The 57533-nt window shown below is 38.9% G+C and carries 64 protein-coding genes (1 of these 64 running past the window's edge); 36 read left to right on the top strand and 28 right to left on the bottom strand.

The window, feature by feature from the left end:
• From rpsQ to rplQ, 20 genes are all read left to right on the top strand, one after another.
• Positions 1-79: the final stretch of a 30S ribosomal protein S17 gene (gene rpsQ, locus BUC12_RS11590; protein WP_026626978.1), read on the top strand. Its footprint begins 179 nt before the window's first position; the window shows 79 of its 258 coding nt (coding positions 180-258); its start codon lies off the left edge, out of view; it ends in the stop codon at positions 77-79.
• Positions 80-81: 2 nt separating this feature from the next.
• Positions 82-447 (top strand): 50S ribosomal protein L14, encoded by a 366-nt coding sequence (gene rplN / locus BUC12_RS11585; protein WP_062178212.1) that lies wholly within the window; start codon positions 82-84, stop codon positions 445-447.
• 22 nt (positions 448-469) lie between these two features.
• Positions 470-787: a 50S ribosomal protein L24 gene (gene rplX, locus BUC12_RS11580; RefSeq protein ID WP_062178215.1), complete on the top strand. Its 318-nt coding sequence runs from the start codon at positions 470-472 to the stop codon at positions 785-787.
• Positions 787-1350 carry a 50S ribosomal protein L5 gene (rplE, locus tag BUC12_RS11575; RefSeq protein ID WP_062178218.1) on the top strand — a complete coding sequence of 188 codons (564 nt, stop codon included), beginning with the start codon at positions 787-789 and terminating at the stop codon, positions 1348-1350. Before rplX ends, rplE begins: the two co-directional genes overlap by 1 nt.
• Before the next feature lies 1 nt (position 1351).
• Positions 1352-1621 carry a 30S ribosomal protein S14 gene (gene rpsN, locus BUC12_RS11570; RefSeq protein ID WP_062178221.1) on the top strand — a complete coding sequence of 90 codons (270 nt, stop codon included), beginning with the start codon at positions 1352-1354 and terminating at the stop codon, positions 1619-1621.
• Between the two features lie 69 nt (positions 1622-1690).
• A complete protein-coding gene (rpsH, locus tag BUC12_RS11565; RefSeq protein WP_062178226.1) occupies positions 1691-2086 on the top strand; it encodes a 30S ribosomal protein S8 in 396 nt (131 codons plus the stop codon).
• Between the two features lie 18 nt (positions 2087-2104).
• Entirely contained in the window at positions 2105-2659 is a 555-nt protein-coding gene (gene rplF, locus BUC12_RS11560) for a 50S ribosomal protein L6 (protein WP_062178229.1), read from the top strand.
• Between the two features lie 22 nt (positions 2660-2681).
• Positions 2682-3026: a 50S ribosomal protein L18 gene (rplR, locus tag BUC12_RS11555; protein WP_062178232.1), complete on the top strand. Its 345-nt coding sequence runs from the start codon at positions 2682-2684 to the stop codon at positions 3024-3026.
• Between the two features lie 5 nt (positions 3027-3031).
• Positions 3032-3550: a 30S ribosomal protein S5 gene (gene rpsE / locus BUC12_RS11550; RefSeq protein ID WP_062178235.1), complete on the top strand. Its 519-nt coding sequence runs from the start codon at positions 3032-3034 to the stop codon at positions 3548-3550.
• Between the two features lie 20 nt (positions 3551-3570).
• A complete protein-coding gene (rpmD, locus tag BUC12_RS11545; RefSeq protein ID WP_062178238.1) occupies positions 3571-3747 on the top strand; it encodes a 50S ribosomal protein L30 in 177 nt (58 codons plus the stop codon).
• 30 nt (positions 3748-3777) lie between these two features.
• Positions 3778-4227, top strand: a complete 450-nt coding sequence (gene rplO / locus BUC12_RS11540; protein WP_062178241.1) for a 50S ribosomal protein L15 — start codon at positions 3778-3780, stop codon at positions 4225-4227.
• A gap of 1 nt (position 4228) precedes the next feature.
• Positions 4229-5554, top strand: coding sequence for a preprotein translocase subunit SecY (gene secY, locus BUC12_RS11535; RefSeq protein WP_062178244.1), 1326 nt, complete (start codon positions 4229-4231; stop codon positions 5552-5554).
• 14 nt (positions 5555-5568) lie between these two features.
• Positions 5569-6351: a type I methionyl aminopeptidase gene (gene map, locus BUC12_RS11530; RefSeq protein ID WP_062178247.1), complete on the top strand. Its 783-nt coding sequence runs from the start codon at positions 5569-5571 to the stop codon at positions 6349-6351.
• Between the two features lie 10 nt (positions 6352-6361).
• Positions 6362-6580 carry a translation initiation factor IF-1 gene (gene infA / locus BUC12_RS11525; protein ID WP_026626991.1) on the top strand — a complete coding sequence of 73 codons (219 nt, stop codon included), beginning with the start codon at positions 6362-6364 and terminating at the stop codon, positions 6578-6580.
• 13 nt (positions 6581-6593) lie between these two features.
• A complete protein-coding gene (gene ykgO / locus BUC12_RS11520) occupies positions 6594-6710 on the top strand; it encodes a type B 50S ribosomal protein L36 (RefSeq protein ID WP_026626992.1) in 117 nt (38 codons plus the stop codon).
• A gap of 31 nt (positions 6711-6741) precedes the next feature.
• Positions 6742-7122, top strand: coding sequence for a 30S ribosomal protein S13 (rpsM, locus tag BUC12_RS11515; RefSeq protein ID WP_062178250.1), 381 nt, complete (start codon positions 6742-6744; stop codon positions 7120-7122).
• 9 nt (positions 7123-7131) lie between these two features.
• A complete protein-coding gene (gene rpsK, locus BUC12_RS11510; protein WP_062178252.1) occupies positions 7132-7521 on the top strand; it encodes a 30S ribosomal protein S11 in 390 nt (129 codons plus the stop codon).
• Between the two features lie 108 nt (positions 7522-7629).
• The gene (gene rpsD / locus BUC12_RS11505; RefSeq protein ID WP_062178255.1) at positions 7630-8235 is read left to right on the top strand and encodes a 30S ribosomal protein S4; all 606 of its coding nucleotides are present in this window, start codon (positions 7630-7632) and stop codon (positions 8233-8235) included.
• Positions 8236-8242: 7 nt separating this feature from the next.
• Complete coding sequence (locus BUC12_RS11500; RefSeq protein ID WP_026626996.1) at positions 8243-9235, top strand: DNA-directed RNA polymerase subunit alpha; 993 nt, start codon at positions 8243-8245, stop codon at positions 9233-9235.
• Between the two features lie 9 nt (positions 9236-9244).
• Positions 9245-9772 (top strand): 50S ribosomal protein L17, encoded by a 528-nt coding sequence (rplQ, locus tag BUC12_RS11495; protein ID WP_062178257.1) that lies wholly within the window; start codon positions 9245-9247, stop codon positions 9770-9772.
• Positions 9773-9819: 47 nt separating this feature from the next.
• Here rplQ and BUC12_RS11490 read toward each other — a convergent pair whose 3' ends face one another.
• The 4 genes from BUC12_RS11490 to purB all read right to left on the bottom strand — a co-directional run bounded on the left by BUC12_RS11490 (position 9820) and on the right by purB (position 14434).
• Positions 9820-10305, bottom strand: coding sequence for a DNA-deoxyinosine glycosylase (locus tag BUC12_RS11490; protein ID WP_062178259.1), 486 nt, complete (start codon positions 10303-10305; stop codon positions 9820-9822).
• Between the two features lie 72 nt (positions 10306-10377).
• Positions 10378-11772: an asparagine--tRNA ligase gene (asnS, locus tag BUC12_RS11485; RefSeq protein ID WP_062178263.1), complete on the bottom strand. Its 1395-nt coding sequence runs from the start codon at positions 11770-11772 to the stop codon at positions 10378-10380.
• Between the two features lie 36 nt (positions 11773-11808).
• The gene (locus BUC12_RS11480) at positions 11809-13026 is read right to left on the bottom strand and encodes a pseudouridine synthase (RefSeq protein ID WP_062178266.1); all 1218 of its coding nucleotides are present in this window, start codon (positions 13024-13026) and stop codon (positions 11809-11811) included.
• Between the two features lie 64 nt (positions 13027-13090).
• The gene (gene purB / locus BUC12_RS11475; RefSeq protein ID WP_062178269.1) at positions 13091-14434 is read right to left on the bottom strand and encodes an adenylosuccinate lyase; all 1344 of its coding nucleotides are present in this window, start codon (positions 14432-14434) and stop codon (positions 13091-13093) included.
• 288 nt (positions 14435-14722) lie between these two features.
• On the opposite strand from purB, the gene BUC12_RS11470 reads away from it, so the two are divergent.
• A complete protein-coding gene (locus BUC12_RS11470) occupies positions 14723-15325 on the top strand; it encodes a ribonuclease HII (RefSeq protein ID WP_062178271.1) in 603 nt (200 codons plus the stop codon).
• An 8-nt stretch (positions 15326-15333) separates the two neighbouring features.
• Here BUC12_RS11470 and BUC12_RS11465 read toward each other — a convergent pair whose 3' ends face one another.
• The 8 genes from BUC12_RS11465 to BUC12_RS11430 form a co-directional block, all read right to left on the bottom strand.
• Entirely contained in the window at positions 15334-15906 is a 573-nt protein-coding gene (locus BUC12_RS11465; protein ID WP_062178273.1) for a DUF4468 domain-containing protein, read from the bottom strand.
• Between the two features lie 130 nt (positions 15907-16036).
• Positions 16037-17188 (bottom strand): 1-acyl-sn-glycerol-3-phosphate acyltransferase, encoded by a 1152-nt coding sequence (locus BUC12_RS11460; protein ID WP_062178276.1) that lies wholly within the window; start codon positions 17186-17188, stop codon positions 16037-16039.
• 3 nt (positions 17189-17191) lie between these two features.
• On the bottom strand, positions 17192-18175 hold the full coding sequence (locus BUC12_RS11455) for a D-alanine--D-alanine ligase (RefSeq protein ID WP_062178279.1): 984 nt from the start codon (positions 18173-18175) through the stop codon (positions 17192-17194).
• An 84-nt stretch (positions 18176-18259) separates the two neighbouring features.
• A complete protein-coding gene (locus BUC12_RS11450; protein WP_062178282.1) occupies positions 18260-19321 on the bottom strand; it encodes an RluA family pseudouridine synthase in 1062 nt (353 codons plus the stop codon).
• A 3-nt stretch (positions 19322-19324) separates the two neighbouring features.
• Positions 19325-19927 carry a PASTA domain-containing protein gene (locus BUC12_RS11445; protein WP_236689377.1) on the bottom strand — a complete coding sequence of 201 codons (603 nt, stop codon included), beginning with the start codon at positions 19925-19927 and terminating at the stop codon, positions 19325-19327.
• A 239-nt stretch (positions 19928-20166) separates the two neighbouring features.
• Positions 20167-20631, bottom strand: a complete 465-nt coding sequence (locus BUC12_RS11440; protein ID WP_062178288.1) for an Lrp/AsnC family transcriptional regulator — start codon at positions 20629-20631, stop codon at positions 20167-20169.
• Between the two features lie 287 nt (positions 20632-20918).
• Positions 20919-21923, bottom strand: coding sequence for an FKBP-type peptidyl-prolyl cis-trans isomerase (locus tag BUC12_RS11435; RefSeq protein ID WP_062178291.1), 1005 nt, complete (start codon positions 21921-21923; stop codon positions 20919-20921).
• 25 nt (positions 21924-21948) lie between these two features.
• Positions 21949-22533: an FKBP-type peptidyl-prolyl cis-trans isomerase gene (locus BUC12_RS11430; protein WP_062178294.1), complete on the bottom strand. Its 585-nt coding sequence runs from the start codon at positions 22531-22533 to the stop codon at positions 21949-21951.
• A gap of 161 nt (positions 22534-22694) precedes the next feature.
• Between BUC12_RS11430 and BUC12_RS11425 the strand changes: the two genes are divergently transcribed.
• Positions 22695-23384 (top strand): SIR2 family NAD-dependent protein deacylase, encoded by a 690-nt coding sequence (locus BUC12_RS11425; protein ID WP_062178403.1) that lies wholly within the window; start codon positions 22695-22697, stop codon positions 23382-23384.
• Positions 23385-23406: 22 nt separating this feature from the next.
• On the opposite strand, the gene BUC12_RS11420 is transcribed toward BUC12_RS11425, so the two are convergent.
• From BUC12_RS11420 to BUC12_RS11385, 8 genes are all read right to left on the bottom strand, one after another.
• Positions 23407-23646 (bottom strand): DUF4834 family protein, encoded by a 240-nt coding sequence (locus BUC12_RS11420; protein WP_062178297.1) that lies wholly within the window; start codon positions 23644-23646, stop codon positions 23407-23409.
• A 93-nt stretch (positions 23647-23739) separates the two neighbouring features.
• A complete protein-coding gene (locus BUC12_RS11415; RefSeq protein WP_062178300.1) occupies positions 23740-24477 on the bottom strand; it encodes a CDP-alcohol phosphatidyltransferase family protein in 738 nt (245 codons plus the stop codon).
• Between the two features lie 4 nt (positions 24478-24481).
• Positions 24482-25150: a phosphatidylserine decarboxylase family protein gene (locus BUC12_RS11410; RefSeq protein WP_062178303.1), complete on the bottom strand. Its 669-nt coding sequence runs from the start codon at positions 25148-25150 to the stop codon at positions 24482-24484.
• A gap of 239 nt (positions 25151-25389) precedes the next feature.
• Positions 25390-26325, bottom strand: coding sequence for a ribose-phosphate pyrophosphokinase (locus BUC12_RS11405; RefSeq protein WP_062178306.1), 936 nt, complete (start codon positions 26323-26325; stop codon positions 25390-25392).
• Positions 26326-26420: 95 nt separating this feature from the next.
• Entirely contained in the window at positions 26421-27257 is an 837-nt protein-coding gene (locus BUC12_RS11400; RefSeq protein ID WP_062178312.1) for a patatin-like phospholipase family protein, read from the bottom strand.
• A 54-nt stretch (positions 27258-27311) separates the two neighbouring features.
• The gene (locus BUC12_RS11395) at positions 27312-27806 is read right to left on the bottom strand and encodes a CvpA family protein (protein ID WP_062178315.1); all 495 of its coding nucleotides are present in this window, start codon (positions 27804-27806) and stop codon (positions 27312-27314) included.
• Between the two features lie 100 nt (positions 27807-27906).
• Positions 27907-28059, bottom strand: coding sequence for a 50S ribosomal protein L34 (rpmH, locus tag BUC12_RS11390; protein WP_062178318.1), 153 nt, complete (start codon positions 28057-28059; stop codon positions 27907-27909).
• A 117-nt stretch (positions 28060-28176) separates the two neighbouring features.
• A complete protein-coding gene (locus BUC12_RS11385; protein ID WP_062178321.1) occupies positions 28177-29898 on the bottom strand; it encodes a SulP family inorganic anion transporter in 1722 nt (573 codons plus the stop codon).
• Positions 29899-30622: 724 nt separating this feature from the next.
• Between BUC12_RS11385 and BUC12_RS11380 the strand changes: the two genes are divergently transcribed.
• Together BUC12_RS11380 and BUC12_RS11375 are read left to right on the top strand one after the other, a co-directional pair.
• Positions 30623-31426 carry an alpha/beta hydrolase gene (locus BUC12_RS11380; RefSeq protein ID WP_394333934.1) on the top strand — a complete coding sequence of 268 codons (804 nt, stop codon included), beginning with the start codon at positions 30623-30625 and terminating at the stop codon, positions 31424-31426.
• Positions 31427-31467: 41 nt separating this feature from the next.
• Entirely contained in the window at positions 31468-32136 is a 669-nt protein-coding gene (locus BUC12_RS11375; protein WP_062178326.1) for a hypothetical protein, read from the top strand.
• 69 nt (positions 32137-32205) lie between these two features.
• On the opposite strand, the gene BUC12_RS11370 is transcribed toward BUC12_RS11375, so the two are convergent.
• Entirely contained in the window at positions 32206-32946 is a 741-nt protein-coding gene (locus BUC12_RS11370; protein ID WP_062178330.1) for a porin family protein, read from the bottom strand.
• Positions 32947-33476: 530 nt separating this feature from the next.
• On the opposite strand from BUC12_RS11370, the gene BUC12_RS11365 reads away from it, so the two are divergent.
• The 4 genes from BUC12_RS11365 to BUC12_RS11350 all read left to right on the top strand — a co-directional run bounded on the left by BUC12_RS11365 (position 33477) and on the right by BUC12_RS11350 (position 36524).
• Positions 33477-34136 (top strand): DUF5715 family protein, encoded by a 660-nt coding sequence (locus BUC12_RS11365; RefSeq protein WP_062178333.1) that lies wholly within the window; start codon positions 33477-33479, stop codon positions 34134-34136.
• A 13-nt stretch (positions 34137-34149) separates the two neighbouring features.
• Complete coding sequence (gene truA, locus BUC12_RS11360) at positions 34150-34902, top strand: tRNA pseudouridine(38-40) synthase TruA (RefSeq protein ID WP_062178336.1); 753 nt, start codon at positions 34150-34152, stop codon at positions 34900-34902.
• A gap of 8 nt (positions 34903-34910) precedes the next feature.
• Positions 34911-35810 carry an EamA family transporter gene (locus BUC12_RS11355; RefSeq protein WP_062178339.1) on the top strand — a complete coding sequence of 300 codons (900 nt, stop codon included), beginning with the start codon at positions 34911-34913 and terminating at the stop codon, positions 35808-35810.
• A 66-nt stretch (positions 35811-35876) separates the two neighbouring features.
• Complete coding sequence (locus BUC12_RS11350) at positions 35877-36524, top strand: DUF3256 family protein (protein WP_062178342.1); 648 nt, start codon at positions 35877-35879, stop codon at positions 36522-36524.
• Positions 36525-36549: 25 nt separating this feature from the next.
• Here BUC12_RS11350 and BUC12_RS11345 read toward each other — a convergent pair whose 3' ends face one another.
• Positions 36550-36828, bottom strand: coding sequence for a GNAT family N-acetyltransferase (locus BUC12_RS11345; RefSeq protein ID WP_062178345.1), 279 nt, complete (start codon positions 36826-36828; stop codon positions 36550-36552).
• Between the two features lie 109 nt (positions 36829-36937).
• Between BUC12_RS11345 and trmB the strand changes: the two genes are divergently transcribed.
• Together trmB and BUC12_RS11335 are read left to right on the top strand one after the other, a co-directional pair.
• Positions 36938-37720 (top strand): tRNA (guanosine(46)-N7)-methyltransferase TrmB, encoded by a 783-nt coding sequence (trmB, locus tag BUC12_RS11340; protein WP_062178348.1) that lies wholly within the window; start codon positions 36938-36940, stop codon positions 37718-37720.
• An 8-nt stretch (positions 37721-37728) separates the two neighbouring features.
• A complete protein-coding gene (locus BUC12_RS11335) occupies positions 37729-38844 on the top strand; it encodes an Mrp/NBP35 family ATP-binding protein (RefSeq protein WP_062178351.1) in 1116 nt (371 codons plus the stop codon).
• Positions 38845-38894: 50 nt separating this feature from the next.
• Here the strand turns inward: BUC12_RS11335 and BUC12_RS19870 are convergent, their stop codons facing one another.
• Positions 38895-39014 carry a ComC/BlpC family leader-containing pheromone/bacteriocin gene (locus BUC12_RS19870; protein WP_139262051.1) on the bottom strand — a complete coding sequence of 40 codons (120 nt, stop codon included), beginning with the start codon at positions 39012-39014 and terminating at the stop codon, positions 38895-38897.
• A 169-nt stretch (positions 39015-39183) separates the two neighbouring features.
• On the opposite strand from BUC12_RS19870, the gene BUC12_RS11330 reads away from it, so the two are divergent.
• The gene (locus tag BUC12_RS11330; RefSeq protein ID WP_073357311.1) at positions 39184-40578 is read left to right on the top strand and encodes a sensor histidine kinase; all 1395 of its coding nucleotides are present in this window, start codon (positions 39184-39186) and stop codon (positions 40576-40578) included.
• Between the two features lie 105 nt (positions 40579-40683).
• On the top strand, positions 40684-41361 hold the full coding sequence (locus BUC12_RS11325; RefSeq protein ID WP_062178357.1) for a response regulator transcription factor: 678 nt from the start codon (positions 40684-40686) through the stop codon (positions 41359-41361).
• An 84-nt stretch (positions 41362-41445) separates the two neighbouring features.
• Here the strand turns inward: BUC12_RS11325 and ppc are convergent, their stop codons facing one another.
• The 5 genes from ppc to BUC12_RS11300 form a co-directional block, all read right to left on the bottom strand.
• Complete coding sequence (ppc, locus tag BUC12_RS11320; RefSeq protein WP_062178360.1) at positions 41446-44082, bottom strand: phosphoenolpyruvate carboxylase; 2637 nt, start codon at positions 44080-44082, stop codon at positions 41446-41448.
• Positions 44083-44171: 89 nt separating this feature from the next.
• Positions 44172-45902: a hypothetical protein gene (locus BUC12_RS11315; RefSeq protein ID WP_062178363.1), complete on the bottom strand. Its 1731-nt coding sequence runs from the start codon at positions 45900-45902 to the stop codon at positions 44172-44174.
• A gap of 809 nt (positions 45903-46711) precedes the next feature.
• Positions 46712-48481, bottom strand: coding sequence for a TonB-dependent receptor (locus BUC12_RS11310; RefSeq protein WP_062178366.1), 1770 nt, complete (start codon positions 48479-48481; stop codon positions 46712-46714).
• A gap of 46 nt (positions 48482-48527) precedes the next feature.
• Positions 48528-51527, bottom strand: a complete 3000-nt coding sequence (locus BUC12_RS11305) for a tetratricopeptide repeat protein (RefSeq protein WP_062178368.1) — start codon at positions 51525-51527, stop codon at positions 48528-48530.
• Positions 51524-52057: an NUDIX hydrolase gene (locus BUC12_RS11300; RefSeq protein WP_062178371.1), complete on the bottom strand. Its 534-nt coding sequence runs from the start codon at positions 52055-52057 to the stop codon at positions 51524-51526. The genes BUC12_RS11305 and BUC12_RS11300 overlap by 4 nt, the downstream gene beginning before the upstream one ends.
• Positions 52058-52375: 318 nt before the next feature.
• Here BUC12_RS11300 and BUC12_RS11295 point away from each other — a divergent pair, with 318 nt between their 5' ends.
• The 4 genes from BUC12_RS11295 (at position 52376) to BUC12_RS11280 (ending at position 57381) form a co-directional block, all read left to right on the top strand.
• Positions 52376-52801, top strand: a complete 426-nt coding sequence (locus BUC12_RS11295) for a cysteine peptidase family C39 domain-containing protein (protein ID WP_062178374.1) — start codon at positions 52376-52378, stop codon at positions 52799-52801.
• A gap of 172 nt (positions 52802-52973) precedes the next feature.
• The gene (locus BUC12_RS11290) at positions 52974-55169 is read left to right on the top strand and encodes a peptidase domain-containing ABC transporter (protein WP_062178377.1); all 2196 of its coding nucleotides are present in this window, start codon (positions 52974-52976) and stop codon (positions 55167-55169) included.
• Positions 55169-56488 carry an HlyD family secretion protein gene (locus BUC12_RS11285; RefSeq protein ID WP_062178380.1) on the top strand — a complete coding sequence of 440 codons (1320 nt, stop codon included), beginning with the start codon at positions 55169-55171 and terminating at the stop codon, positions 56486-56488. The genes BUC12_RS11290 and BUC12_RS11285 overlap by 1 nt, the downstream gene beginning before the upstream one ends.
• 143 nt (positions 56489-56631) lie before the next feature.
• Complete coding sequence (locus BUC12_RS11280; RefSeq protein WP_062178383.1) at positions 56632-57381, top strand: ATP-binding cassette domain-containing protein; 750 nt, start codon at positions 56632-56634, stop codon at positions 57379-57381.
• Positions 57382-57533: the final 152 nt, after the last annotated feature.

The following is a 57533-nucleotide window of genomic DNA, read 5'->3' as shown; positions in this document are numbered from 1 at the left end:
TGTAAGAATCATGGAAACTCGTCCTTTGAGCAAACTGAAAAGATGGAGATTAATAGAAATAATTGAAAGGGCTAAATAATTATGATACAACAAGAATCAAGACTAGTCGTAACCGATAACAGCGGAGCCAGAGAAGCTCTTTGTATCCGTGTATTAGGTGGCACAAGAAGACGCTATGCATCTGTTGGAGATATTATAGTAGTTGCTATCAAGAATGTGATCCCTTCAAGTGATGTTAAGAAAGGTGCTGTAACTAAAGCTATAATAGTACGTACTAAAAAAGAAGTACGTAGAGCTGACGGATCATATATCCGTTTCGACGATAATGCATGTGTGTTATTGAATGCTGGTGGAGAAATCAGAGGAAGCCGCATCTTCGGACCGGTTGCTCGTGAACTTCGTGCAACAAACATGAAAATCGTTTCATTAGCACCAGAGGTACTTTAATCAAATTAATCCAGAAACGGTAATGAGTAAGTTACATATAAAGAAAGGCGATATTGTTTTTGTTAATGCCGGAACAGACAAAGGAAAGACTGGCCGTGTTGTGAAAGTCATAGTAGACAAGCAACGTGCTATTGTTGAAGGTCTGAATATGGTGACAAAACATGCAAAGCCTAATGCTAAAAATCCTCAAGGAGGTAGAGAACAAGTAGAAGCTCCTATTCATATTTCTAACTTGAATGTCGTAGATCCAAAAACTGGCAAACCAACACGTGTAGGCCGTAAAAAAGTGGATGGAAAATTAGTACGTATTTCTAAAAAATCAGGGGAGGTGATTAAATAATGAGCAATACAACAACTCTTAAGTCAGAATATAAAGACCGTATTGTAGCTTCTTTGATGAAGGAATTCGGCTATAAGTCGCCAATGCAGGTGCCTGTTCTTAAAAAGATTGTGATCAATCAAGGTTTGGGTATCGCTGTGGCTGACAAAAAAATTATTGAAACAGCTCTTAACGAAATGGCGATTATTACCGGTCAAAAAGCGGTAGCAACTGTTTCGAAGAAAGATATTTCGAACTTCAAATTGCGTAAGAAAATGCCTATCGGTGTAATGGTGACATTACGTGGAGACCGTATGTACGAATTCTTGGAAAGACTTGTAAAAGTGGCTCTTCCTCGTATCCGTGACTTTAAAGGTATCGAAAGCAAGTTGGATGGCCGTGGTAATTATACACTAGGTATCCAGGAGCAAATCATTTTCCCTGAAATTAATATTGATTCGATCAATAAAATTCTGGGAATGAATATTACCTTTGTAACTTCTGCGAAAACAGATGAAGAAGGTTATGCTCTATTGAAAGAGTTTGGACTACCATTTAAGAACGCAAAAAAAGAATTAGTATAAGATGGCAAAAGAATCAATGAAAGCCCGTGAGGTGAAACGTGCAAAACTTGTTGCTAAATATGCAGCTAAGCGTGCACAGTTGAAAGCTGATGGAGATTATGAAGGTCTTCAGGCTCTGCCAAAGAATTCGACACCTATCCGTCTGCACAACCGTTGCAGTATGACAGGACGTCCAAAAGGTTATATCCGCCAATTTGGAATATCTCGTATTCAGTTCAGAGAAATGGCTTCTAAAGGCTTGATACCAGGTGTGAAAAAAGCAAGCTGGTAATTTTAGATTAAAATTTTTTAGAGTTAAATATTGTCCCGGAATGCGGGATTAATTTAAATCAATTTAATAATGACAGATCCAATAGCAGATTATTTGACGCGTGTTCGTAATGCGATCATGGCTAAACACAGAGTGGTAGAGATACCTGCGTCAAATTTGAAAAAAGAAATCACTAAGATTCTTTTTGAAAAAGGCTACATTCTTAATTATAAGTTTGTAGAAGAAGGTCCTCAAGGTTCAATTAAAATTGCCTTGAAGTATGACCCGGTTAATAAAGTAAATGCAATTAAGAAATTAATTCGTATTTCAACTCCAGGTCTTCGTAAGTATACAGGGTACAAAGATATGCCAAGAGTATTGAATGGTCTTGGTGTTGCTGTATTGTCTACCTCTAAAGGCGTTATGACTGACAAAGAAGCTCGCGACCTGAAAGTCGGTGGAGAAATTTTATGTTACGTTTATTAATAAAGAGGGAGGTATACTATGTCAAGAATTGGAAAACTACCTATAACTATCCCTGCGGGAGTAACCGTAACTGTGGATAAAAACAATTTAGTAACTGTAAAAGGTGCTAAAGGAGAATTGACTCAGAGTGTAAATGCTGACATCAAGGTAACAGTTGATGCCGGAGTTGTAACAATTACACGTCCGAGTGATGACAAAGAACATCGTGCGTTGCATGGTCTTTACAGATCTTTGATCAATAATATGGTAATCGGTGTTTCGGAAGGATACCGCAAAGAGTTAGAACTTGTAGGTGTTGGTTACCGTGCTTCTAATGCAGGTCAGCAGTTGGATCTTTCAGTAGGCTTTACACACAACATTCACATGTTGCTGCCAACAGAAATAAAGATCGAAACTAAGTCTGAAAGAAACAAGAACCCATTGATCATTTTAGAATCTTGCGATAAAGAACTTATCGGACTAGTATGTGCTAAAATTCGTTCGTTCCGTAAACCAGAGCCTTATAAAGGTAAAGGTATTCGTTTCGTAGGTGAAGTGATACGTCGTAAGTCAGGTAAATCAGCAGGTAAATAATTTGAATAAACTGTAATAAATCATGACAACGAAGACAGATAGAAGAAATAAGATAAAATTAGGCGTACGCAGCAAAGTACATGGTACTGCTGACCGTCCTCGTTTGACCGTATTCAGAAGTAACAAGCAAATTTACGCTCAGGTAATCGACGATTTGAGTGGTAAAACTTTGGCTTCTGCTTCTTCTCTTAAATTAAGTGAAAAAGCTCCAAAGAAAGAAATTGCTGCAAAAGTAGGTGAATTAGTAGCTAAAGCTGCTCAGGAAGCCGGTGTTACATCTGTAGTATTTGACCGTAACGGTTATTTATATCACGGTAGAATTAAAGAATTAGCAGACGCTGCCCGTAATGGTGGTCTTAAATTTTAATAGAAATGGCAGGAGTTAATAATAAAGTAAAATCGACCAACGATATTGAATTGAAGGACAGATTGGTGGCTATCAATCGCGTTACAAAAGTAACAAAGGGTGGTCGTACATTCAGTTTCGCTGCTATCGTAGTTGTAGGAAACGAAGATGGCATTGTTGGTTGGGGCTTAGGTAAAGCCGGTGAAGTAACAACAGCCATTGCTAAAGGAGTTGAAGCTGCAAAGAAAAACTTAATCAAGGTTCCGGTATTGAAAGGTACTATCCCTCACGAACAAGTTGCAAGATTTGGAGGTTCGGAAGTTCTTATCAAACCAGCTGCTCCCGGTACAGGGGTTAAAGCGGGTGGTGCGATGCGTGCCGTGCTTGAAAGTGTTGGTGTAACTGACGTACTTGCTAAGTCTAAAGGTTCGTCTAACCCTCACAACTTAGTGAAGGCTACTATCGAAGCTTTAGGTGAGTTAAGAGATGCTTATACTGTTGCTCAAAACAGAGGTGTTTCAATGGAAAAAGTTTTTAAAGGCTAATTCGCAAGGAGATTACAATTATGGCAACAATAAAAATTAAACAAGTTAGAAGCAGAATCAACTGCCCTAAAGATCAAAAGAAAACTTTAGATGCTTTAGGTCTTAGAAAGTTGAACAGAGTAGTTGAACATCCTGACAATCCTGCTATCAGAGGAATGGTTGCGAAAGTTCACCACCTAGTTTCTATAGTAGAGTAATAATCTGATAAAAGATAAAAATCTAAGAATATGAATTTATCTAATTTGAGACCCGCTGAAGGGGCTACTAAAACAAGAAAAAGAATAGGTCGTGGTACAGGTTCAGGTTTAGGTGGTACTTCAACTAGAGGTCATAAAGGAGCTAAGTCTAGATCAGGCTATTCTAAGAAGATCGGTTTTGAAGGAGGTCAAATGCCTATCCAACGCCGTCTTCCTAAATTCGGTTTCAAAAATATCAACCGTGTAGAATATAAGCCAATCAATCTAGGTACTCTTCAGGCTTTGGCTGAAGCTAAAGGTCTGACAAAAATCGATGTTCAAACTTTGATCGATGCTGGTTTTGTTTCGTCTAAGCACTTAGTGAAGATCTTAGGTAATGGAGCTCTTACTTCTAAATTGGAAGTTGTAGCGCATGCATTTTCTAAGTCAGCAGAAGCAGCTATCCAAGCTGTAGGTGGAACCGCAACAAAACTAGATTAAAATGGGATTTGTAAAGACAATCGAAAATATATGGAAGATTGAGGATCTGCGTAAACGGATTCTCACTACTTTCTTTTTCGTAGTTATCTATCGCTTCGGGGCGCATGTTGTGCTTCCCGGAGTTAATCCTGCTGATCTGGATGCTTTGAAGCATACTGCGTCAGGAGGTTTGATAGGACTATTGGATATGTTCTCAGGTGGTGCTTTTGCAAATGCTTCTATTTTTGCACTGGGAATTATGCCATACATTTCGGCTTCGATCGTTATCCAGCTGTTAGGTATAGCATTGCCTTATTTCCAGAAATTGCAGAAAGAAGGAGAAAGTGGACGTAATAAACTAAACCAATATACCCGTTATCTGACTGTGGCAATATTGTTATTCCAAGGCCCTGCTTATTTGATGGGTGCCTTAGGAAGTGCAGCTCCCGGCGGGCTTTGGTCATTCTATATACCTTCAACCATAATCTTGGCCGGAGGTAGTATGTTTGTCCTTTGGCTGGGTGAGCGTATCACTGATAAAGGTATTGGTAATGGTGTTTCGTTTATCATTCTTGTAGGTATAATTGCCCGTCTGCCTCATGCACTCGCAAATGAGTTTATGTCTCGTTTGAGTGATCAGGCCGGTGGTTTGATTGTATTCCTGCTCGAAATTGTATTCCTGCTGTTTGTTATTGCGATGGCTATCTTATTGGTACAAGGTACCCGTAAAATTCCGGTGCAATACGCAAAACGTATCGTTGGTAATAAACAATATGGCGGAGCGCGTCAGTATATACCTCTAAAGGTAAATGCTGCAAACGTAATGCCTATCATCTTTGCCCAGGCAATCATGTTTATACCGATCGCTATTGCGGGATTCACTACAGCAGATCAGACAGGATGGTTTATGCGTTCGCTAACCGATAATACAAGCTGGTTATATTGTACAATATTTGCTTTGTTGATTATTTTATTTACATGGTTCTACACAGCAATTACAATAAATCCGGTGCAAATGGCTGATGAGTTGAAGAGAAATAATGGTTTCATACCAGGTATCAAACCCGGTAAAAAGACAGCTGATTATATTGACGATATTATGTCGCGTATAACTTTGCCCGGATCATTATTCCTTGCATTAGTTGCAATACTTCCTGCTTTTGCTAGTTTGGTTGGTATCAGTACCGAATTTTCCCACTTTTTTGGAGGAACTTCGTTGCTAATTCTGGTCGGAGTAGTATTGGATACATTGCAGCAAATTGAGAGTCACTTGTTGATGCGTCATTACGATGGATTATTGAAATCCGGAAGGATCAAAGGACGTACAGGATCAATTGCAGCATATTAAGTTTAAAGTAGATAATGATTTTTCTAAAAACAGACGAAGAAATAGAATTGATGCGTGAGAGTAACCGCTTGGTTGGTATGACTCTTGGCGAATTGGCCAAACATATCAAACCAGGTATTACTACGCTTCAGTTAGATGAAATTGCTGAAGACTTTATAAGAAGCCATGGCGCTGTTCCTTCTTTTTTAGGATATAACGGATTTCCTTATTCATTGTGTATTTCAGTTAATGAAAACGTGGTGCATGGATTTCCTTCCGAATATATATTGAAGGATGGAGATATTATTTCCGTTGATTGCGGAACTGAGAAAAACGGTTTCTGTGGTGACTCGGCCTACACGTTTTGTGTTGGGGAGGTTGCGGAAGACGTAAAAGCTTTACTCCGCACAACAAAGGAGTCTCTTTATCAAGGTATAGCCAAGGCGGTTGAAGGTAACCGTATTGGAGATATCGGTGAGGCGGTTCAAATGTATTGTGAGAAAAGAGGCTTTTCGGTTGTACGTGAGTTAGTCGGACATGGTATTGGACGAAAAATGCATGAGTCACCTGAAGTACCTAATTACGGTAGAAGAGGTACAGGCCCTTTATTGAAAAAAGGTATGTGTATTGCTATTGAACCGATGATTAATCAGGGAAGTAAAAATGTGGTTTTCGAGAGCGATGGTTGGACTGTAAGAACTAAGGACCGTAAGATGTCGGCTCACTTTGAACATACAGTTGCTATCCGCGAAGGCAAAGCAGATATTTTATCTACATTCGAATTTGTAGAAGCTGTATTAGGAAATAACGGAATCTAAAAAATAATTTATGGCTAAACAAGCTGCAATAGAACAAGATGGCGTAATTGTCGAAGCATTGTCAAATGCAATGTTTCGTGTAGAATTAGAAAACGGACATGAAATCACTGCCCATATCTCTGGTAAGATGCGTATGCACTATATCAAGATACTACCGGGAGATAAAGTGCGTGTGGAAATGTCTCCTTACGATTTGACTAAAGGTCGGATCTCTTTCAGATATAAATAAAGAAAAATAAGATATGAAAGTAAGAGCATCATTGAAAAAGCGTACTGATGACTGTAAGATCGTCAGAAGAAAAGGACGCTTATATGTAATAAACAAAAAAAATCCTAAGTACAAACAACGTCAGGGATAATTTATTAATTTTGCAAAATATAATCTAGTATATGGCTATAAGAATAGTTGGTGTCGATTTACCGCAAAATAAAAGAGGCGAAATTGCCTTGACATATATATTTGGTATCGGACGAAGTGCTTCAAATGCTATTTTGGCTGAAGCAGGTGTTGACAAAGATGTTAAAGTAAAAGACTGGACTGATGATCAGGCTGGTACTATCCGTGAAATTATTTCTACAAAATACAAAGTAGAAGGAGATTTGAGATCGGAAGTGCAGTTGAACATTAAGCGATTAATGGATATCGGTTGTTACCGTGGAATTCGTCACCGTATTGGTTTGCCCCTGAGAGGTCAAAGTACTAAGAATAATGCCCGTACACGTAAGGGTAGAAAGAAAACTGTTGCAAATAAGAAAAAAGCTACAAAATAATAGTTTGATATGGCAAAGAAAACAGTCGCAGCGAAAAAGAGAGTCGTTAAAGTGGATGCAGTCGGACAAGTTCATGTGCATTCTTCATTTAACAATATTATTATCTCTATTACAAATAGCGAAGGACAAGTAATCAGCTGGTCATCGGCAGGTAAAATGGGTTTCAGAAGTTCTAAAAAGAACACCCCTTATGCAGCTCAGATGGCAGCATCAGATTGTGCAAAAGTTGCATACGATCTTGGTCTAAGAAAAGTAAAAGTGTATGTAAAAGGTCCGGGTAATGGACGTGAGTCAGCTATCCGTACTATACATGGTGCAGGAATCGAAGTAACAGAAATTGTTGATGTTACACCACTTCCTCACAATGGATGTCGTCCTCCAAAACACAGAAGAGTTTAATCCCAATTTAAAAGTTTGAAACTTGAGTTGTGATTGATTGCATAAGACCCTCTCTGTAATCGCGGCTGCACAATTCTCGCTTCTTTTTAATGTATTAATTTAAAAAAAATGGCAAGATATACTGGACCAAAATCAAAAATAGCCCGTAAATTCGGTGAGCCTATCTTCGGACCGGATAAAGTTCTTTCTAAGAAGAACTATCCTCCCGGACAACATGGTAACGGTAGAAAGAAAAAGACTTCTGAATACGGTATTCAGTTGCGTGAAAAACAAAAAGCAAAATATACTTACGGCGTGTTGGAAAAACAGTTCCGTAATTTATTCGAAAAAGCTGCAAGCTCACGTGGTATTACCGGTGAGGTTCTTCTTCAATTTTTGGAAGCAAGATTAGATAATGTAGTTTTTCGCTTAGGTATTGCTCCTACAAGAGCTGCTGCTCGTCAACTTGTTTCTCACCGTCACATCGTGGTTGATGGTAAGGTGGTAAATATTCCTTCTTACACTTTAAAACCTGGACAGGTAGTAGGTGTTCGTGAGAAATCTAAATCATTGGAAGTAATTGATAACGCTCTGGCTGGGTTTAATCACAGCAAATACCCTTGGGTAGAGTGGGATCAGGCTTCTAAAGCAGGCAAATTCTTACATTTACCTGAAAGAGCGGATATTCCCGAAAATATCAAAGAACAGTTGATCGTAGAGTTGTATTCTAAATAATAATTTCATGGCGATATTAGCATTTCAAAAACCCGATAAAGTATTAATGTTGGAGGCGGACAATTTCTTCGGAAAGTTTGAGTTTCGTCCGTTGGAACCCGGCTACGGTATTACTGTAGGTAATGCTCTTCGCCGTATTCTCCTTTCTTCGCTTGAAGGTTTTGCTATTACTTCTATCAAAATCGATGGTGTTGAGCACGAGTTTGCGACAGTACCGGGAGTTATAGAAGATGTAACAAACATCATTCTGAATCTGAAAAAAGTAAGATTCAAACAAATAGTTGAAGAGATCGAGAATGAAAAAGTGAGTATAACTATTTCGGGTTCCGAAGTGTTCAAAGCTGGTGATATTGGTAAACATTTGTCCGGATTTGAAGTATTGAATCCTGATCTAGTGATATGCCACTTAGATTCTAGTGCAAACCTTCAGATTGAATTGACAATTAACAAAGGACGTGGGTATGTTCCGGCTGACGAGAATCGTAACCCTAATGACGATGTTAATGTTATCGCAATTGATTCTATCTATACTCCTATCCGTAACGTGAAATATGCGATTGAAAACTATCGTGTAGAACAAAAGACCGACTACGAGAAACTGGTTATAGAAATATCAACAGATGGGTCTATACATCCGAAAGATGCATTGAAGGAAGCTGCGAAAATCCTTATTCATCACTTTATGTTGTTCTCAGACGAGAAAATCTTGTTAGAACAAACAGAGACTGATGGTAATGAGGAATTTGACGAAGAAATACTTCACATGCGTCAATTGTTGAAGAGCAAGTTAGTAGATATGAACCTTTCGGTGAGAGCTCTAAATTGTTTGAAATCAGCAGAGGTAGAGACTCTTGGCGAACTAGTTCAGTTCAACAAGAACGATCTTCTTAAATTTAGAAACTTTGGTAAGAAATCTCTTACTGAACTTGATGAATTATTGGATAGCTTGAACCTGTCTTTTGGTTTGGATATATCCAAGTATAAATTAGATAAAGATTAATTAAGCGAGATGAGACATAATAAAAAATTTAATCACTTAGGTCGTACTAATACGCACAGAAATGCCATGTTGTCTAACATGTGTAGTTCTTTGATCCTTCATAAGCGTATTTTTACTACGGTGGCAAAAGCTAAGGCTTTGAAGAAAGTTGTTGAACCTATCATCACAAAATCGAAAGAAGATACAACTCATTCAAGACGTTTGGTTTTTCAAGAACTTCAAAGTAAAACTGCCGTAACTGAGTTGTTCCAAAACATTTCTCAAAAAGTTGCAGATCGTCCGGGAGGATATACTCGTATTATCAAAACAGGTAACCGTTTAGGTGATAATGCAGCGATGTGCTTCATTGAGTTGGTTGATTACAACGATAATATGGCAAAAGAAACTTCGAAAGCTGCTGCTAAGCCTAAAACACGCCGTTCTAGGAAGAAAGCAGATGCTACTGAAGAGGTTGCTGCTCCTGCAAAAGAAGTTAAGGAAAAAGCACCAAAGGCTAAAGCTCCGAAAGCTGAAGCAGAAGATAAAACAGAAGAATAAATATCTGTCTTATGATATTAAAAAAGCATCCTATTTAGGATGCTTTTTTATTTTGTGATATCAGTTAATAGTTGCCATTTCTTTAGTTTATCTTCGAAACTGAGTCTGGCATTCGCAGTACTGGGCGAGGGTAGCGTATAATAAGTAATGTCAGGATGTTTTCCTACATATTTGCAGTAGAATTCTTCGGATTTTTTACTTGAAAAGATAATTGTACTGATTTTAGGATAATTCTGAAACAGAAGAGAAAAATCATTTGCCTGTTCATTTTTTATAGCAGTATCGGCACTTCCTTTACCTTCACAGCATTTTATTACATCCCATAGTGCTATTTTATGACTTTGTAAGAGCTTTACCTTGTCGGCGTATATGTTTGTGTGTTCTTTTGAAAATACGGCGAAAATAAGCCTCCAGAATTGATTTGTTTTATGTCCATAATATTCCTGCTTCCGAAGAGACTCTTCGCTAGGCATTGTACCTAGGATTAAAACAACGGAATTTTGATCTATAATCGGGGGGAACGCGATTTTCATAGTACATGTTATTTAAATAAAGAAGCAGATATCCTGATAAGAATATCTGCTTACAAATATAAAGATTAACTTTTAAAAATCTGCATTGTTAGGAGTTCGAGGGAATGGTATAACATCACGTATGTTAGCCATACCTGTTACGAACAGAATTAACCTTTCGAAACCTAAACCAAAACCGGCATGCGGAGCAGTTCCGAATTTGCGGGTCTCGAGATACCACCAGATCGGGTCTGTATGCATTCCGATTTCATTAATCCGGTTCATAAGCTTATCGTAGTCGGCTTCACGTTCTGATCCTCCGATAATTTCCCCGATTTTAGGGAATAATACATCCATACCGCGAACGGTTTTTCCGTCTTCGTTCTGTTTCATATAGAAAGACTTGATCTCTTTCGGATAGTCAGTCATGATAACAGGACGTTTGAAATGCTTTTCAACCAGATAGCGCTCGTGCTCAGATTGCAGGTCAGCCCCCCAATAAACGGGAAACTCGAATTTCTGTCCGCTTTCCTCCAATATTTTTACACCTTCGGTATACGACAATCTTACGAAATCGTGTGCTAATACAAGCTCAAGTCTTTCCACCAGTTCCTTGTCATACATTTCGTTCAGAAAATCTAAATCATCTTTGCAATTATCCAAAGCATAACGGATCAGATATTTCAGGAAGTCTTCGGCTAAATCCATGTTATCATGGATATCGTAGAAGGCAACTTCAGGCTCTATCATCCAAAACTCAGCCAAGTGGCGTGGAGTATTGGAGTTTTCGGCTCGGAAAGTGGGACCAAAGGTATAAATTGCACCTAAAGCCATAGCTCCTAGTTCTCCTTCGAGTTGGCCGGATACAGTAAGATTGGTCTGGCGTCCGAAAAAGTCCTGGCTGTAATCTACACTTCCATCTTCTGTCCTTGCTACTTTATTCAGATCAAGGGTTGTTGCCTGAAACATAGACCCGGCTCCCTCTGCATCTGAAGCTGTGATAATAGGGGTATGAAGATAGTAAAAGCCGTTGTCATTGAAATATTTATGTATAGCATAAGCCATATGGTGGCGAATGCGGAATATGGCACCGAATGTATTAGTACGTGGACGCAGGTGCGCTATTTCACGTAAAAACTCAAGAGAGTGTCCCTTTTTTTGCAAAGGATACTCCAGAGGATCGGCTGTTCCGTATATTTCAATCTTTTCGGCTTGGATCTCTCCATTCTGCCCTTTTCCTTGAGACTCAACATATGTACCGATTACATGAATACATGCACCGGTAGAGACTGGTTTCAGATACTCGTCGCCGAACTGTTCGATATCAGCGACGATCTGTATATTATTTATAGTAGAACCGTCATTAAGAGCGATGAAGCTTACTTGTTTATTGCCCCGGCGAGTCCGTACCCACCCTTTAACACTCACTTGAGTCCCAAATGGAAGTTGGGATAAGTCTGAAATTTTAGTTCTACGAATTGTTTCCATTTCTAATTATAAGTTTGTCTAAAGTATTAAGTTGTTTTATTCGAATGCACCCATGCGCAACATGTTTACTTCTGATTCTGTCAGGTATCTCCAACGGCCTCTGGGGATGTTTTTCTTTGTAAGCCCGGCGAAGTATACACGGTCAAGCTTTTGTACCTGATAACCTAGTTTTTCGAAAATACGGCGGACAATACGGTTACGTCCTGAGTGTATTTCGATACCTACTTCGTTCAGAACATCTTCCGCTACATAAGCTATAGAGTCTGCATGAATTTCTCCGTCTTCGAGTTCAATACCGTCAGCTATTGCCTGCATATCTTCGATAGCTACATCACGATCTAGTCTTACCTGATATATTTTTTTCTTTACATATTTAGGATGCATTAGCTTTGAAGCTAAATCTCCGTCATTTGTAAGAAGCAATACACCTGTTGTATTTCTGTCGAGACGACCTACAGGATATATACGTTCGGGACAGGCACCTTTTACTAAGTCCATAACTGTCTTACGGTTCTGAGGATCGTCGGAAGTAGTTACAGTATTTTTGGGTTTATTCAAAAGTACATATACTTTACTTTCCAGACGTACCGGTTGATCGTGGAACAGGATGCTGTCGCCACGAGTTACTTTTGCTCCCAGTTCCGAAACAACTTCCCCGTTTACTTTCACCACGCCGGCAGCGATATAAGTATCTGCTTCGCGACGAGAACATACTCCTGCATTAGCCAGATATTTATTCAGGCGGATTGGTGTGCTTGGGTCCAGATTTTCTTTATACTTAACCGGCTTAACTAATTGTTTAGGTCCTTTGTTTTCAGTCCTGAAAGCACCTCCGCCTCCGCGTTGGTCTCTGTCGTTATTGTTATATCTGCGATTGTTGTCTCTGCCTCCTTGCGAGTAGCCTCCTCCTTGTCTGTTATTGTTCGGACGACCGGACGACCGGCCTCCGGACTGATAAGAGTTGTTGTTGCCATAGGAACCACCTCCGCTTGAGCGTCTGTTTCCTGAATTATAGCCACCTCCGCTGTTACTGCTTCGGCTGTCTCCTCTGTTATTGTAATCGCGTGAATCACGATTATCACGATTATCCCTGTTGTTACTGTAATCACGATTATCACGATTCAGTGTAGGGCGCGCATCTCCGACACGGGGGCGTTTTTTCTTCATTTCGCCACCTTGATTGTTCTTGTTGATAGATGGTCTGTTTGACGATGAATAACCATCCCGGCGTTCATTATCTCTGTCTGTTATCATCTTGGGTTAAAATTAAATTTTTAATAATTTGATTATTTAAATAACCTCACGGCTATATTGTTGTTTATACTCCCGTATAGGTCTGAGGCGTAATTTGTTTCAATTCCTTTTTAATATTTTCACTGACTGACAGTCCATCGATAAAAGCTTCGATAGACTTGGCTGTTATAGCTTCATTAGTACGGGTCAGTTCTTTCAATGCTTCGTATGGCTTCGGATAACCTTCACGGCGAAGAATTGTTTGTATTGCTTCGGCAACAACTGCCCAGTTATGTTCCAGATCACGATTAAAAGCTTCCTGGTTCAGAAGTAATTTCCCTAGTCCTTTAAGCGTACTTTGTAAAGAGATCAGGATATGTCCCATCGGTACTCCTATGTTTCTCAAAACAGTAGAATCAGTGAGGTCTCTTTGTAGACGCGATATTGGCAATTTGGCTGATAAATGCTCCAGAATCGCATTTGCAATCCCCAGATTTCCTTCGGCGTTTTCGAAGTCGATAGGGTTTACTTTATGGGGCATTGCCGATGATCCTATCTCGCCGGCTTTGATCCTTTGTTTAAAGTACTCCATCGAAATGTATTGCCAGAAATCCCTGTCAAGATCGATAATAATCGTATTAATTCGTTTCAAAGCATCGAATACAGCTGCCAGATTATCATAATTTGATATTTGGGTAGTATATTCCTCCCTGACTAACCCGAGTTTTTCGGATGTGAATTTAGATCCGAATTCTTTCCAGTTAAAATCAGGATATGCAACCTTATGAGCGTTGTAATTACCTGTTGCCCCGCCAAATTTTGCGGAGAATGGAACCGCTTTTAATAATTCGAGCTGATTCTCTAATCTGCTTACAAATACCATTACTTCTTTACCTAAGCGTGTAGGTGATGCCGGTTGCCCGTGTGTTTTTGCCAACATCGGAATTGCATCCCATTCATTCGCTTTAGCTTTCAAATCATCTATTAACTCTTGTAACAAAGGATAATAAACTTTGTTCAATGCATCTTTCAAAGAAAGAGGTATAGATGTGTTATTTATGTCTTGGGATGTAAGCCCAAAGTGAATAAATTCTTTATAAGCATCCAGTTTTAATTCGTCGAATTTTTCTTTGATAAAATATTCCACGGCTTTTACATCGTGGTTGGTTGTTTTTTCGATTTCCTTAATGTGGTTTGCTTCCTCTTCGGAAAAATCCCCGACTATATTTCTTAGCTTAGGGAATACATTTTTATCAATACTTTTTAGTTGTGGTAACGGTAGTTCGCATAGAGCTATGAAATATTCCACTTCTACATGTACACGGTACTTTATTAAAGCATATTCCGAAAAATAATTAGCTAATTCTCCGGTCTTGCCACGATAACGTCCATCAATGGGGCTGATGGCTGTTAGGGTATCTAGTTTCATCTTTGGTAATATTTATCTTTTTAGATATAACAGGTTTTGTTACTGACAACTAAGTGTTTTTTTGATTTTCCTTATTAACCATAACAAAGGTAATTTTTTTAATCAATTATTTATGAGTATGATGTCAAAATATTTATTAAATATCGTAGTATTCGTCAAATTGACCTGTTTTTTCTACTTTTGAAAGGTAAATCGGTTTTATATTTCTTATTGAGGGGAAATTGCTCCCGGGTATTAACCGATACTTGACACTTAATTACTGAATAAGGAAACTTATAACTGATAATAATGCTGGAACTTTTTCTAAATCCTGATAAAATTGAAGCCGGATGTGACGAGGCCGGAAGGGGATGTCTTGCCGGACCTGTTTTTGCTGCTGCGGTTATTTTGCCGAAAGATTTCGAATGTGCTCTTCTGAATGACTCTAAGCAAGTAAAAGAAAAAGACCGTTACGAACTGAGGAGTATTATTGAAGATAGAGCTTTGGCATGGGCTGTAGGAATTGTAGACCATCAGGAAATCGATAAAATAAATATTCTGAATGCTTCGTTTCTGGCTATGCACAGGGCTATTGACCAATTATCAGTGGTTCCGGAACATTTACTTATAGATGGAAACCGGTTTAGAAAATACAAGGATATTGTAAATACTTGCGTTGTTAAAGGTGATGGGAAGTATTTACCGATAGCGGCAGCTTCTATATTGGCTAAAACGTATAGGGACGATTTTATGCTGAATATTCATAATGAATATCCTGCTTATGGTTGGGATACGAATAAAGGATATCCGACTATAAGACACCGGAAAGCGATAGCAGAGTTTGGTGTGACACCTTATCACCGAATGTCTTTTACCTTATTAAGCAAGCAGCTTTCTTTAGACTTTGAATGATCTTACCGTTAGTTTGCAGTATTGTTAACGGCATTCCCTATTTTATCAGCTAATTCGTTCAGAAAATACAGTGTACTCTTTTGGGTGTTTTGCCTTATTTCGTGTCCATCATCTTTTAGTGACAGGGCTCTGTCTGTAATCATGTCTTCCGCTTTGACACTTTTCCGGCTATTAGGCAATAAATATGTGATGTCTTTGAGCTCGAATACACATTTGTTATTGAATATAAATGTATTGAGATGGTAAGTCATGGTTACTTTTTCTCTTACATTTTTTGCATTAGGAGGTAACAACAACTCTATTTTAGATTTGATAACTACTTCTTTGTTCGTATTGTCGTATCTTATATTTGAGATAAGGGGTTCTGCGGCATAAGTCGTTTTACACCAATCTTTCAGTAGCGTATAACTATTGTCGAGGTTGGTCGAAACCAGTGGTATTTCTTTTAGAAATATAACTTTTCCTTCGAAAGTCGGTACATATGTGAATTTCTGGTTCTGAAGTAAGTCTTGTGAATATATATTAGTTATACTCAAACAGAAACATATTGTAATCAATATTGTTTTGAAAGATTTGCTCATAGTTTTTCGTTTTAGAAAGCCGATTGCTATTCGTATTGCTTTTATCTGAGGGCTAAGCCTTCTGTACAAAAATAAGGAGAAAGTATGAAAAGCGTCTCTCCAAATTATTAAAAAAGGGAAAAAGGAAGAATTATTCTCCCTTGGCCACCAGATAGTTTTTTAATGTATTCGAATACATCTCGAGAAGTTTGATTCTCAGGAAAGGTATGTCTTTATTCTCTAAATCTATTTTCCCGATTTGCTTAGCCAGATATTCCTCAAATTCATTTTTTTGTTCATCTGTATATTTGTTTCCGAATTTGTCCGAATTATTCAATAAATCATAAGCAATATAATTGCAAGGATAAAATTCGTAATTCAGATGTATCTCTTTATCAATAACTGCAGCTAAAGCAGCGGTTTGCTCTTTTTTGTCGAGTAGCTTAATAGGATCAAGCTTGTCATTGATAGGTTTCCCTAACCTGAAATGGATATTGCCTTTGAAGCCGAGCAGTCCTATCTCCATATTGCGCAGGTCATCGATCTGTGCTTTTTTGTATTCGGGGTTATCCCTTTTTTGTTGAAATTCTTTTGCTTTCAGATAATCGCATGGATCGAATTCGTACGATATGGATAACGGTAATATATTCAGCTCTTTGATACGGTCGATAAAAGATCCGGTTTCGGGCCAGAGAGCCAGCATTTTCAACAGGCTTTCCTGTGTACGGTCGTTAGAATCTTTGGCGCGTCCTTCCCTCTGAGCGAGCCATACGGATTCTCTTTTTTCGTTGATCGTATGGTGTATATATTCTGACATGTGCTTCGATACCTCAAGCATCTGCCTTACGGATACTCCTCTTTTAACGAGGAAGCTTTTGTTTAGCTTAACCAGTTTTTCTATCCACGGATGAATCAGAAGATTATCGCCGATAGCAATCTCTGTGGTCTCAAATCCTTTCGAATTGAGGAGGATGTTCAGAATACCTGCATCGAGTATGATATCCCGGTGATTGGATATAAAAAGGTTCGATTTGTCTTTGCTGATGCTTTCCCAGCCGGAACTTTCTACAGAAGATGCTGTTCTGCGTGTTAATCCCCATACGGTAGGGGCAATCATCTGGCTCTGGAAGTCGAACTTTGTATTGTACTTCGACATTTCGGCAGAGAACTCATCCCAGTTGACATCCGGTAAAATATATTTTACGGCATGAAGAAACCCAGGATCAACAAGTAATTCCTGAATAGTGTCTCTAACCTGATGATCTTCTAATGGAGCTATGTCGCTAAACTTATCGCTATTCATAAATTATTTTGCGTTTTTAAGATATTCACATTCAATAATTTCAGATAATACATCGGTCATGCTTAAATTGGCAGCTTTGACCTGTTGCGGGATGAAGCTTGTTGCTGTCATTCCCGGGGTTGTATTTACTTCCAATAAATACGGAATGTTGTCGGATATGATAAAATCGGCTCTTATTATGCCTTTGGCATTTATCAAATCATATATTTTAGATGTTAACAACTGTATTTCTTTTGTTATGTCATCCGGTAGCTGAGCCGGGGTAATTTCTTCGACTTCGCCCATATACTTGGCATTGTAATCGAAAAACTCGTTTTGTGTTACCACCTCGGTCAATGGTAATACCACTTCCTTAGAGCCGGTCTTGTAGCAACCGCAGGTAACTTCACGTCCACTTATAAAGCTTTCGATGATGACATCCGAAGCTTCGCCGAATGCCGAATCGATTGCTTCTTGCATCTTTTCTTTGACCTTTACTTTAGTCGTTGCGAAACTAGATCCTCCGGTGTTCGGCTTTACAAATACGGGTAAGCCCAGACTATCAGTTATTTCGTCGACGTTGTACTTGGTTTCTTTGGTTAAATATACTGATTTAGCAACATTGAGCCCAAAGTTTTTTAGGAAATTGTTGCAAATAAATTTGTTAAATGTCAGAGTCGATGCTGTCATTCCGCAAGTCGAGTAGGGGATATTTAACATATCCAGATAGCCTTGAAGGTGTCCATCTTCGCCGGGAGTGCCGTGTATGGTTATATATGCAAAATCAATTTTTACTTTTTGATTTTCTTTTTGTACCGAAAAATCGTTCTTGTCTACAAAGTATTCCCGGTCATCAATAGTAGCTGTCCAGCTGTCTCTGGTTATTTTTACTTTAATAACATGGTATTGCTCTTTATCCATAAAGGAATAGATACCCAGCATGCTTTTTTCCGATACAACTATTTCGGAAGAATAGCCGCCCCATACTATTGCAATATTCTTTTTCATGACCTGTTGATCCTGTTTGAAATACAAATTTATTTTATCTCGATAATTACTTTTAGCTGAAAGCCTTTTTTGCCTCTTACAGAATTAAACTTCCCTGCCGGCAATATAGTTTCTCCATTTTTCGGTCAGTTGTTGCATATCCATAGGTAAAGGGCTCTCGAATAGCATTTCTTCACCTGTGCGGGGATGTACAAAACCTAGGGTGCGGGCATGTAGAGCCTGTCTCGGACATATATTGAAACAGTTCTGCACAAATTGCTTATATTTGGAAAAGGTTGTACCTTTTAATATTTGATCGCCTCCATAGCGAGCATCATTAAAAAGTGTATGGCCTATATATTTCATATGTACCCTTATCTGATGGGTGCGCCCTGTTTCCAGTTTGCATTTAACGACTGTTACATAGCCTAAGCGCTCGATCACTTCGTAATTGGTTACAGCGGGTTTTCCTTGCTCACCATCCTCGAATACAGTCATTTGTAAGCGATCTCTTACATTTCGTCCTATATTTCCCTCGATACGTCCCCGGTCTTCTGAGACTAATCCCCACACGAGTGCAATATATTCGCGCTTGGTGGTTTTATCGAAAAACTGACCCGATAAGTGGGCTTTAGCATTAGCTGTCTTGGCTATGACCAGTAATCCGGAAGTATCTTTGTCTATACGGTGTACAAGTCCTAAGCGAGGGTCTTTCGAATCGTATTCTGGTGAGTCTTTAAGATGCCATGCTATGGCATTGACCAGAGTGCCTGTATAGTTTCCATGTCCGGGATGAACCACTAGTCCGGGTTGTTTATTGATAACCATCAGATCAGCATCTTCATATATAATATCGATAGGCAGGTCTTCGGGTATGATTTCAATTTCCCGTTTAGGGCGATCCATTACTATGGATATCACATCATTGGGCTTTACCTTATAATTCGATTTTACGGGAGTTCCATTTGCCAGGATGCAACCGGCATCGGCTGCACTCTGAATTCTGTTGCGGGAGATGCCTTCTATGCGGCAGGTTATAAATTTGTCGACACGGAGTAATCCTTGTCCCTTGTCGGCGACAAATCTGTAATGTTCGTATTGTTCTGATACGTTTTCTTCCTGATCTTCGTCCAGAAGATCATCTATTTCATCATTACTTTCGTTCATATATCAGAATGTTTCGCTACTGGTGTCTGTTTCTACTTCTACTTCTTCAGAGCTTATGCTGTCTGATGATATTCCTCCATCACCTACTTTGAGTGTAAGTGTAGCGTTCTTAGGTATTTTTTGTCCACCTTTTACAGTTGCTCCTTTGTATTCGAGCCCGAATACGAGGTCAAGATATTCCGATGGAATTCTTACGATATTTATATTGCTGAATCCCAAAGCCCTCAATAATGCTTCGGATTGTCGGAGTGACGAGTCTTCGAGATCGGGAACCGCAACGAGCTGTTCGCTTCGTGCCTGTATAGTCAGGTATATGGTGCGTCCTTCTTTTACATGTGATTTTCCCAGTGGAATCTGTTCTACAATCGCACCGGGTACCCCGTCTTTGTTGTATACAGAATCTACTACCTCATATTTTAAATCTTTGGATCCGATTATAGGTGCTACTTCTTGTATTTGCAGTCCTCTCAGATCGGGTACTTCGATCGATTTATTGTGCCGCGTATACTGATTCAGGCAAAAAAGAACGATTCCGATAAGGACAAAAAGTAAAACAGCCATTAAAAGGATGTTACGGACATATATATTAGCTATAAATTTTTTCAAAAAGTCTACCATTTTGATTTTCTGTTTAAGGACGTTCCCATCCGAATTGCAAAAGTATTAAAAAATATATGAAAGCATATGCTTTTCACTTTTTTTGTATTTGCGATGTCTGTATATAGATCGTTACCGGACTTATTTGTTGGCATTGTATCTTTTATAACACACAAAAGGATAGTCAAATATATATGATTGACTATCCTTTTGTGCTTTTGTCTCACAGAAAGATGAGATGAAAACTATTATTCTGTTTTAGATATAGGAATCTGGCGTTTTACTCCCTGACTAAGTGATATCATAGTTTCGGTCGCTACTACTCCCGGTATTTCCTGTATTTTATTATTCAGTAAATCCATCAGGTGCTCATTGTCTCTGGCATATAGCTTTACCAATATAGTGTAAGGACCGGTTGTAAAATGAGATTCTACAATTTCGGGGATTTTATCTAGTTCGGGGATTACTGTTTTGTACATTGATCCCTTTTCCAGCTTAACTCCTATATAAGTACATGTATTGTATCCTAAAACTTTTGGGTTGATGATATATCCTGATCCGATGATTACTTTCATTTCTATCATCCGTTGTACCCGTTGGTGGATAGCTGCACGTGAAACTCCGCATTCGAGGGCTACGTCCTTGAATGGAATTCTTGCATTCTGGGATATTATCTCCAGAATCTTTTTGTCAAGTTTATCAATTTTCTCCATATTCTTTCTTTTTATTAGATTTAATTACCAAATATAGTGCTATTTTTTTAATTGTGTAATTTTAAAACTGAAAAATACGGAGTTTTGCTTACTATTTATTGCACTCTATCCTGTTTCTGATCTGTTATATTGTATAGCCTTGTAATGTATTAATGATAATTCAATAGTTCAATGTATTATTTTATTGAGTCAAATCGTTATTATAGGCTCAATTCCGGTTGTGTGTATAAAAAACGAGGATGCCCAATCGGGTACCCTCGTTTCTGTATATAATTGGTTCTCGAAGATTATTTTTCGATGCCAAGTAGTTCGATATCGAATACCAAAGTTGAGAATGGAGTTATTGAACCGGCTTGTTGTGCACCATATGCTAAGTCGTAAGGGATGTATAATGTCCACTTAGAACCAACAGGCATAATTTGTAGAGCTTCGGTCCATCCTTTGATTACCTGACCTACACCTAAAACGATAGGGTCTTTTCCGTCGTTAGAGTCAAATACAGTACCGTCAAGTAATGTCCCTTTGTAATTTACTTTTACACGGTCTGATGCTGTTGGTTTAGCTCCGTTGCCTTGTTTTACAATTTTGTATTGTAATCCGCTAGGTAATGCTATTACACCGTCTTTAGTTTTGTTATCGGCTAAGAACTTTTCTCCGGCTTCGATTTGAGGTTGATATTGTTTCTTCAGGTTTTCCTCTTGTTTAGCCTGAGCTTTAGCCTGAGCTGCCATAGCTTTAGTCTGGATTAATTCGCTTGAGTTAGGAATTACCACTTTTTCTTTCTTGATAAAGTTTAATACTCCGGCAAGTAAAGCAGATTTGTTTACTTTAGCAGAGTCAAGAACTTGATTTTCGAAGTTTTCAGACATTTGTTTCAGCTGTCCTCCGATTTGAAGCCCGTGATAATAAGCATCCTGATCTTTATTTGAAGTACTGAAGCTTTCGTTCAAACCTTTGATGAATAGTGCCAGATTTTTGCTGTTTGCTTTATTGATAGAATCTAACTTTGTAGACATTTCTTTTTCTAAAGTCGCTTTTTTAGCAGCATCGGTTTCAGCAGCAATACGTTGAGCATATGATGCTCTGAACATTGTTGTGTCTTGAAGTACACCCAATTGGTTCATGTATTGTATAAGTCCGCCTTCAGCTAATTGTACACCGTATGCGTAAGACAATGAGTCTACCTCGGTTTTTAATGATGCATTAGGAGTTGCTGTTCCTCCATCGCATGAAACAACGGTTACACCGATTGCTGCAATAGCACTTAGTGCTAAGATTTGAAATTTTTTCATCTTTATAAAGAATATTGTTTATGATTTATACTATATCTAAAACTTCTACTTCGAATACTAGGGTTGAGTTGGGTTCGATAGATTGCCCTGCTCCTTGTTTTCCATAAGCCAGATCGGCAGGGATAAAGAGTTTCCATTTAGATCCTACAGGCATTAACTGAAGAGCTTCTACCCATCCTTTGATCACCTGGTTTACACCGAAAGTTGCAGGTGTTCCTCTCTGAACACTGCTGTCGAATACTGTTCCGTCGATCAATGTTCCGTGATAGTGGCATTTTACCTGATCTGTAGCGGTAGGTATTTTTCCTTCTCCTTTTTTTATGATTTCGTATTGCAATCCGCTGGGGAGAGTTACTACTTCAGGACGTTGTTTGTTGATCGCAAGAAATTCCTGACCTGCTTTCTGGTTTATATCCAGTTTTTCGTCTTGTAGTTTTGTGAAGTAGTCATTGATTACGCTTTTGGCCTCGTCGTAATTCATGGAAGTCTGTTTCTTGTTTAAAACATCATCGATAGCTTTAGCAAAAGTTTCGATGTCAAGTTTATTTATCCCTGAACTTAAAAAATTATTAGCGATACTTAAGCCTAAAGCATAACTGATTTTATCCATTGTTTTTCAATTAATAAGACAGGAATTGTTCCCTGTTCGGTTTAATACATATTTTATTGTTGCAAAAGTAATTCTTTTACTGATATTTTATCTAACTTTCGTTCTCTAAAATAGCATCTGTCTGAATGTAGATTTGTTAAATCTTTCAAAAAAGCATGAATATGAAGAATATAGTGGTCTTAACCGGTGCCGGGATGAGCGCCGAAAGCGGTATTGCGACTTTTCGGGATTCGGGTGGATTGTGGGATCAGTATAAGGTTGAAGAAGTAGCAACCCCCGAAGGTTTTATGCGAAATCCCCAACTGGTCTTGGATTTTTATAATAAGCGCAGGCGTGAGACTATAAATGCTGTGCCTAATCAGGGACATTTGCTTTTGGCTTCGCTTCAGGATCATTACAATGTGCATATTATCACTCAGAATGTGGATAACCTGCATGAGAAAGCAGGCAGCAGGCAAGTCTTACACCTTCATGGAGAATTGATGAAAATACGATCTTCAAGAAATCCGGAGCTGATATTGGATGCAGATCCGCTTAATCCTGATACTAAGCTGGGTGATAAGGCCTCCGACGGATCTCAGTTACGGCCTCATATTGTGTGGTTCGGCGAGGCGGTACCTATGATGTATGATGCGGAAAGAATAACACAGAAAGCAGATATACTGATTGTGATAGGTACATCCCTAAATGTTTATCCGGCGGCAGGGTTGGTTAATTGTGTAGCAGATGATACCCCTATATTTCTGATAGACCCTAAGGATGTTCTTATAGTACGTCCGAATGTCACTTTTATAAAGAAGGGTGCTTCGGAAGGGATGAAAGAACTGGTCGGTTTGCTTAGTAACCTGTAAAATGTAAAGGAGGGGGGACGGTTTATTTGATTTCTTCGTAGTCGATATATTCACCCTCGTCTTTGCCAAATACTTTTCCTTCGGAGCGTTGGTTTGAAGATGAATTGCTGTCGTGTGATTGCTGGTTGTTCCGTCGGGTATTTCCAAAAGGGGAAGAGTTGGTTCCCTTAGTGAAGATCCGTAAAAATCTCAATATAAATAGAAAGCCTAATCCTATGATCAGGAGGAATACCACTAATATAAATAGTAAAAAACTACCCATTTGATTTTGTTTTGAGTCTTACGTTTTAAAAATACAGCAAAAGACTATGCCCCGAAAACATTTTTGTAATATTTAACGACTATCGTTACAACATTAGTCTTTTTTGCCGGGAAGCAGTTTCCAGGATATGACCGAAAGTATAATGTAAAAGATAATACCCGCAGAAATACCGAATACTCCCCAGGAAATAACTGCTGCTACCATAAAAACAATCAGAAGATAGCGAAGTTCATTTCCTTTTAATTTGAGACCGCTAACCTTTAATGAGAACATGGGTATTTCGGATGTCATAAGCAGGGAGAACACAATTATGAGTATAATTGTAGGATAAAACAGGAAAAGCTGGGTGAATTCGTCCAAACGGTTAACTCCAAAACAGAAGCTTATCCAGAACAAAGCGTTAGCAGGTGTCGGTAATCCTATAAAGGATGTAGACTGTCTTTCGTCGACGTTGAATTTAGCAAGCCTCAATCCTGAAAATATAACAAGGAGGAAGCTGACATAAGGAATTATCTCTTTGATGTGAAACTGACTGTCGGCTATTATAAATGTCGGTGAACCGATCGTGTTGTTGTAAGATAAAAAATGAAATACAGCCAATGCCGGCGCCAACCCGAAGCTTACCATATCGGCTAATGAATCGAGTTCTTTGCCTATGGGTGAGTATGCTTTGAGCATACGGGCAGAAAAACCGTCGAAAAAATCGAAAATAGCAGCAATAATAACCCAAATGGCAACCCAGAGATAGTTACCTTCAAAAGCCATTACTGAAGCAACACATCCCGAAAGTATATTCATCGAGGTAAGTATATTGGGGATATGTTTTTTCATTTTCTTATTTTTTTAGGGGTAGTTCTCCTATTATTGTTTGATTTCCTGTCACTCTCTGTTCGAGTTCCACGTTTATTTTCGTGTCCAATGGTAAGAATAAGTCGACACGCGATCCTAGTTTAATGAATCCCATATGGTCGTCTATATGTGCTTCTTCTCCTACTTCGGGGTAAGTAACAATTCGTTTTGCCATTGCTCCTGCAATTTGCCGCATAAGGATCTCAACACCGTCTGATCTTCTTATAACTACTGTTGATCTTTCATTTTCGGTACTCGACTTAGGAAGATATGCTGCCTGAAAGCGTCCGTTGTGATGCTTTTTTACAATCACGGTTCCGTTTACAGGAAACCAGTTGGCATGAACATTTAACGGAGACATAAATACAGAGACCTGTATACGTTTTTCGTTGAAATACTCAGGCTCAAAAACTTCTTCTATGGCAACGATCTTTCCATCTGCCGGAGATACTATGGAGTTGTCCATATCTCCTTTGAATCGTCTGTACGGGCTTCTGTAAAAGTTCAGTACAATAAGGAAAAGCGCCACCGAGGCAGATAATATTACATAAGTAAAAAGGTTTTTCCCGAAAAAATAGACAAGTGATCCGCTTATAACCGACAGGATTATAAACAGAACAATGAGTTCACTACGGCCTTCATGATGCACTTTCATTCTTAAAACTGTTTAAAGGATTCAATCCCTTTTGTTATGGCAAGTGTATGTGTAACAGATATGTGTGATCGGGCTATTCTGTTACTTTATGCTCGCTGTATTTTATTATTATCCGAGTATTATTTATGGAACAAAAATATTCTTATTTGTCGAAACTGCCAAATAATCTATATTTTAAACAAAAGAATCAGGATGTAACCATGGTGATTAATCCTGATTCCGGATATTTTGATTTGTCTTTATAAAACGTATAAAGAGCTGATAGATTCGTTATTACATACACGTCTGATAGAGTCTGCAAACACATCAGCAATTGATAAAATAGTAACCTTTTCGCATTTCTTAGAGTAGGGGATACTATCGGTAAATAGTATCTCGGTAAGAGTCGATTGGTCTACGCGTTCTGATGCAGGGTCGGACATTACGGCATGGCTGGCTATTGCCCTTACCGAACGTGCCCCGTTGGATGTCATCAGGTCGGCTGCTTTAGTTATTGTGCCTGCCGTATCTACTATATCGTCTACGAGAAGTACGTCCATTCCTTCGACATCACCGATGATCTGCATTTCGGATATTTCGTTTGCCTTTTTGCGGAGTTTGTAACAAATAACCATCGGTACCCCGAAGTATTTTGCATATGAACTGGCACGCTTAGTCCCTCCTACGTCGGGGGTTGCTATAACCAGATTTTCCTTATCTAATGTATCGATATAGCTGGTGAATATGGCTGAAGCATACAGGTGATCTACCGGAACATCGAAAAATCCTTGTATCTGATCAGCGTGTAGATCCATTGTTATCAGTCGGTTGATTCCTGCTGCCGCAAGCATGTCTGCAATTAATTTTGCTCCGATTGATACACGTGGCTTATCTTTGCGGTCTTGTCTGGCCCATCCGAAATATGGTATAACGGCAACTATCGACCGTGCCGAAGCCCGTTTTGCTGCATCTATCATCAAGAGCAATTCCATCAGATTGTCTGAACTGGGATATGTAGATTGGATAAGGAAAACCTGACGTCCGCGAATCGATTCTTCATATGATACTGAGAATTCGCCGTCGGCAAAGCGTTGGATATTCATGTTGCCGAGTGGACAGCCTAGGCTGTTACAAATTTTTTCTGCTAAATATCGGGAATTGGTTCCTGAGAAGATTTTAAATGGTATTTGTTCCATTGATGAGCTTTTTATATACTGGTTCGGTTTATTTTGGAGCACAAATTTACAAACAAATATATTACTTATTAAATATCGCAGCTGAAATATCAGTGTTAAATTGCCTGATTTTTGTTTATCGGAGATATTTTGTTGATTATTGCCAGATTTCCGGGTTTTGCGAATTCTTTTTTTGCAAATTCATATCCGATATTGACTATTTCCTCTGTGTGTTCGAGTGTAAACATAGCGTATTGAGACAAAGCTTCGGTTTCCAGTAATATGTCGCAAAGGTTGCGGTCGGCAAAAGAATTCGATACCGACATATAGTGGAATGATCTTTCGGCAACATATAATAAGGAGTTTTTGAACTCTTGTTTGGTTAAAGGAGCGACATTGACTCCGATAACGGTTTCGCAATCGAAGCGAATAGGTGTTACCGGAAAGTTTTTGAACAGCCCTCCGTCTACATAGTATACATTATTGATCTCGGCGGGAGTGAATATGATAGGAAATGCGCACGATGCTATAACTGCCGGAATCAGGGGGCCTTCGTCAAAAGCAACACTGGTGCCATTGGCAAGGTCTGTGGCGATAATCTTCATCGGAATATGCAGGTCATCGAAAGTCTTAGCCTTAAGATGCGTTTTTAGGAAACGTTTAAAACGGTCTGTTTTAAATATTCCGGTATGAGGTATAGTTAATTCGGCGAATTCCTTGAATGATTTTTTCTTAAAGAATGATATTATTTCATCAGGACTGTATCCGTCGGCATATAGCACACCGGCAAAAGCTCCGGCACTGGTTCCCGAAATGATGTCGGGGCGTATGCCCAGTTCGTCCATAGCCTTGAGTACCCCTAAATGAGCGAATCCTTTTGCCCCACCTCCACTTAAAGCTAAACCTAATTTATATGGATACTGTTCTGTGTATTCTTCACGATCTTGAGGCATGTCCCGAAGTTTTGATAATACTAAAACTCAAAATTAACCAACTTTTCCAGATAATCACTCTTTGTCCAGTCCAAATTTAAGATAGGGTACCAGATAGGGAGCCAGAGGTTGCACGTATTTATAGGTTTTAGACCGGGCTTCGGTTTCGTGGCTGATTATAATCCGGTTGGTATCTACTTTGATAAGGAGGTTGAGCACAATGCTTATCGCAAACATCCATTTGGTGAGGCAAAGCACGATACCGGCAAGCCGGTTCAGAGTTCCCATTTTCGCAGCTTCGAGTATTCCTTGAACGAGTGTCCCCAACAGATAAAATGCAAGCATAATGATTGCGAATGCCAATATATAAGAAAGGGGTTCGAGTATATAATCCGATGATTCGGTTTTTCCTTGTATAAGGGGTCGGATAATGGTTGATATCTGTCCCGACAAAACGGCTCCTGCAACCAACCCTGCCAGTGTGGCTAGTTGCTTGACTAATCCCGTCTTATATCCTTTGAATATGCAATAAGCCGTTACAATAAATATGCAAATGTCGAACCATGTCATTTTTGTGAACAGTCGAAAAAGGGTTAGTTATAAAACAACAAAAGTAAGAATTTATTTAATTCTTACTCTTTTCATATTGTCAGATTTACTGAAAGTCTTCTTATTTTGCAGCTTCGTCAGATACAGTTAATTTACCTCTACCTTTAGCTCTGCGTGCAGCTAACACTCTGCGTCCGTTGGCTGTAGCCATTCTTGAGCGGAATCCGTGTTTGTTAATTCTCTTTCTTCTTGAAGGTTGGAAAGTTCTTTTCATTGCTTGATATATTATTTCGTTATTATTTTCTGTAATCTGAATTCGGCTTGCAAAAGTAGACAGTTTATTTTAAATATACAAGAATATTTTGAATTTAACGTGCCTAAATATTGAAACTTAGTCGGCTTTTGCTTTACTGTGTTTTACTATAGCTGTTGCTTTTTCGAGTGCTACCGTTATATTGGGACAGATGTTTTCTTCTCCGATTAAATCCGAAAACCCGAACTTATCCAAAGCATCGTGCACATTTGGACGGACACCCGACAGGATCATGCGGATATGTTCGCTTTGTGATTTTTTACAGAGGCTTTCGAGATTATGTAGCCCTGTGGAATCTATAAACGGAACTTTTCTCATGCGAATAATCCTGACCATAGGTTGATCACCTATGATGTGCATACTCTCTTCGAACTTGTTGGCGATGCCGAAGAAGAAAGGCCCATCGATTTCGTAGACTTCTACTTCTTTAGGAATAGTCAGTTTTTCTTCATCGGGGGTGTTCTCGTTGTCGGTCGGATTCAGTTCATTGGTTATAACTGAAACTTCCGTGACGTCCATGATACGTTTCAGGAACAGGAATACTGCTAATAGTAACCCTATCTCGATGGCGATAGTCAGGTCGAAAATAACTGTCAGCAGGAATGTTGTAACCAGAACCACAACATCCGCTTTCGAATTACGGAGCAGTGCCAGAAATGAACGCCATTCGCTCATATTATACGATACCACCACAAGTATCGCGGCCAGACATACCATAGGGATATGTTTGGTAAGATTGCCTAAGAATAAAACAACGAGCAACAAAAACGCTGCATGTATGATTCCGGCAACAGGGGTTCGCCCTCCGTTACTGACATTGGTCATGGTACGGGCTAACGCTCCGGTGGCAGGGATACCGCCAAATAAAGGAGTAATGATATTGGCTACCCCTTGGGCTATCAGTTCCATATTGGAGTTATTCTTGGCACCTGTTACCCCGTCGGCTACATTTGCCGATATGAGAGATTCTATAGAACCTAGTATTGCCAGTGTGAAGGCATATGGAAACAATATGTTGATGGTTCGGATATTGAACGATACACCTTCTATGTCGGGCAATGTGCTTTTGAATATAAACCTGTCGCCGATAGTTTCGACAGAGTCTATGCCTAAAAAGTGCCTCAGGCAATATGCCAGGATGGTAACGAATACTACGGCAATCAATGAACCAGGTATTTTCTTCGAGATTTTATGGGAGAAGATGATTATAATCAGGCTTAAGATTCCTATTCCTACAGTCACTAAATCGAGTGTGGAAAAATTAGCAATGTATATATGCCATTTTCCCAAAAAGTCGGGAGGTGTATTTGTAACCTGCAAACCAAAGAAATCTTTTATCTGGGTCGAAAATATAGTGACGGCTATACCGCTCATGTATCCGACTATTACCGGATAGGGTATATATTTGATGACAACCCCCAGCTTAAGCACTCCCATCAGTATGAGCATTATACCTGACATAATGGTGGTGATGACCAGCCCTTCGAACCCAAACTGTTCGATAATATTGTATACAACAACAATAAAAGCACCTGTAGGGCCGCCTATCTGCACAGTGCTACCCCCGAGTGCGGAGATTATAAATCCGGCAATAATTGCGGTATAAAGTCCTTTTTCGGGACTTACTCCCGATGCTATCCCGAAGGCAATAGCCAAAGGTAGGGCGACTATACCCACGATAAGCCCGGCCATAAGGTCAGCCATGAATTTATCTTTGTTGTATCCTTTGAGAGAGTCTAGTATCTGTGGCCTGAAAGATTTGAATAAGGTCTCAGCTTTGTTTGCTGCTTTCGTAAGCATGAGTTCATCCGTTTAAATGAATAGTGCAATAGTTCTTAATTAAGGGCGCAAAGATACTAAATTTTATTCCGAAAATCTTTTATATTGGTAAATATCAGGTTTTTTGTTTCTTTGAGCATCTCTTTTGCATATAGATTTATGTATTAAATTATATCTTTGATAAATTAAACTAATACGACTTTTTTAATCAAATAATAACGATGGGTAATTGAACGAGGTTCTTTTAAATAATTGCTTAATTAACTGTGCGCAATCAAAGATTACTTACCCTTCTTTTGGCCTAAGCCCCAAAAGAAGGCAAAAACTCATTGGCGCTCCGAGCCTTCGCCTATCTGACAACGTTTGTAGCCAAAACTAAACAAAACTCGTCCTTTCGGTACTCAAACAGAGTTTAGTTTTAACGGCAACTTCACTCGTCAGATAACGGCTGCACCTCTGTATGCGCCTTAGCTTACGCCCGTCAGGTTTTGACATCGGCGTAAAGCACGGGATACCCGTTGTGAGAAGAAAGCGTTAAAAGACAAATAGCAGTTGTATTAAACGTATTTTAGTTGTCTTCGCTTTCGAACACGTAACGGGTCGGGCTTGCAGGCGCAGTCTTGATTTTTTGTATCGTTTTGCATCAAGGCAAAATGAAGAACAAACCCGATAGGGTGCGTTAGAAAGTAGTAGAAAAATAAAAATGTTTTTATCTATTGATTCACATAAAAAATAATCACACATGCTGCATCGACTAATTTTATTCGGAGTTTTGATTTCTGCTCATCTCCTGAGTTTTTCTCAAGATTATCAGTTAAAAGAAAATATTTCTTATGTTTCCGCTGGCGAAAAGGATAGTTACAAGCTGGAACGTTGTAAACTGGACATCTATTATCCTACCGGTAAAAAAGATTTCCCGACTATTGTCTGGTTTCATGGCGGAGGACTCGAAGGAGGAGAGAAGGGTATTCCCTCGGAGTTGAAAGAGAAAGGCGTAGCGGTTATAGCCGTTAATTACAGGCTTAGCCCTAAAGCCACAAATCCTGCTTATACCGAAGATGCAGCTGAGGCTGTTGCATGGGTGTTTAAGCATATTGCTGAATATGGAGGGTCGGACCGTAATATCTACGTGTCGGGACATTCTGCCGGAGGGTATTTGGCTTTGATGATAGGGCTTGATAAATCCTATCTGGCCAGATATGGTATAGATGCAGATGATATAAAGGGGCTGATACCTGTAAGCGGACAGACAAATACTCATTATACAATAAAGAGAGAACGGGGTTTGCCATTCGATATACCTTACATAGATGAGTATGCACCGATCAGTCATGCAAGGAAAGATGCCTCCCCTATATTATTAATAACAGGAGATAAGACTTTGGAAATGTCGGCACGTTACGAAGAGAATGCTCACCTGTATGCTATTCTTAAAACTGTCGGACATCCCGATGTGACTTTGTATGAATTGGAGGGTTTTGACCATGGAGCTGTCTATGCCCCGGCTTGTTATCTTATGTTAGACTGGATTAAAAAGCATACTAGATAACCGATGAAATAGATTGTGATACTACAAAATATACCACTTGGATGAAAGAAATAAAGCTGAATAATGGGCAACTGGAAGACTTAGAAATGGATTTGTTGCTGTGTATAGAAGATAATTTTAATATTAAATTTGATAATAATGAATTATTGAAGGTGTCGAGCTTTGAAGATTTGACCATTCTTATAATAGATAAAATTTCCCTGCATAATGATAATCAATGTACAACCCAACAGGTTTTCTATCGAGTAAAGGCATTAGTACAGAGGCTTGGATTTGCCCATGAGAAATTGAGACCTTCGACAGATTTGGATAATATGTTTTCTAAAGAGGAAAGATTGGTTCTTGTCAGAGAACTTGAATATGAGCTGGGCTGTAAACTTTATATGTTTGAACCTAATGGAAAAATCGTTTCGGTATTGTTGTTTCTGATTTCTGTTTCCATAGCATGTTTATTCTTTAATGTAATAATAGGATTGAGCGGGTTATTGTGTTTCTCCACTTCTCTGGCATTAATTACTCGTTTAAGCAACAGGTTTAGGTATAAAACTGTCAGAGAATTTATTGAAAATATAGTTTGTGAAAATTATCTCGTTTTCCGGAAAGATAATACAACTGTTAATAGAGAAGAGCTAAAAAGTGTCTTAACCGGATGGTTTGCAACCAATCTTTGTATCCGGAAAGAAGAATTACAATATGTTCGTTTTAGATAAAAGTAAAGGTGTGCCAATTATCATGACACACCCTGTTTTTTTTTAAGACAAAATGGTAATTAAACTTTATTAGAATCTGTAACCTGCGGATAATGTTATATTCCTATTTTTCCATCCATATCCTCTGGATATAAGATCGGCGGCTCCGTAGGAAGAATTGCTCCCATAGCTTCGTAGCCCCATCTCCCAGTCGACGTTCAATGAAATACGTTTGTACTCGACTCCGGCTCCGGCTAGTAATCCGTAGTCAAAACGCTCTACTCCGCCAAAAACATCTGTTCCGGAATATTTATTCACACTGTATTCATAATTGATGTTATTATTACTTATTGGACCGTCTGAGCTGTACTGTGCATAAGTCTCTTCCCGTACGCTTGCGCCTAAGCCATATGCAACATATACACCGGTTTTGAAGGTTAGGTTGAACTTGGGCGATAGGGGCAGTCTGTATCCAACGGCAATGGGTAATTGCAGATAAGATAATCTGCTGGATGTGATTCTGTTGTTATAGTATCTGGTTGCTTCTAAGTTGCCCGACTCAGCTGTGTAGAAACTGGATTCTCCAATAGATGAGTGCTTGGTTTTAAACTCGAGACCGGAACTAAGGAAGAAGTTGTCTTTTAATGCATATTCAACGGTTACTCCTCCGGTAAAACCTGTTTTGGTCTCGGACGCTCCCATTTCGGAATCGCTTAAATTGATTCCGGCTTTTACTCCAAATGTCCAGGGTGATTCTTTTTCCTGTGCTTGTACTGAGGATAGAGTGCATGCACCTATTCCTAAAAAGATGATTAGTGTTGAAATTCTCATAAAAAAAAATTAATTAGTGTTTGTTTGAGGTGGCAAATCTAACTAAAACTTTAGTATAAAAAACGTTCAAGAATAAAATCATCGTTAAATGTTGATCGGGGTTTCTTTTTTTTATATAAAAATGCAAGTGTTATCATGGTTATTGCATAATATTCGTTAATGTGAATATAATATCCGGTATTACAGATCTTTCTGATTGTTGCTAATGTGTTTTCTGAACGTAGTTTAATCCTTGAAACGAATTTCAGGGAAATATTTTATCTATAAATAAATGGAAGAACAGATAAAGAAAATAATTTACAAAAACAGTGTCACTTTTGTCACCTTTGTCACTTTTAAGTCTGCTATCGGTTGATTAGCAGTGAAGTATCAGGGTGACAAAGGTGACATCAGAGTGACAACTGTGTATACTGATTTGTATAAGTTTGTTTAGTATATGTAACTAACAGGGAGTTAGGTTGGGCTTTCCTTTTTTATTTGCTAATTTTGCAGTACCAAAAATTACGTATCTATATATTCCCCTATTTTCGATGTTTGTAATAAGAACTGTTTTATATATTGTATTTGTTTTAGGCTTGTTTGCTTGCGGCGGCAAGAAAGAAGATTCCGTAAATGTTGAAGAACCTCAAAAAGTATATACCCGTTTCAGAGGCGACTATAAAACCTTCAATGATATGCCCGATAAGCATCTTTCGGCGGCAGTCAACAAAGGAATTTCGCCAATGATGGATCGCGCTGATACAGCTCAGTATGAGAAAAAGATGGTTAGGCTACCAATGGAACTCGATTTGTTTAAAGTTGATAAGCTGACTCATTCCGTACCATATCTTGTACCTGATGCTTCGGCTTTACTGGTTCAGATATGTGCCAATTTCAGGGATTCGCTGGACTCCAAAAAGCTGGCTCATTACAAGCCCATAGTGACAAGTGTGACACGTACTATGGCTGATGTTGAAGTTTTGACAAAAAGAAACCGGAATGCCAGTGACAACTCGGCTCATACATATGGTACTACTTTCGATATTTCGTGGAAACGCTTTCAGAAGATAGGGCCTGAGGGAAAGGATGAGGTGAGTGTGGATAAACTGAAACTGGTTCTGGCTCAGGTTTTACATGATTTGCGCGAAAGGGGAAAGTGTTATATTGTGCACGAACGTAAACAAGCCTGTTTTCATATAACCGTACGATAGACAAAAGGATAGGATGAAGCGCTATTTTATATACCTGGCTTATAACGGAAGTAACTATTGCGGATGGCAGACTCAACCGAACGGATTGGCTGTTCAGGAAGTTATAGAGAAAGCTTTGTCTACTTTGCTGAGGTGTCAGGCTCCGATAGTAGGGGCAGGACGGACTGACGCCGGAGTACATGCCCGGCTGATGGTGGCTCACTTCGATGCCGTTGTTGAAGACATTCTTTTATTGACCGATAAGCTGAACAGGATTTTACCCAATGATATAGTAATCTACAAAATTGTGCCTGTTACAGCAGATGCACATGCCCGTTTTGATGCTACTTCGCGTTTGTATCGCTATTATGTGACTACACAAAAAGACCCTTTTGGATATCCGTTTAAGTACAAGGTATATGGAAACATCGATGTGGAAGCCATGAACCGGTGTGCCCGTGTATTATTCGAATACGAGGACTTTACTTCTTTCAGCAAACTTCATACCGATGTAAAGACAAACAATTGTACTATTATGCAAGCCGGATGGATATGTAATGATAATGATTATGTATTTACAATTCAGGCTAACCGTTTTTTGCGGAATATGGTACGCGCGGTTGTGGGTACATTACTCGAGGCAGGACGGGGTAAGCTTGATGAGCAGGGGGTGCGCCGTATCATCGAGTCGAAAGACCGGGGTGCAGCCGGACTCTCTGTTCCGGGACAGGCGTTGTTTCTCGAAGGTGTGGAATATCCGTCTCACTTATTTCCCGATAATGAATAAATGATAATATGTGGTTAGCGTTAGCTTTTGTGTCAGCTTTTTTTCTAGGGTGTTATGATATAAACAAAAAGATGTCGGTACATAACAATGCCGTGATACCTGTTTTGTTTCTTAATACCTTATTTTGTACTTTATTACTGTCTCCCCTGTTTTTTATATCCCGTTTGTCGGGCGAAACTTTAGCCGGAACTATATATTATGTGCCTGTAGTTTCGTTAGAGGCACACCTGTATATTGTGTTGAAATCGTTGATAGTACTCTCTTCGTGGATATTCGGATATTTTGCGACTAAGCATCTGCCGTTGACTATTACAGGCCCGATTAATGCAACACGTCCAGTAATGACACTGGTAGGAGCATTACTCATCTTTGGCGAACGCCTTAACCTGTATCAGTGGATCGGGGTATTACTCACTATTGTTTCATTCTTCCTGTTATCTGCAACCGGCAAAAAGGAAGGAATCAACTTCAGGCAAAACAAATGGGTATTGTTCATCTTTATTGCTGCCGTTCTCGGAGCATTAAGCGGACTGTACGATAAGTATTTGATGCAAAAGTTCAGCTCTACAGCAGTTCAGTTCTGGTACAACCTGTATCAGTGTATTATGATGTTGGTTGTCCTGATTATTCTGTGGTATCCGAAAAGAGCAAAATCAACGCCCTTTTCTTGGAAATGGAGTATTCTGCTGGTGTCGTTTTTTCTTACCTTGGCGGACTTTGTTTACTTCTATGCACTGTCGGATCCGGATGCAATGATTTCGATCGTATCGATGGTAAGACGGGGATCGGTAGTGATCTCTTTTATCGGAGGAGTGTTGTTCTTCCATGAAAAAAACTTAAAAGGAAAAGCTCTCGACTTGGTTCTGATAATTATAGGGATGTTTTTCCTATATTTGGGTACGAAATAAAAACAGCTTATTGCTCGGCTATAAGCTTGTATTTTAGCTGATTGTTTTATGAAATATTGATAAATTATGAAAAAGATATTAGTTGCACTTCTTATATTCTCGTTATTTCCGGTGCTTAAAGCTCAGAATATAGCTTCAGCGGTGGTGTCGATGCCCGACAATATGTTGATTGGGGTGACTTTGGATCAGAAGAAGGAGTTAGCTGTTGAACTTCCCGATTCGTTGAATAAAGAAGTATATATAATCAATGCAGTCGGAGATTCCGTTGTACGGCTCGATTATTCGGACGATTATATAGCCTTGAAAACTTCGGATGCCGGAATTCTCCAAATCAAATTGTTGCCATTAGTTAACAATTCGAGTATTATTGGAGTTATTACAACAGTATGCGGCCAGATTTGCGATAGCAGAATCGATTTCTATACAACATCATGGGAACCTCTTGACAGGGATAGCCTTTTTCCGAAAGTGGGAAGAGATTGGTTTTTCAAGAAAGATATTGATCAGACTTCACAGGATTATCTCAATGCAGCAGCAGTTGTGGATATGACTCCGATAAAGATGGCTTTTTCGGCTAAGGACAAGAATGTTACAGCAGAATACCAATTGCAGAGTTATCTGGCACAAGATGACTATAAGGCTGTAGAACCTTATTTGCTTGATAAGCCGAAGGTATTCGAATGGAATAAGTTCGTCTATAAAGAGAAAGAATAACCCGGATTTTGGGCTATCTTTCCCGTTATAACAGTTGGTGGTATTCGGGGTGCCTGTCGATATATGCTTTTGTATAAGGGCATATCGGTAATATCCGGTACGAGTTTACGGACGCAAATTCGAGTAAAGCCTTCGTCATAGCTCCTGCAATACCTTGTCCTTCGTATTTGGTGTTGACTTCGGTATGAGGAACTATTAACACATTACCCTCACTTAATTCGTAATCGATCAACCCTATTACTTCCGAGTCTAGCTTTGCTTCGAAACGGTTATTATCCACGTTGTTTATAATTTTGTATTCCATACATACTAAACAATGTATTCCTTAATTTGGTTTATTACATGAAATATTTCTTTTTCGCGTATCTTTGCGGCATAATAAAGGATTAGTAATACCTAACATACTATATTGAATGGGAAAGAATAAGCTGGCTAAGTTTGCCAATATGGAAGAGTATCCTCATGTGTTCCAGTACCCTTTTTCGCTACTACGGGACAAGGGTTTCGAGATGAAAGGCAAATGGAACGAACTGTTCTTCAAAAACGATCATCCGATAGTTCTTGAACTGGGGTGTGGGAAAGGTGAATATACTGTAGGACTGGCAAAACTGTTTCCTGAAAAGAACTTCATAGGTGTCGATATAAAAGGTGCCCGGATGTGGACGGGAGCTAAACAATCTCTCGAAGACGGGATGGGTAATGTTGCTTTCCTGAGAACCCATATCGAACTACTGGAAAGCTTTTTTGCTCCCGGTGAAGTTTCCGAAATATGGATAACATTCCCCGATCCTCAAATGACGAAAGTTAATAAGCGAATGACGTCCACTCGCTTTATGAAGATGTACCGCAGGATACTCAAACCTTCGGGTATTATTCATTTGAAGACCGACAGTAATTTTATGTTTACATATACTTCGGCTATGGTCGAAGCTAACCGTTTGCCGGTTTTATTCTGCAACGACGACTTATACCGTTCGGATTTAGTAGATAAGATACTAGGGATAAAGACTTATTATGAACAACAATGGATTGCCCGTGGTTTAACAATTAAGTATATCAAGTTCGAATGTCAGGATAGAGATGAATGGATCGAACCCGATATCGAAATAGAACAGGATAGTTATCGGAGTTATGGACGGAACAATTCGCAGACTCTGACTCAGCAAGCTATAGATAAAAAGAATTCAACTAAATAACTTAACAAATGAGTACTAATATATATCCAAAGCTGATAATTGATGCTTTAAGAAATGTACGTTACCCTGGAACAGGGAAGGATATTGTAGAGATGGGATTCGTCTCGGATGACATCCATATTGAGGGGAAAAAAGTGAGTTTTTCATTAGTTTTCGAAAAACCAAATGATCCGTTTATCAAATCTGTGGTAAAAGCAAGCGAAACTGCAATACTTACTTTTGTCGATCCCGATATCGAAATTAAGGGTAATATTGAAGTTTTGACACAAGAGGTACAGAAGGAAGAACCTCCCCGTGTGTTGCCTCTGGTTAAAAATATAATAGCAGTTACTTCCGGTAAAGGTGGAGTAGGTAAGAGTACTGTTACTGCAAATCTGGCTGTAGCTCTGGCGAAAAAAGGATTTAAAGTAGGATTGCTTGATGCCGATATTTTCGGGCCTTCAATGCCTAAGATGTTCAACGAAGAAGATGCACAACCTTTTCTTGAACCGGTGGATGGGCGTGAAATGATAGTACCTGTCGATAAATATGGTGTGAAAATGCTATCCATAGGCTTTTTCGTAAAGAAAGAAAGTGCTATTGTGTGGAGAGGTGCTATGGCCGGGAATGCCCTGAAACAGCTGATTACGGATGGAAATTGGGGAGAACTGGATTATTTTCTGATAGATTTCCCTCCGGGAACAAGCGATATTCATTTAACTCTGGTTCAGACATTGCCTATAACAGGAGCTATAGTAGTAAGTACACCTCAGGAAGTAGCATTGGCGGATGCTCGTAAAGGTATCGATATGTTTACCAACGAAAAAGTAAATGTGCCTATACTCGGTATTGTAGAGAATATGGCATGGTTTACGCCTGCCGAATTGCCTGATAATAAGTATTATATATTTGGGAAAGACGGGGCTAAGAATTTAGCGGAAGAAATGAATATCGATTTGCTCGGTCAAATACCTCTGGTACAGAGTATACGCGAAGCAGGAGATAATGGAGCACCTGTTGCATTGAATGAAGATTCTATGACAGGAACGGCTTTCGGTACATTAGCCGATAACTTGGTTACTGCAACCGAAAAGCGGAATAAAGAAAAAGCACCTACAATAAAAGTAGATGTAACTCATAAATAAAAGAAACGGGGCAGATATTTTAATATCTGCCCCGTTTCTTAAGTTTTATATTAAATTTCAACTTCAATAAGAGTCCCATTTACAAGAAGATAATATTTTGCTCCTCCTTGTACTTTGCTTAACTCTTTAGAGCTAAGTTTTTTGAATTGGTCTAACGCTACTTTTTTCATTGCTATAAGTATTAAAGATTTGTATTACAAAACTATACAGCAAAAAGGGGATTGTGTATAATTGAAATGTAATTTTTTTCTCATATTTTTAGCCTGCTCTTTGCTTGTTTTTAGCTGAAATAAAGATTAATATTCTTATATTTATAAACTTTTTTTTCTAAAAAATGCCATGATGAAGAGTGCCACATTTTCTGACAAGTTTTTAACCCGCATTTCTATCATTTTTGTTATAGTCATATTTATATTTCAGGCGGGGATTCTATACCGTTTGTTTCAGGCAAACACAGACTTACTTACTCGGGAGTTGAATTTGTTAACTTCTGAAACTTATGGTGCTAATCTTAATAAAAGATTAGTAAAGGGCAGAGATAAGCCAGCGGCACAAATTGAGTTTATGGGGGTCGATACTCCGTTAAATTCTTTGGTTACGGATACAACAAAAGTAGTTAAGATAAAAAATAAGTCGGAGTCCCTTCAATCTGAACCTAATGCCGTAGCTATTTTAAATATTGCATTAGAGGAGTTTGTTAGTAAAACTAATCCTATAGATTTGAAACTTTTTAGTTCTTCTATTGAGGAGAGTATGCATAGAAGCAATATTAATTTTTATTTCTATGTCGAGATTGTCGATAAGGAAACCAATAAAGTATTGGAATCAACACTACTTCCGACAGAACACCCTTCGAGCACTTTACAATCAAAAGATATACCGCTAAATTTAGCACAAACTAAAGTATTACGCGTTGTGCTTATCAATCCTTGGAGTAAAGTGTATCCGCAGATGGCATGGATGTTAGTGTTGTCACTTTTATTATCGCTGTTTTGCATCTATTGTTTATATTTCCAGTTGAAGACTTTGTCTAAACAACGAAAACTAGCCCATCTTAAAAGCGATTTCTTCTCCGAAGTTTCGCACGAATTTAAACGGCCTCTATCCGTACTGAAACAGGCAATCAGTTCACTCGATAATGAGAAGATAATTATGGATGCCGAGAAACGTGGCAGGCTGTTGAAAATCGCTGACCATGAGATTGTAAAAATGACGGAGAAAACCGATATGCTCCTGAGTTTAGCTATGGATGATGAAGGTATCTTCGAAATACATAAAGCAGAATTTGATTTGGTGAAGATTGTTTACGATTTGGCCGACGGTGCAGAAGGTACTACAACCAAGCCGATTGATATAGATGCAGATAATGAACTGAAATCGCCTGATATAGTTGGCGATAAGGCGCATATAGAACAGGTTGTTTCTAATTTGTTGGGTAATGCAATTAAGTACTCGAAAGCCGTGATAGATATCCATATCCGATTGTATGTTGAAGGTGGTTATACTTGTATTAGTATAAAAGACAATGGATTGGGTATTGCAAAAGAAGATTTGCAGGTAATATTTGATAAATATGCAAGAGTGGCGAAGACTGCCAGTATTAAAGGACATGGTATAGGACTGAATTATGTAAAACGTATCGTGGAGAAGCACAACGGGCTTATCGACGTGAAGAGTGAAATAAATGTAGGAAGTGAGTTTATCATAAAATTGCCTACAAACGGAGTATTATAACCTGTAAATTGGTTGTTGAAAATAGTTGAGGAAAGAACAACTTTATTATCTTTGTTCTTGGAATAAAATAAACAAACTTTTACAGGCACATTTATTATTAATCATATGGCAAATATATTATTAGTAGAAGATGATGAAAACTTAGCTTATATGCTTTGTGAGAATCTTGAAATAGAGGGTTTTGGGGTGAAACATATAAGTAGAGGAGAGAAAGCTTTGGGGATGCTGGAGCAAGATCAGGTTGATTTATTGTTAATGGATGTCGATCTGGAAGATAATGTCAGCGGTTTTGATGTTGCCGAAAATATCAGACAGAATTACCCTACTTTGCCTATTATTTTTACGACAGGGAAGACCCATTTTAAGGACGTTGAGAGAGGGTTGAAACTCAGGCATGTCGATTATCAGAAAAAGCCGTATGGAACCAAAGAATTATTGGCTAGAATAAATAATCTTCTGAATAGAGTGGTCGAATCGGGCGAAAAACGTTTCGTGTTTTCGGGCTTTTCCTTTAATCCGATAGAACAGGTAATCGCTATTGATGACGAAGAAATTAGAATAGCGAAAACCGAGGCTGCATTTTTGAGACTATTGTGTGAGAATATGAATACAGTGGTGACAAAAGAGAAAATCGTATGGTTGTTATGGAACGAAGAAGATATTTACCAGAAAGAACATTCGTTAAATAACCTGGCTCACAAAATACGGAAATATATAGACGGAAACAGGTATGTTGACCTGATCACTATATCGAAAGTCGGATACAAACTGATAGATAAATAAAGACCGGAAAGACGGGTTTATATAAAAGCGGAACATTCAATCTGAATATTCCGCTTTCTCTGTTCTCTATTATTTGATTATTCATCACCCTGTATTACGCATACCGGCTGCGATACCCGAGATGGTAATCATTAGGGCTTGTTCCAATTCCTGTGGATGTTCTACCTGACTACGGCAACGTTGTAATAACTCTACCTGTAGGAGATTCAGGGGCACAGTATAAATATTTCTCATTGCGATATTACTGGCTATTGCCGGAAGGCTTTCCATCAAATAGTCATCATGTGCAATATTAAGAACGGTTTGTATGTTTTTTTCAAGTTGTTCTTGTAGCTCGGCACCCAGATATTGTAGTCTTGGCTCAACAAGGCGTTTATCGTAATATGCCGCAATTCGCTTGTCTGCTTTAGCGAAAACCATTTCCAACATACTGATACGTGTATTGAAGAATGGCCACTCGTTATACATGCTTTCCAACAGAGCGAGTTTGCCGTTGTCTATCGCCTCCTGAAGAGCTTGTCCGGCACCGAGCCATGCTGGTAGCATCAATCGGTTTTGTGTCCATCCGAATATCCAGGGGATAGCTCTCAGACTTTCCACTCCTCCGGTTGGACGGCGTTTAGCCGGTCTAGACCCTAATGGAAGTTTGGCAAGCTCTGCCTCCGGAGTTGCCTGATAGAAGTAGGGGATAAAGTCTTCATTTTGATGAACCAATCCCTGATATGCTTTGCATGAGGTATCGGACAATTCGTCCATAACCTTTCTCCATTCGTCTTTCGGAGCAGGTGGTGGTAGCAGGTTGGCTTCCAGAATTGCGTCCAGATAAAGAGACAATGTGTTAATTGCCAAGCTGGGTAATCCCAATTTAAAACGGATCATTTCTCCTTGTTCGGTAACACGTAGTCCGCCTTTGAGCGAACCGGGAGGTTGTGAGAACAGGGCGACTTTGGCAGGGCCTCCGCCACGTCCGATTGTACCACCACGCCCATGGAATAAGGTGAGCGATACTCCGGCATCGGCACATACTTTAAGCAAGGCCTCCTGCCCTCTGTACTGTGCCCATCCTGCAGCTAATGCTCCTGCATCTTTTGCAGAATCCGAATAGCCGATCATAACCATTTGCTTGTTATTTGTGATACCTTTATACCAGCCGATATTAAGCAATTGACGCATTACATCTTCGGCATTATTCAGGTCATTCAATGTCTCGAACAATGGAGCTACAGGCAATGTGTACGGGCAACCGGTTTCCTTGAGAAACAAGTGGACTGCTAAAACATCCGATGGAGTACGTGCCATCGATATTACATATACGGGAATTGCTCCTTCAGGTGTTTCGGCTATAACCCGGCAGGTTTCTATAACCTCCTGAGTTTCGGCGCTGGGCTCCCATTTATTTGGTATCAGAGGCCTGTTCGACGCTAATTCCTTAAGTAGGAATGCTTGCTTTTCGGCTTCGCTCCACGACTCGTAATCGCCTATTCCCAGATAGCGGGTTATTTCCGAGAGGGCTTCGGTATGCCTGGTGCTTTCCTGACGTACATCTATTTGTACAAGTGTTACTCCAAAACATTTTACCCTGCGCAATGTATCCGAAAGTTTATCTTCGGCAATACTTTTCATTCCGCATTCTATCAGCGAATGATAGCATTGTATAAGAGGTTCCCAAAGCTGTTCGTTGTGAAATATGATATCGTCAGTAACGGGAACTTGCTTTCCTTCGATACGTTCGTCCAGATAGGCTATTGTTTTTCTGAGCTTCAAGCGGAGGCGTTTCATCAGCTCCCTGTATGGCTCCTGTACATCGTTATCCCCTAAATATTCTCTGAATTGAGGAGTGCAATTGAACATTGACAGTTCTTTTACCAATACTTCTATGTCGTTCAGAAAAAGAAGGGCAGCACGTTTCCGGCTTTGTAATAGAACATCGCGTGTAACAGCAGATGTAACATTCGGATTTCCGTCACGGTCTCCTCCCATCCATGATGAGAAATGAATAGGGCGTGCATCGATTGATATTGTATATCCGAGTGTGTTTTTTAGTTGCAGGTTCAGCTCCCGTAAAAACTCGGGAACGGCTTTCCATAAACTATTTTCTACCACATCGTAACCCCATTTGGCTTCTTCGTTGGGTGTCGGCCTGTTTTTGCGAATCTCGTCGGTAAACCAATACTGAACAATCAGTTGTTTAAGACGGCGCATTATCTGCTCTTTCTTATAGTCGACAATATCATCGTGGTCTAACTGTTGCAGGCTGTCGCTAACCTCGTTCAGATTGTTAATAAGTGAACGGCGGTTTATTTCAGTCGGGTGAGCAGTCAGAACAAGGTCGATCGAAATCTCATCCAGAGACTTTTTGATCTCGTCGTCGCTGATTCCTTTTTCTTTCAGCATTTTGTGAATAGCCGGAAAATTTACCGGATTATCCTTTCCTAACGCATGTTGAGAAATAATATCATACTGTTCTGCTGTATTGGTCAGATTTAAAAACTGATTGAAAGCCTGAGCTACAGGCAGGAATTCTTCGTCCGGCAGGTTTTGTAAAGTTTTTACTAACTCGTCATGAGCGTCCATGTCTCCGTTATCAGAAGCTTTAGACAATCGTCTGATAGTTTCGACCCTGTCAAACATCGCTTCTCCGAGAGCTTCTTTGATAGTATCTCCTAATAATGTACCCAACATGGATATGTTGTTATTCATTAGGCTGTTTGATTGACTCATACTCCTATGTATTTAGTTATTTAATGAGAGCCGGAAACCTTCCGGCTCTTTGTGTAAGCTTACGAACTTAAGGTATATGCCTTATGTTTTTATTCATTGATCAGGGAGAATAGCTCTTCGGCTGCCATTCTCGGTCCGTCTTTAGTTTTGCCGTCAATGGCAAGTGAAGTGTGGATTTCTCCGATCTTAACTCCGTTTTCGTCCATTTTGGCAAAGTACTTACGAACCAGTTTTTCTGCAAGGGATTGTTCCTGTACAGGGCCGAACGGATTGGCAAAGTAAGATTTGACCAGACCTACCTCGGATGTTGTTCCTTTTGCTTTGCGAGCTCCGTCTTCGAATACTTTTATAGCATTATCGAGATTGTCGAATAGCTTGATCTTGTGATCCGATTCTTCATAGTTGTTTGCGTATAACATGTAATCTACGGTGTATCCTTTTGAAATAACTTCGTAGGTAGATACAGGTATCGTTACACGGGCATTTACCTTATCGGGGTTGGTATAAATTCCTCTGTCGAGTTGCTGATATGCATATGAGGGATCCAGATCATCTACACGGACAAAAGCTCCGATTTCGGTACCATAACCCTTTACAGAACCATCTTCTTCGATATTCAGATAGCCCATATCATCGAATATAATACGCATATGGCGTATATATTTTTCATTCAGGGTACGGAAGGCTTCAAGGCTTTCAGATTTTCCTGCACCACTGTCCCCCATGATTATAATGTTAGATTCCTTTCCGTTTTTTAGGGCAATATTTACCATCGCACCATGGATCGGAAGGCGAGCATTCTCCATCTGCTTGATATTGTGCAGTGTCAGAAGCATTTTCTTCATATATCCGAAGTAGTCGATATCGTCGCAATAGTTGGCATAGCCTATCATGATATCGTTTTTCTTGTCTTTGTAATAGAATGTTCTCTTTTCATTATGCCCGTCAGGATAGCCAAATATATAAATCATGTCAGGTTTCTTTCCGATGTAACTGCTTTCAGTAGCCAGTTCGAAGAGGTTAGATAAGCCTAAGCCGTGATCGATAAAATCTTTGTGGAAGTAAACGAATGTGAGCATATTACCTACCCATGCCGGGAAGATGTACCATTCATCATCATTTAGGTTGAGGTTAGCTATTGGGTTTGAATCATGTTCCTGAAATATTCCCGAGCGTGTATTGCGCTTCGTATATGTAATTAACGGCGGTTGGAAAACAACGGTACTGATAAATGGAACAGTCGATAGTCCGTTATACTCAACAGGGCAGTTCCATGGCACATCGTTTAGGGTAAGTCCGGCGTTAGCACCTGCTACCAGCTGGCGGTAAACCCTGTGCTGGAATCCCATAACGGTTTCTTCTATACGACGGTATGTTGCCAGAATAAGATCATTAAATTGGCTGTTAGCTTGAATAAAGCGTACATTTTGAAGCCCGTCTCCGAGACTGCTGTTACGAACAACAGATATACGGTCTAAACGGCGCCAGTATGCATAAAGAAGTTCGATAAACTCAATGAACAAATCTTTGTCACTGAAGTATTCAGAATATTTGGTATTTACTTTATGAATTTCACCTTCGTCGCAAACTGTGAGGAATTTGAAGACCCGTACTAATGTTGAGGCAAACTCATCATCGTTTTTAAAGTTTTTGATATAATGGTCATAGATGATTACATTATCTTTTTTCAACACCTGAATAAAAGAGTTTATCACCTGTTTGAACCCATAACTATTCAATAATTTCTGACGATTATCGCAATACTTGACAGAAAAATTGATCATTACTTTTCCCCGGCTGATGGTAAATTCGTTTTGCATTATTTTCTTATTTTATTTATGAATTATATTATAAGATTATCCTTGAACTATAGATCGGGATATTGAGATATCAAAGTGTTCTCAAAATTAAGAATTTCAATTGTAAAAGTGGCTTCCGAATGTTTAAAATTTACCTAAAAAGCAGGGACTTATTCCGGGCTTCCGGGCATTTTGTAAATTCGACTTAGCAGACTGTCGAATTCGATGTACGCTTTAAATATGATAAGGCTCCGGGCTCTCTTTTATATTATCGAAGTTATCGTTGATATAACTGAGACAATCTATGCAAAGACAATTCCCGTATTTAGTTTTAATGTAATTACGAACACCTCTTTTAATACCACTTTTTTACAGTTACAGAGACTTATCTGATCTACTCTACATACAAAAGGAGCAGAACAACGAGGACATATTTTGTTCATATTATTCAGTTTGTTCGATTATTGCTCTTTTTGAGAGCAAATAATCTATGTGTCAAATGTACGTATTTTAAAGGTGAGGAAGAAAAAATCTTTTCTGTCTTCAGAAAAGATTTTTTTAAGAATGTGCCTTAAGTTGAAGGAGAGTCCATTATAGCTAAAATACAACTTTCGAATATGTAATTTAGTATCAGTCTGCTCTTCAATATACAATTAGATTTAGAGTTAAATTTAAGTGTCTCTATTTTTTGTATAGTACAAAGCAACACATTCTTTATTTAATACCATATAATTAAAATCTAATTTTTTTATCAAAAAACTAATATTTTGTATAATAGAAAATTAATGATAATTGAATATTTGTTTAAAAATAAGCGATTTATAGATTATCTAGAAAATGAGGTTAAATCCTCCGGTTATATTTATTCCTTGCAAAGTATAGCCGTAATACCGTTCGTATTTTTGATTTAGTACGTTATTTGCTTTGGCATATAGCGATAACCATTTCAATACGTGATAACTGGCCTTTACATTAAGTTCATTGATATTCTTCATATCAACGACTTCTAAATAATTAGTGGTCTTGCGTCCACCCGAAAATTGATAGTTGGCTGTCAATATCAAATTTTCAATAAAAGAGAAATCTGCATTGAAATCCACCGTAAATGTGGGCAATCCCCATGCTTTTTTCTCGGTGATGGATACGTTTTCTGTATATTTATCTAAGCTATAGAAATGCGCAATCGCTTTTAATGAAAGGTCTGTGTAAGGGATTAGCTTTGTTTTGATAGCTCCACCGAAGTGTCCTTCTCCCAGATTTGCGTATATAGCCTGACTGACATTGCTCCATGATGTACCTGAAGTAGGGAGATAGAGGTGTTCGTCTTTGGTTTGTTTATATCCACCGAATATATCAAACTCAAATCCTTGTATTACACCTGAGCGTACACCTAACTGAGCATCATATAGAGTTTTAGATATGTTTACTCTTCCAATTGGTGCAATATACCGGTTTTCGTTATATATATTCACAAAGTTGTTATCATTGATACCTCCGTCAACAGTTAAATAAAGAAGGCTGGTTTCGTCGAAATTCCAAGCTAGATCGACTGTAGGTGCTATTGCAAACTTATTTTTTACATCTATCGCCCAGTTGATATTGGCTCCGATGGTAAATCTGATGTCTCCGTCATCTATTTTAAAGTACGGATTCGCTCTTACGACTGTTAGATTATGGTAGAGGTCTGTCATGAGGTCACTTTCATACAGTGTAGAGTGTTCGTCGTACTTCTGAAATAATAAACCTCCTTTGATCCCTATTTTCTTATCTCCGAAAAAGGGTTGGGAAAGATCAACTTTAGCATCGAATATATTTCCTGACGGACCATCATCTTCGATGTTTGTAGAGTATTTAGTCGTAAACCGGTTGTACCGGATACTTGCCGAATAGTTTAATTCGTCGTAGGACTCTTTAGAAATGAGGCTTGTGTTGATGTCGAAAATATTTACAACCTGATTTTTTTCCATATTGTAAATATCAGCCGAAGGCAGAACCTCGTAATTCAGAATATACGGTTTTCCGTAATAATTGAAGCTGTTATTGAGAAATGAAGCACTCAGGTTCCATATTCCCGATCCGAATTTATGACTGTACTTGGCTTTGATGAAGTTCTCCATGTTCTTTGCCTTTACCTCGTCGTTATTTTCTCCATTCAGGTATTTTATTTTCCCGTTGGTCGAGTTGTGTGTGCCGAATAAGTCGAACTGGTCATTCGCGCTGTCTACAATCCGGTATCCCAGCGCCCCTTCTAAATTGGAGTACATACCAGCTCCGAAATTTAAATAACCTCGTTGTTCCGGATATTCTATTTTGGTACGGATACTCCCCGATCCGGTGTCCCCGATAGGATAAGCGGATAGCTTGATCGTTGGTGCAGCATTTTCGAAACGTATATCATATTGCTTCTTTAGAGGTTGATGTACGGCTGGTAAACTGTTTATTTTAGAAGCATCCTGTATTGTCGGGTTATATTCTCTTTCGAGAGAAACTTGCCGGTTCAATAAAGTGTCTTTTGCCGAAGTTTGGGCGTTGGCAATAATAGCAGGGCAAATAGCTATGGCTGCTGATATTATTAATTTATATGAGGTATTAATATTCATCGTTTTCTGAATTTTAATTTGCTTTTTATTTTTGCAATACGGGAGCTTAGTTATTTAAAGCTGCTAAGCGTTCGCTTATCATCGAGCGTATTTCCGGTTCGTTACCAGTATAATTGGCATCGAGGCTTTCGAGGTATTGTTTTGCCTGAAACTTGTCTCCTTTTGCTTTATATGTATCGGAAAGGACAATGATTGATCTAGCCATCCAATAAGCATGCGGGGTTCCTTGCTTCATCAGTTGTAGCACCTGCTGTTCGGCTTTATCGTAAGCTTTTGCTTTCAGATATGTGTCAGCCAGTAAATACTGGGCTTCTGCACCATATACGCTTCGTGTGTCAGTCGCTGCTTTTGTGAGGTCTTCCACAGCTTTGTTGGTTGCCGAAATGTTCAGGTAGGCTTTAGCTCTCGCCAGACGGGCTTCGCTAATGACTTCGGGAGAAGTCTTGTCGGAAGACAACAGCTGTGTAGTGGTTGTTATAATCTCGTTGTCGTTCCCCGATGCACCTGCTGTTTTTAGGATGCCGAGTTGCGCTGCATTTTTTTCTTCACTGTTTACTGCTACTCTTTCCAGTCGTTTAAAGGTGTTATAGGCGGCTTGTGTATCATTGTTTGCCAATTGGATATCTCCTATATGCAGTAATGCCTTGCTGAGATTCTTCGAATTTCCGGATTGAACGGTCTGATTAAATTCGTTGAGGGCCGTTACATTATCCTTATTTTCATAAGCTACAATACCTATATAATAATGAGCATCTCCTGCAAACTGGCCGTTTGGATATGTCTGCAAATATTTTCTCATTGTATTGACAGCTTCGGCTGTGCGTCCTTTCATGTACACATTTTCTGCAGCCAGATAAGTTAGTGAATCCTGACGGCTTGTAGAAATAATAACTCCTGAACCCAATGAATTGGCATAATTAGCGTATGACGAAATATCGTTGATGTCGCGATAAATTCCTTCTAAGCTTTGAAGGGCGATACGGGCTTCTTCTGTATTCTTGTCTCTTTCTATTACTTTTTTGTATGTAGAAATAGCCTGATTGGTCTGGTTTGTATTATAGTATGACTGTCCGAGTAAAACACCTGCTTTTGCAGCGATGTTTGAATCGGGAAACTTATTCAGCATTTGAGAAAGTACCGAGGTTGCTTCCTGTTCACGTCCGGTCATTACTAAAGCGCGGCTTTTTTCGTACATCGCATCATCAATATATTGCGATTCGGGATACTTGCGTATCATTGCATCTAATGCCGAAATCTTTCCGTTGTAATTGTGTTGCAGACCCATCACGAATGCTTTTTGGAAATCTGCATATTCGGCACTCTGTTGGTTACGGGTAGATGCCTGAGTGTATGCACGCTCGGCATCACTGAAATTACGATTATAGAGATAGCAGTCGCCAATACGGTTCAATGCGTCTGCATATGTCAGGCTTTGAGAGTTCTTTTCCTGAGCTATATATTGTTGTAAACTGCTCAACGAATTGTTATATTGCTTTTGTTTGAAATAACTGTAACCCAGATTGTACAAAGCCAGGCTATAATTGCTGTCAGTCGAGTTAGTCAGCGATGTGTAGGTCTGATAATCTTTGGCTGCTGCAGCAAATTCATTTTGGCGGTAACGGGTTTCGCCTCTCCAGAAATAAGATTCGTTTTTCGATTTGCTGTCATAATTACCCATATTTATACAGGCATTGAATCGCTGTATAGCCTGATCGTATTTCCCGTCAATAAAATCCTGCGCACCCAGCTGGAATAGTATGCTTTGCTTCGCTTCCAGTATCTGTCTGCCGGGAGCATTCATCTGATCAATAACATTCAGTGCGGCTTGGTAGTCTTTTGTAGACAATAGTGTTGATGCAAGTTGATTATTGATTTCATTGACATATTTAGAATTTGGATATTCTTTCAGAAAACGTTGTAATACGGTAATTGACTGATCGAATATAGAAAGTGATGTCTTATGTACCAGTAGTGCATAATTATAAAGAGCGACTTCACTGATCGATGGATCAAATTTAGCCCGTGATGCCGCATCGAATGCCATCAGAGCATTTGAATTATCATTTACTTTCAGATAATTCTGTCCCAGCAACATATAAGATGCCTGTCCTAATTGGTCGTCGGTGGATGCAGCAAATTGGAGGGCTTTGATAGCTTGTGCAGGCGAATTGGCTTGCGAATACGCAGTTCCCAGTTGGAACATATCTTCCCTGAACGGTTTATCTGTCTTATTGAGGTATTTTTCGTAGTAAGATATCGATTCGTTTGTATTTCCTGATCTGTAATAACTGTTTCCAAGAATTCGATATATTTCGGCTGAGTTATTATTGTCAGGATAACTGTTTAAGTAATTAGTCCCGGCATTGATAGCGCTGTTCAGATCGTTTTTGAGAAAATACCCTTGTGTAATAAAGAATAGGGATTGCTCTTTGTATTCAGGATTGTTTTTTAATCTTTCGAAAGTTTCAAGAGATTTGTCATAATTTCCGTTTCGGAAATCGATATACGCTTTGTAAAAAGTTGCGGGTTCGTAATACTTGTTGCTGTTTCGGGCGAGGATATCGAAACGCCTTGCGGCTTCCTCCCGGTTTCCTTCTTGAAGAAGGGCGTATGCTGATCGAAAAGAGTAATCCTCCTGATCGGAAATGGAAAGATAAGCAATGTCCGACTGATTGAACCAATAAAGAGCTTTTGCCCAATCCTTCTCATTAAAGAAAGAAGATCCTATATAAAAACAGATATCGTTCCGGTGGTAAGATTCGGGATAAGTATCGAGATACTCCCGAAGAATAGTCGCTGAGTTTTCTTTTCCTCTGAAATAGGCTCCTGCGGCAATCATGTAATCGGCTTCGAGCTGCAGGCTTTTTTCTTTATTGGTTTGTTTGAATTCATTCAGGGTATTCTCCGCTCCTGTATAATTATTATTGAGAAACATTTCCCGTCCTTGTATATACAATCGGGGGGGTAATTCGTTTACAATACTTTTTTGCGCATTTACGAATTGGAGGGATGAAACGATCCCTGCCATTATGAAGATTTTTCTCATAGATTCATCAATTGTATTTTTTCGATTCCCTTTCGTACTGACATTAAACCGAAAAGGGAAGGGTTTAATTCTGATATTGGTATAAATTGCAGCGCTGCAACATCATCGTGTGCAGAAAATGAACTATCGTCATTTGTTTCACATAAAAAGAACATATCCGTGGTTTGTACCTCGAAGCCCGAATATAAATAGGTATTCGGTATAGAAAAAAGATACCTGACCGAATTTATTTGCAGGCCTGTTTCTTCGTTCACTTCTCTAATAACAGCTTCTTCGGCAGTTTCGTTCATATCGACAAAACCTCCCGGCAAGTCGAAAGTTCCTTTCGCCGGATCGCTGGCTCTCGTCGCAACGAGTAATTCTTTTTTCTTATTGATTATAACTGAGACAGTTGCAGAAGAAGGGTTGAAATAATAAATGAAGTGGCACGATTCGCAACACTTCGATTTAAAATTATTAATAACAAACCGGTCGGAGCCACATTTAGGGCAATACTTAAATAAATCCAGAGGGTGTTTCTTTTCAGGCATAATAACGTTAGTAATATTAAGCGGTAAAGATAGTTAAATTAAAGTAAACGCTTATTGTGTATAATCAGATTGTAGATTTAAATATAAAAAAAAGAGAAAAAAGAGAGGCGTTAAATGAGATTGGATTGAAAAGTGTAATTCATGGGGTGAAAAATGTAATCCTTAACCCGTTTTTTTTGTGTTTTTTTGCATATCCATTAGTTGATATTTAGCACTGGCAAAGAATAATATGATTAAAATATTATAGACAGGTAAATACAAATACCTTTACTTTGCTCGAGTAATGGATATTTTCTAATTTCTTAGTTTTAAAGTAGTATGAATGCCTCTCATTTTTATTTAGTCAATTTGATATCGTCGTTTCTTTCGGCTCGTAATATTGTTCATAACAGAAATATTCTGAAGGTTCAGTATGAGTTTGAGTCTAAGAAATCGCCGATCATAACTATATCAAATTTATTAAAGGATTATGACCTTCATAGTCGGACTTATCTGGCCGACTTTGATACTCTGCAAAAAGAGCGTAAACACGCATTATTGCATCTTCGTATCAGCGATGGGCGTTTTGTTATGCTGAAGAAAATAAGTTCTGATGGAAATGTTACCTTTTTCGATCCTGTTATCAATAAAAATATTGAGATATCGAAACCTGCATTTCTTAAATTATGGAGTAATGTTGTTATTTATTCAAGTGAAAGTGTTGTGAAGAGTAGTAATAAAAAGTATGAGAAAGTAGAATCTTGATCCCTGGATTCTTTCTCAAGAGTTTTAAAGTGGTTTGTGAATACAAACCACTTTTTTCTTTTAATAAGTAACCTTATAATCTATTATTATATTCTTTTTTTAATAAATTAGCGGCTCTTTCACAAAACCAAAACTATCTGTACTTTTATATCAAAATGATATAGCTAATAATATGCGGAAATTTCCTCTTTACAAACAACACGATGCGATGGATTGCGGTCCTACGTGTTTACGTATGATCGCGGCTTTTTATGGTAAACATTTTTCATTGGAGAGATTGCGGCAAAAAGCACGGCTAACCAAAGAAGGAGTCTCATTGTTAGGAATAAGCGAAGCTGCTGAGTCGCTGGGATTCCGGACGATGGGTGTCAGTATTTCTTTCGAACAATTGTGTGAAGCTCCGTTGCCTTGTATCGTTTATTGGAATCAAGAGCACTTTTTAGTTGTATATGATATCAAGCAAGGAAAGAATGGAACGCAAGTATATGTTGCAGACCCGGCCGGAGGGAAATTGAAATTCACAAAAGAAGAATTTTCCAAAAGTTGGATTTCGACAACCGAAGAAGGCGTACCTCATGGAATTGCCCTTTTATTGGAACCGTCACCCGACTTTTATAAATACAATGACGACATTGAACGTCGCAAAGGTTTCAGCTTTCTGTTTTCATATCTGAAGCCTTACCGGTCAATGGTAACCCAGTTGATTCTGGGTTTGGCTATAGGTAGTTTGTTGATGCTGATATTGCCTTTCTTGTCGCAAGCAGTTGTTGATATAGGTATCAATACTCAGAATCTCAATTTTGTCTATCTCGTACTGATTGCTCAGTTGGTACTTACCCTGAGTAATGCTACAGTAGGATTTATTAGAGGATGGATATTGTTACACCTGGGAAGCCGTATCAACATAGCCCTTATCTCGGACTACCTTATTAAGTTGATGCGAATGCCGATGGGGTATTTCGATACCAAGATGGTCGGAGATATACTTCAACGTATTAACGACCATACAAGGATACAGGATTATCTGACGAATTCGAGTCTGAATGTCCTGTTTTCGTTCTTTAATATTATTGTGCTGGGTATTGTCCTTGCTTTCTATAGTTTGAAGATTTTTGCCATATTCATGATAGGCAGCCTCCTATACTTTCTTTGGGTTTGGCTTTTTATGAAAAAGCGGGCTGAATTGGATCATAAGAATTTTGCACAGCAATCGGCAAATCAAAGTGCCGTAATCCAGTTGATTACCGGTATGCAGGAAATAAAGCTGAACGCTTGCGAACAGCAAAAAAGATGGGCTTGGGAGGGAATTCAGGCGCGTCTGTTCCGTCTTCGTATAAAGGGGTTGGCTTTGGGGCAGTATCAAGATTCCGGTGCAATATTCATTAATCAGACAAAGAATATATTAATCACAGCATTGGTCGCTAAGTTTGTGATAGATGGCGAAATGACTCTGGGGATGATGATGGCGGTACAGTATATCATAGGACAATTGAATAGCCCGGTAGATCAGATTATAGACTTTGCCCGTAAAACACAGGATGCCAGATTAAGTCTCGACCGCCTGAGCGATTTACAGGATCAGGAAGATGAAACTATTCAGGATGAGGGTAGGATACAGGAAATTCCGTCAGGAAAAAATCTCATAGTTGCTCAATTATTTTTTGCATATGATGCAACTTCGGCAGGCAACCGGGTACTGAATGATATAGGTATTATGATTCCTGCAGGAAAGAAGACAGCTATTGTCGGAACCAGTGGTAGTGGAAAAACTACATTACTGAAATTGTTATTAGGCTATTACCCTCCCCAGAAAGGAGTGATTGTCCTTGGAGAAAACAATCTCGAAAATTATAGTAAACGTGAGTGGCGAAAGAGGTGTGGTGTAGTTATGCAAGAAGGTTTTATCTTTTCAGATAGTATTGCCCGTAATATAGCTCCGGCAGCAGAGATTATAGACAAAGACCTGCTGTTGAAAGCAGCAGGGATGGCAAACCTGACCGATTTTATTGAAGGCTTGCCGTTGGGGTACAATACGAAAATAGGAAATGACGGACATGGTCTAAGTCAGGGGCAAAAGCAACGCATACTTATAGCCCGTGCTATATATAAAGATCCCGAATTTGTGTTTCTGGATGAGGCGACAAATGCCCTTGATGCGAATAACGAAAAAGTGATAATGGAAAATCTGGATCATTTTTTCGAAGGGCGTACATCTGTAATTGTGGCTCATCGGCTGAGTACTGTCCGTAATGCCGATCAGATAATTGTTCTCGAAAAAGGCTCGGTGATAGAAGTCGGTACACATGATCAGTTGTCGGCAAAGAAAGGAGCGTATTATCATTTGGTAAAAAATCAATTGGAATTATAATGATGGAAGACGAAATAAATCAGAAGCATAAAGACCTCGAATTGAGGAGTGATGAGGTTAAAGATATACTATCGCGTTCTCCTCATGTCTTAGTCAGATGTGGCACTGCTGCTATTTGCGTTATACTGGGTTTGATATTTATAGGTTGTTTTGTCTTTCGTTATCCTGATGTTGTATCAGGAGGGGTGAGCGTGACAACCCAAAATCCACCATCGTGGCTTGTGGCAAAATCGGACGGAAGGTTAAAGCAGCTTTATATAGAAGATAAACAGATGGTCGGGCAGGGCGATGTAATAGCAGTGATTGACAATCCGGCAAAAACCGAGGATGTTATGTTGGTTAAGAAAAATCTGACAGAAAGGACGATAGTATCCGATTCATTAGTAAATCTGCCATCCGAATTATTATCCCGTACTTATGAACTGGGTGAATTGCAGTCGACGTTTTCAATATTTATAAAAGCTGCCGTTAATTATGATAATTTCATTTCGTTGAACCTGACGAAAGAAGATGAGAAATCTATTCATCAGCAAATCAAGGGGAGAACCGTGTATTCTTCTAACCTATATTCGCAATTAGAACTGAAACGGAAAGAATCGGAATTGGCAAAGTCTACTTTTGACAGAGATAAGTCTTTATATGAAAAAGGAGTATTGTCAAAATCGGAGATGGAAGAATCCGAACAAAATTATTTAAGCATCAGACAAGTATTACAGCAACTCGAAGCTACTATATTATCAGAAAATATAGAAAATACAAAATTGGCAAATTCGGCGTCAAAACTTACTGTAGAATATTTACAAGATAAAAATAGTAAGTATTCAGAGTTAGCTTCAGCATACAGGGAGTTGATTTCGGAGATTGAAAACTGGGAGCAAAAATATTTATTGGTGGCTCCGCAGGCAGGAACTGTAACCTTTAATACTTATTGGTCTAAAAACCAAACTGTAAAAACCGGAGACAGAGTTTTTGTTGTTGTGCCAAGCTATCAGGGGGACCTTATCGGCAAAGTCGAAATCGCAGAATCGGGTGCAGGAAAGGTAAAAGTCGGGCAACAGGCAAACCTTAAAATGTCTGGATACCCGTATCTGGAATATGGAGTTCTGCAAGGGACGGTAAAAAATATTTCATTGGTAACTAACGAAAATAAATATACAATAGAAATAGCTTTATCCAGTGGAGTGAAGTCTACTACCGGTGTAGTCTTTGATTTTACAGGGGAACTGAATGGAACGGCCGAGATTATCACAGAAGACCGCTCGATTGCAAATCGAATACTATCTCCATTAAGATATCTGCTTAATAATAATTTTAGGTAATAGGACTATTCGTTTCTCTTACTTTTTTCTCATATTTATATAATATTGCCATATACGGCAGAATGAAAAATGAAAGTATGATTATGTAAAAAGTCAAATCTATTTTGTTTTTTTGCTGTTCGAATCAAAAGCCCGTATAAAGAATGATTATTCTTGCTATAAAGAATCTGGATTATTACTACAAGGAAGAATATGTGCTGAGGAATTTTAATTTCTCAGTAAAAAGAGGAGAAATCTATGGTCTTGTAGGAAAAGCACGTTCCGGAAAAACGACTATTATTAACCTTGTACTAGGTCTTTTAGGTGCTCCTTCGGATACCATATTCATTTCTGGTGTTGACTATGCCAATCGGCGGAAAGATATTGCATATGTTACAGGCAATGTAGTTGATATACCCTATTACCAGAATTTTTTAACGGTATGGGAGAACTTTAAATTTCTGGATGTAAAGTTCCGTTTTGGAGAAGAACGGATAATTGAGGTACTAAAAACAATAGGTTTGGCCAGTGTAAGAAATAAAAAAGTGAGGATTTTGAGATCTGAGCAACAAAAAAGATTAAGTATTGGTCTGGCTTTATTTCACAATCCTGAATTTTTGGTTTTTGATGATCTTTTTCGCGATTTGAAGAATCAACCCAAGACTCAATTATATAAGCTTCTTATAAAAATACAAAAGAGTGGGAAGACAATATTACTTACCAACCGGAATTTGAAGGATATTGAGAATATTTGTTCGACTGTGGGTTTGCTTGATTCGGGCAATGTTTTGATCGAAGGAACGCCTAAGAGGGTAAAAGATTATATAAAAAATGAAACAGGATTGAGGTTCGATTTAGAAAAAGCTCCTCATGTAAATGTAATACGTATCCGGGGTAATTATGCCTGCTCTTAAAATAAATGCGTTTTTGCTGTAAATTTTTTGTTCAACAACAAATTTACAATTAGCTAGTTACGTTCATCTATAAAAAGTCTCTTAAAAAAACCTCATAAAATATTTGGAATGGAAGGGTAAGTGTATTACTTTTGCACTCGCTTTAAAACCGA

This window comes from Indolivaga macrotermitis, from assembly GCF_900128985.1.
GTDB lineage: Bacteria > Bacteroidota > Bacteroidia > Bacteroidales > Dysgonomonadaceae > Dysgonomonas_A > Dysgonomonas_A macrotermitis.
The sequence above is the reverse complement of the archived record's forward strand: the minus strand, read 5'-3'. Positions and strand labels throughout refer to the sequence as shown.

Coding starts and splice junctions, on each gene's coding strand:
- rplN (WP_062178212.1), top strand. CDS start 82: ATGATACAACAAGAATCAAGACTAGTCGTAACCGATAACAGCGGAGCC.
- rplX (WP_062178215.1), top strand. CDS start 470: ATGAGTAAGTTACATATAAAGAAAGGCGATATTGTTTTTGTTAATGCC.
- rplE (WP_062178218.1), top strand. CDS start 787: ATGAGCAATACAACAACTCTTAAGTCAGAATATAAAGACCGTATTGTA.
- rpsN (WP_062178221.1), top strand. CDS start 1,352: ATGGCAAAAGAATCAATGAAAGCCCGTGAGGTGAAACGTGCAAAACTT.
- rpsH (WP_062178226.1), top strand. CDS start 1,691: ATGACAGATCCAATAGCAGATTATTTGACGCGTGTTCGTAATGCGATC.
- rplF (WP_062178229.1), top strand. CDS start 2,105: ATGTCAAGAATTGGAAAACTACCTATAACTATCCCTGCGGGAGTAACC.
- rplR (WP_062178232.1), top strand. CDS start 2,682: ATGACAACGAAGACAGATAGAAGAAATAAGATAAAATTAGGCGTACGC.
- rpsE (WP_062178235.1), top strand. CDS start 3,032: ATGGCAGGAGTTAATAATAAAGTAAAATCGACCAACGATATTGAATTG.
- rpmD (WP_062178238.1), top strand. CDS start 3,571: ATGGCAACAATAAAAATTAAACAAGTTAGAAGCAGAATCAACTGCCCT.
- rplO (WP_062178241.1), top strand. CDS start 3,778: ATGAATTTATCTAATTTGAGACCCGCTGAAGGGGCTACTAAAACAAGA.
- secY (WP_062178244.1), top strand. CDS start 4,229: ATGGGATTTGTAAAGACAATCGAAAATATATGGAAGATTGAGGATCTG.
- map (WP_062178247.1), top strand. CDS start 5,569: ATGATTTTTCTAAAAACAGACGAAGAAATAGAATTGATGCGTGAGAGT.
- infA (WP_026626991.1), top strand. CDS start 6,362: ATGGCTAAACAAGCTGCAATAGAACAAGATGGCGTAATTGTCGAAGCA.
- ykgO (WP_026626992.1), top strand. CDS start 6,594: ATGAAAGTAAGAGCATCATTGAAAAAGCGTACTGATGACTGTAAGATC.
- rpsM (WP_062178250.1), top strand. CDS start 6,742: ATGGCTATAAGAATAGTTGGTGTCGATTTACCGCAAAATAAAAGAGGC.
- rpsK (WP_062178252.1), top strand. CDS start 7,132: ATGGCAAAGAAAACAGTCGCAGCGAAAAAGAGAGTCGTTAAAGTGGAT.
- rpsD (WP_062178255.1), top strand. CDS start 7,630: ATGGCAAGATATACTGGACCAAAATCAAAAATAGCCCGTAAATTCGGT.
- BUC12_RS11500 (WP_026626996.1), top strand. CDS start 8,243: ATGGCGATATTAGCATTTCAAAAACCCGATAAAGTATTAATGTTGGAG.
- rplQ (WP_062178257.1), top strand. CDS start 9,245: ATGAGACATAATAAAAAATTTAATCACTTAGGTCGTACTAATACGCAC.
- BUC12_RS11490 (WP_062178259.1), bottom strand. CDS start 10,305: ATGAAAATCGCGTTCCCCCCGATTATAGATCAAAATTCCGTTGTTTTA.
- asnS (WP_062178263.1), bottom strand. CDS start 11,772: ATGGAAACAATTCGTAGAACTAAAATTTCAGACTTATCCCAACTTCCA.
- BUC12_RS11480 (WP_062178266.1), bottom strand. CDS start 13,026: ATGATAACAGACAGAGATAATGAACGCCGGGATGGTTATTCATCGTCA.
- purB (WP_062178269.1), bottom strand. CDS start 14,434: ATGAAACTAGATACCCTAACAGCCATCAGCCCCATTGATGGACGTTAT.
- BUC12_RS11470 (WP_062178271.1), top strand. CDS start 14,723: ATGCTGGAACTTTTTCTAAATCCTGATAAAATTGAAGCCGGATGTGAC.
- BUC12_RS11465 (WP_062178273.1), bottom strand. CDS start 15,906: ATGAGCAAATCTTTCAAAACAATATTGATTACAATATGTTTCTGTTTG.
- BUC12_RS11460 (WP_062178276.1), bottom strand. CDS start 17,188: ATGAATAGCGATAAGTTTAGCGACATAGCTCCATTAGAAGATCATCAG.
- BUC12_RS11455 (WP_062178279.1), bottom strand. CDS start 18,175: ATGAAAAAGAATATTGCAATAGTATGGGGCGGCTATTCTTCCGAAATA.
- BUC12_RS11450 (WP_062178282.1), bottom strand. CDS start 19,321: ATGAACGAAAGTAATGATGAAATAGATGATCTTCTGGACGAAGATCAG.
- BUC12_RS11440 (WP_062178288.1), bottom strand. CDS start 20,631: ATGGAGAAAATTGATAAACTTGACAAAAAGATTCTGGAGATAATATCC.
- BUC12_RS11435 (WP_062178291.1), bottom strand. CDS start 21,923: ATGAAAAAATTTCAAATCTTAGCACTAAGTGCTATTGCAGCAATCGGT.
- BUC12_RS11430 (WP_062178294.1), bottom strand. CDS start 22,533: ATGGATAAAATCAGTTATGCTTTAGGCTTAAGTATCGCTAATAATTTT.
- BUC12_RS11425 (WP_062178403.1), top strand. CDS start 22,695: ATGAAGAATATAGTGGTCTTAACCGGTGCCGGGATGAGCGCCGAAAGC.
- BUC12_RS11420 (WP_062178297.1), bottom strand. CDS start 23,646: ATGGGTAGTTTTTTACTATTTATATTAGTGGTATTCCTCCTGATCATA.
- BUC12_RS11415 (WP_062178300.1), bottom strand. CDS start 24,477: ATGAAAAAACATATCCCCAATATACTTACCTCGATGAATATACTTTCG.
- BUC12_RS11410 (WP_062178303.1), bottom strand. CDS start 25,150: ATGAAAGTGCATCATGAAGGCCGTAGTGAACTCATTGTTCTGTTTATA.
- BUC12_RS11405 (WP_062178306.1), bottom strand. CDS start 26,325: ATGGAACAAATACCATTTAAAATCTTCTCAGGAACCAATTCCCGATAT.
- BUC12_RS11400 (WP_062178312.1), bottom strand. CDS start 27,257: ATGCCTCAAGATCGTGAAGAATACACAGAACAGTATCCATATAAATTA.
- BUC12_RS11395 (WP_062178315.1), bottom strand. CDS start 27,806: ATGACATGGTTCGACATTTGCATATTTATTGTAACGGCTTATTGCATA.
- rpmH (WP_062178318.1), bottom strand. CDS start 28,059: ATGAAAAGAACTTTCCAACCTTCAAGAAGAAAGAGAATTAACAAACAC.
- BUC12_RS11385 (WP_062178321.1), bottom strand. CDS start 29,898: ATGCTTACGAAAGCAGCAAACAAAGCTGAGACCTTATTCAAATCTTTC.
- BUC12_RS11375 (WP_062178326.1), top strand. CDS start 31,468: ATGAAAGAAATAAAGCTGAATAATGGGCAACTGGAAGACTTAGAAATG.
- BUC12_RS11370 (WP_062178330.1), bottom strand. CDS start 32,946: ATGAGAATTTCAACACTAATCATCTTTTTAGGAATAGGTGCATGCACT.
- BUC12_RS11365 (WP_062178333.1), top strand. CDS start 33,477: ATGTTTGTAATAAGAACTGTTTTATATATTGTATTTGTTTTAGGCTTG.
- truA (WP_062178336.1), top strand. CDS start 34,150: ATGAAGCGCTATTTTATATACCTGGCTTATAACGGAAGTAACTATTGC.
- BUC12_RS11355 (WP_062178339.1), top strand. CDS start 34,911: ATGTGGTTAGCGTTAGCTTTTGTGTCAGCTTTTTTTCTAGGGTGTTAT.
- BUC12_RS11350 (WP_062178342.1), top strand. CDS start 35,877: ATGAAAAAGATATTAGTTGCACTTCTTATATTCTCGTTATTTCCGGTG.
- BUC12_RS11345 (WP_062178345.1), bottom strand. CDS start 36,828: ATGGAATACAAAATTATAAACAACGTGGATAATAACCGTTTCGAAGCA.
- trmB (WP_062178348.1), top strand. CDS start 36,938: ATGGGAAAGAATAAGCTGGCTAAGTTTGCCAATATGGAAGAGTATCCT.
- BUC12_RS11335 (WP_062178351.1), top strand. CDS start 37,729: ATGAGTACTAATATATATCCAAAGCTGATAATTGATGCTTTAAGAAAT.
- BUC12_RS19870 (WP_139262051.1), bottom strand. CDS start 39,014: ATGAAAAAAGTAGCGTTAGACCAATTCAAAAAACTTAGCTCTAAAGAG.
- BUC12_RS11330 (WP_073357311.1), top strand. CDS start 39,184: ATGATGAAGAGTGCCACATTTTCTGACAAGTTTTTAACCCGCATTTCT.
- BUC12_RS11325 (WP_062178357.1), top strand. CDS start 40,684: ATGGCAAATATATTATTAGTAGAAGATGATGAAAACTTAGCTTATATG.
- ppc (WP_062178360.1), bottom strand. CDS start 44,082: ATGAGTCAATCAAACAGCCTAATGAATAACAACATATCCATGTTGGGT.
- BUC12_RS11315 (WP_062178363.1), bottom strand. CDS start 45,902: ATGCAAAACGAATTTACCATCAGCCGGGGAAAAGTAATGATCAATTTT.
- BUC12_RS11310 (WP_062178366.1), bottom strand. CDS start 48,481: ATGAATATTAATACCTCATATAAATTAATAATATCAGCAGCCATAGCT.
- BUC12_RS11305 (WP_062178368.1), bottom strand. CDS start 51,527: ATGAGAAAAATCTTCATAATGGCAGGGATCGTTTCATCCCTCCAATTC.
- BUC12_RS11300 (WP_062178371.1), bottom strand. CDS start 52,057: ATGCCTGAAAAGAAACACCCTCTGGATTTATTTAAGTATTGCCCTAAA.
- BUC12_RS11295 (WP_062178374.1), top strand. CDS start 52,376: ATGAATGCCTCTCATTTTTATTTAGTCAATTTGATATCGTCGTTTCTT.
- BUC12_RS11290 (WP_062178377.1), top strand. CDS start 52,974: ATGCGGAAATTTCCTCTTTACAAACAACACGATGCGATGGATTGCGGT.
- BUC12_RS11285 (WP_062178380.1), top strand. CDS start 55,169: ATGATGGAAGACGAAATAAATCAGAAGCATAAAGACCTCGAATTGAGG.
- BUC12_RS11280 (WP_062178383.1), top strand. CDS start 56,632: ATGATTATTCTTGCTATAAAGAATCTGGATTATTACTACAAGGAAGAA.